36 protein-coding genes and 1 riboswitch (1 of these 37 running past the window's edge) are annotated in these 57,671 nt (G+C 42.8%); of the genes, 16 read left to right on the top strand and 20 right to left on the bottom strand.

Annotation, left to right across the window (positions count from 1 at the left end):
• From RMY64_RS05815 to RMY64_RS05795, 5 genes are all read left to right on the top strand, one after another.
• On the top strand, positions 1-24 hold the 3' end of the coding sequence (locus tag RMY64_RS05815) for a polysaccharide lyase family 7 protein (RefSeq protein ID WP_322699554.1). It extends 1,314 nt beyond the left edge of the window; the window shows 24 of its 1,338 coding nt (coding positions 1,315-1,338); its start codon lies beyond the left edge, outside the window; the stop codon is at positions 22-24.
• 160 nt (positions 25-184) lie between these two features.
• On the top strand, positions 185-1,567 hold the full coding sequence (locus tag RMY64_RS05810; protein WP_322670108.1) for an HlyD family secretion protein: 1,383 nt from the start codon (positions 185-187) through the stop codon (positions 1,565-1,567).
• 162 nt (positions 1,568-1,729) lie between these two features.
• Complete coding sequence (locus RMY64_RS05805) at positions 1,730-6,859, top strand: filamentous hemagglutinin N-terminal domain-containing protein (RefSeq protein WP_322699553.1); 5,130 nt, start codon at positions 1,730-1,732, stop codon at positions 6,857-6,859.
• Between the two features lie 53 nt (positions 6,860-6,912).
• The gene (locus tag RMY64_RS05800; RefSeq protein ID WP_322699552.1) at positions 6,913-9,495 is read left to right on the top strand and encodes a CHAT domain-containing protein; all 2,583 of its coding nucleotides are present in this window, start codon (positions 6,913-6,915) and stop codon (positions 9,493-9,495) included.
• Between the two features lie 258 nt (positions 9,496-9,753).
• Positions 9,754-13,881, top strand: a complete 4,128-nt coding sequence (locus tag RMY64_RS05795) for a filamentous hemagglutinin N-terminal domain-containing protein (protein ID WP_322699551.1) — start codon at positions 9,754-9,756, stop codon at positions 13,879-13,881.
• A gap of 168 nt (positions 13,882-14,049) precedes the next feature.
• Here RMY64_RS05795 and RMY64_RS05790 read toward each other — a convergent pair whose 3' ends face one another.
• From RMY64_RS05790 to RMY64_RS05770, 5 genes are all read right to left on the bottom strand, one after another.
• Positions 14,050-14,811 (bottom strand): DUF928 domain-containing protein, encoded by a 762-nt coding sequence (locus tag RMY64_RS05790; protein ID WP_322670112.1) that lies wholly within the window; start codon positions 14,809-14,811, stop codon positions 14,050-14,052.
• A gap of 25 nt (positions 14,812-14,836) precedes the next feature.
• The gene (locus tag RMY64_RS05785) at positions 14,837-17,212 is read right to left on the bottom strand and encodes a CHASE2 domain-containing protein (RefSeq protein ID WP_322699550.1); all 2,376 of its coding nucleotides are present in this window, start codon (positions 17,210-17,212) and stop codon (positions 14,837-14,839) included.
• 23 nt (positions 17,213-17,235) lie between these two features.
• On the bottom strand, positions 17,236-18,201 hold the full coding sequence (locus RMY64_RS05780; RefSeq protein ID WP_322699549.1) for a DUF1822 family protein: 966 nt from the start codon (positions 18,199-18,201) through the stop codon (positions 17,236-17,238).
• Between the two features lie 33 nt (positions 18,202-18,234).
• Positions 18,235-18,873, bottom strand: coding sequence for a sigma-70 family RNA polymerase sigma factor (locus tag RMY64_RS05775; protein ID WP_322685064.1), 639 nt, complete (start codon positions 18,871-18,873; stop codon positions 18,235-18,237).
• 189 nt (positions 18,874-19,062) lie between these two features.
• Positions 19,063-21,582 (bottom strand): molybdopterin-dependent oxidoreductase, encoded by a 2,520-nt coding sequence (locus RMY64_RS05770; protein ID WP_322699548.1) that lies wholly within the window; start codon positions 21,580-21,582, stop codon positions 19,063-19,065.
• 602 nt (positions 21,583-22,184) lie between these two features.
• Between RMY64_RS05770 and RMY64_RS05765 the strand changes: the two genes are divergently transcribed.
• The gene (locus RMY64_RS05765; protein ID WP_322699547.1) at positions 22,185-22,967 is read left to right on the top strand and encodes an alpha/beta hydrolase; all 783 of its coding nucleotides are present in this window, start codon (positions 22,185-22,187) and stop codon (positions 22,965-22,967) included.
• Between the two features lie 674 nt (positions 22,968-23,641).
• Here RMY64_RS05765 and zwf read toward each other — a convergent pair.
• The 3 genes from zwf to RMY64_RS05750 all read right to left on the bottom strand — a co-directional run bounded on the left by zwf (position 23,642) and on the right by RMY64_RS05750 (position 27,547).
• Positions 23,642-25,024, bottom strand: a complete 1,383-nt coding sequence (zwf, locus tag RMY64_RS05760) for a glucose-6-phosphate dehydrogenase (protein WP_322691605.1) — start codon at positions 25,022-25,024, stop codon at positions 23,642-23,644.
• 73 nt (positions 25,025-25,097) lie between these two features.
• Positions 25,098-26,264, bottom strand: a complete 1,167-nt coding sequence (locus tag RMY64_RS05755; RefSeq protein WP_322699546.1) for a DUF1822 family protein — start codon at positions 26,262-26,264, stop codon at positions 25,098-25,100.
• 116 nt (positions 26,265-26,380) lie between these two features.
• Entirely contained in the window at positions 26,381-27,547 is a 1,167-nt protein-coding gene (locus tag RMY64_RS05750; protein WP_322699545.1) for a sigma-70 family RNA polymerase sigma factor, read from the bottom strand.
• Positions 27,548-27,731: 184 nt separating this feature from the next.
• Between RMY64_RS05750 and RMY64_RS05745 the strand changes: the two genes are divergently transcribed.
• The 5 genes from RMY64_RS05745 to RMY64_RS05725 all read left to right on the top strand — a co-directional run bounded on the left by RMY64_RS05745 (position 27,732) and on the right by RMY64_RS05725 (position 37,209).
• Complete coding sequence (locus tag RMY64_RS05745; RefSeq protein WP_322699544.1) at positions 27,732-28,166, top strand: hypothetical protein; 435 nt, start codon at positions 27,732-27,734, stop codon at positions 28,164-28,166.
• 499 nt (positions 28,167-28,665) lie between these two features.
• Positions 28,666-29,091: a hypothetical protein gene (locus RMY64_RS05740; protein WP_322699543.1), complete on the top strand. Its 426-nt coding sequence runs from the start codon at positions 28,666-28,668 to the stop codon at positions 29,089-29,091.
• A gap of 90 nt (positions 29,092-29,181) precedes the next feature.
• Complete coding sequence (locus tag RMY64_RS05735) at positions 29,182-29,967, top strand: hypothetical protein (RefSeq protein ID WP_322699542.1); 786 nt, start codon at positions 29,182-29,184, stop codon at positions 29,965-29,967.
• The gene (locus tag RMY64_RS05730; protein WP_322699541.1) at positions 29,964-31,598 is read left to right on the top strand and encodes a hypothetical protein; all 1,635 of its coding nucleotides are present in this window, start codon (positions 29,964-29,966) and stop codon (positions 31,596-31,598) included. The genes RMY64_RS05735 and RMY64_RS05730 overlap by 4 nt, the downstream gene beginning before the upstream one ends.
• A gap of 301 nt (positions 31,599-31,899) precedes the next feature.
• Entirely contained in the window at positions 31,900-37,209 is a 5,310-nt protein-coding gene (locus RMY64_RS05725) for a caspase family protein (protein ID WP_322699540.1), read from the top strand.
• Here the strand turns inward: RMY64_RS05725 and RMY64_RS05720 are convergent.
• Positions 37,163-37,504 (bottom strand): hypothetical protein, encoded by a 342-nt coding sequence (locus tag RMY64_RS05720; RefSeq protein WP_322699539.1) that lies wholly within the window; start codon positions 37,502-37,504, stop codon positions 37,163-37,165. The genes RMY64_RS05725 and RMY64_RS05720 overlap by 47 nt on opposite strands.
• A gap of 693 nt (positions 37,505-38,197) precedes the next feature.
• On the opposite strand from RMY64_RS05720, the gene RMY64_RS05715 reads away from it, so the two are divergent.
• On the top strand, positions 38,198-38,728 hold the full coding sequence (locus tag RMY64_RS05715) for a hypothetical protein (RefSeq protein ID WP_322684030.1): 531 nt from the start codon (positions 38,198-38,200) through the stop codon (positions 38,726-38,728).
• 541 nt (positions 38,729-39,269) lie between these two features.
• Here RMY64_RS05715 and RMY64_RS05710 read toward each other — a convergent pair.
• The 7 genes from RMY64_RS05710 to RMY64_RS05680 form a co-directional block, all read right to left on the bottom strand.
• Entirely contained in the window at positions 39,270-39,785 is a 516-nt protein-coding gene (locus RMY64_RS05710; protein WP_322691596.1) for a GNAT family N-acetyltransferase, read from the bottom strand.
• A gap of 163 nt (positions 39,786-39,948) precedes the next feature.
• The gene (locus RMY64_RS05705) at positions 39,949-40,458 is read right to left on the bottom strand and encodes a GNAT family N-acetyltransferase (RefSeq protein ID WP_322670130.1); all 510 of its coding nucleotides are present in this window, start codon (positions 40,456-40,458) and stop codon (positions 39,949-39,951) included.
• Between the two features lie 492 nt (positions 40,459-40,950).
• On the bottom strand, positions 40,951-41,367 hold the full coding sequence (locus RMY64_RS05700) for a hypothetical protein (protein ID WP_322691595.1): 417 nt from the start codon (positions 41,365-41,367) through the stop codon (positions 40,951-40,953).
• A complete protein-coding gene (gene atzF, locus RMY64_RS05695; protein ID WP_322699538.1) occupies positions 41,364-42,749 on the bottom strand; it encodes an allophanate hydrolase in 1,386 nt (461 codons plus the stop codon). Before atzF ends, RMY64_RS05700 begins: the two co-directional genes overlap by 4 nt.
• Positions 42,746-46,342, bottom strand: coding sequence for an urea carboxylase (gene uca / locus RMY64_RS05690; protein ID WP_322699537.1), 3,597 nt, complete (start codon positions 46,340-46,342; stop codon positions 42,746-42,748). The genes atzF and uca overlap by 4 nt, the downstream gene beginning before the upstream one ends.
• A 223-nt stretch (positions 46,343-46,565) precedes the next feature.
• On the bottom strand, positions 46,566-47,207 hold the full coding sequence (locus tag RMY64_RS05685; protein WP_322684024.1) for an urea amidolyase associated protein UAAP2: 642 nt from the start codon (positions 47,205-47,207) through the stop codon (positions 46,566-46,568).
• Between the two features lie 59 nt (positions 47,208-47,266).
• Positions 47,267-48,025, bottom strand: a complete 759-nt coding sequence (locus RMY64_RS05680; protein WP_322699536.1) for an urea amidolyase associated protein UAAP1 — start codon at positions 48,023-48,025, stop codon at positions 47,267-47,269.
• Between the two features lie 126 nt (positions 48,026-48,151).
• A riboswitch (guanidine-I (ykkC/yxkD leader) is annotated at positions 48,152-48,261 on the bottom strand.
• 715 nt (positions 48,262-48,976) lie between these two features.
• Between RMY64_RS05680 and RMY64_RS05675 the strand changes: the two genes are divergently transcribed.
• The 3 genes from RMY64_RS05675 (at position 48,977) to RMY64_RS05665 (ending at position 51,753) form a co-directional block, all read left to right on the top strand.
• Positions 48,977-50,035 (top strand): ABC transporter substrate-binding protein, encoded by a 1,059-nt coding sequence (locus tag RMY64_RS05675; RefSeq protein WP_322699623.1) that lies wholly within the window; start codon positions 48,977-48,979, stop codon positions 50,033-50,035.
• Positions 50,036-50,145: 110 nt separating this feature from the next.
• On the top strand, positions 50,146-50,943 hold the full coding sequence (locus RMY64_RS05670) for an ABC transporter permease (RefSeq protein WP_322684022.1): 798 nt from the start codon (positions 50,146-50,148) through the stop codon (positions 50,941-50,943).
• A gap of 39 nt (positions 50,944-50,982) precedes the next feature.
• Complete coding sequence (locus RMY64_RS05665; protein WP_322691589.1) at positions 50,983-51,753, top strand: ABC transporter ATP-binding protein; 771 nt, start codon at positions 50,983-50,985, stop codon at positions 51,751-51,753.
• Positions 51,754-52,281: 528 nt separating this feature from the next.
• Here the strand turns inward: RMY64_RS05665 and RMY64_RS05660 are convergent.
• The 3 genes from RMY64_RS05660 to RMY64_RS05650 all read right to left on the bottom strand — a co-directional run bounded on the left by RMY64_RS05660 (position 52,282) and on the right by RMY64_RS05650 (position 53,449).
• Complete coding sequence (locus RMY64_RS05660) at positions 52,282-52,854, bottom strand: DUF3611 family protein (protein ID WP_322670139.1); 573 nt, start codon at positions 52,852-52,854, stop codon at positions 52,282-52,284.
• A gap of 167 nt (positions 52,855-53,021) precedes the next feature.
• Positions 53,022-53,231 carry a glycoside hydrolase family 15 protein gene (locus RMY64_RS05655; protein ID WP_322670140.1) on the bottom strand — a complete coding sequence of 70 codons (210 nt, stop codon included), beginning with the start codon at positions 53,229-53,231 and terminating at the stop codon, positions 53,022-53,024.
• Positions 53,228-53,449 carry an SDR family NAD(P)-dependent oxidoreductase gene (locus tag RMY64_RS05650; protein WP_322670141.1) on the bottom strand — a complete coding sequence of 74 codons (222 nt, stop codon included), beginning with the start codon at positions 53,447-53,449 and terminating at the stop codon, positions 53,228-53,230. The genes RMY64_RS05655 and RMY64_RS05650 overlap by 4 nt, the downstream gene beginning before the upstream one ends.
• A gap of 446 nt (positions 53,450-53,895) precedes the next feature.
• Here RMY64_RS05650 and RMY64_RS05645 point away from each other — a divergent pair, with 446 nt between their 5' ends.
• Positions 53,896-54,792, top strand: coding sequence for a c-type heme family protein (locus tag RMY64_RS05645; protein ID WP_322670142.1), 897 nt, complete (start codon positions 53,896-53,898; stop codon positions 54,790-54,792).
• Between the two features lie 45 nt (positions 54,793-54,837).
• On the opposite strand, the gene RMY64_RS05640 is transcribed toward RMY64_RS05645, so the two are convergent.
• Positions 54,838-57,072 (bottom strand): caspase domain-containing protein, encoded by a 2,235-nt coding sequence (locus RMY64_RS05640; protein ID WP_322670143.1) that lies wholly within the window; start codon positions 57,070-57,072, stop codon positions 54,838-54,840.
• Between the last annotated feature and the right edge of the window lie 599 nt (positions 57,073-57,671).

The raw sequence follows: 57,671 nt of genomic DNA, 5'->3' as shown, positions 1-57,671 counted from the left end.
GTACGCAAAATTACCCTACGCTAATCCGCAGAAGCTTTCAGCTTTTGTGATGTCTGGCTTTCTTAATTTTAAATTTTGAATTTTGAATTGGTATTATCCTGTCTGGCTTTCTTAATTTTGAATTTTGAATTTTGAATTTAATTACATTGTCTGTCTAATTTGTCAATACGTAAGTTCAATCATCATGGTTAGCTATTCCAACTCAGACTACTTGCCCCCAATTCAAGACAACGAGTTTCTCCCGCCACTTGGTCGTTGGACTACTTGGGGCGGACTAGTTCTTGTCTGTGCTGTGGGATTAGGCGTTCCACTTGCCTCTATTACCAAATATAAAGTGACTGTTAAAGGACAGGCTGTTGTTCGTCCTGCTGGTGAGTTACGGCTCGTTCAAGCTGCTACGGAAGGTCAGGTAATGCGTGTCTTTGTTGCAGAGAATCAAGTTGTCAAAAAAGGCGATGTGATTGCTACTATTGACAACTCGAAGCTAGAAACTAAAAAGAGCCAACTGCAAAGTAGCATTGGGCAAAGTCGTTTACAACTTTTTCAAATTAATGCCCAGATTAATGCGATTAATAACCAAGTTTTAGCTGAAACTGAGCGTGTCAACCGTGTTATCGCTGGCGCTGAAGCTGAATTAAGCGGTCGTAGCCGGGACTATCAAGATAAACTTATTACTACTGCGACTGATGTAGAAGAAGCGGATGCCAATGTCAAAGCTGCGGATGCTAGTTTGAAAGCAGCCCAGTCAAAGCGAAATCGCTATGAGACTGTAGCCAAAGCCGGAGCCTTGTCTCAAGATCAATATGAGGAAGCACAACTAGCTGTTCGCCAGCAAGAACAAGCTCTCCAAGCAGCTAAAGCTAAATTGCAAAATGTCCAAACTGCTCTTAATCCTAGTAATGCACAAGTAGCGATCGCTTCTCAACGCATTGCTCAAGAAAAAGCTACCGGTCAAGCTAACATTGCTACTTTAAATAAAGAACGCCTTGCTTTAATCCAGCAACGAATTGAAATTCAAAAACAGCTAGAACGCGACACCCGGGAACTCCAACAAGTAAATATCGACCTTAACCAGGCTGTGATTACTGCCACAGCAGACGGGATTATTTCTAAATTAAACCTGCGAAACTCCGGTCAAACAGTGCCTGCTGGAGAGGAAATTGCCCAAATTGTCCCCAGTGATGCTCCCTTGGAGGTTAAGGCTGCGATCGCACTTCAAGATAAAAATAAGTTAAAACAAGGTCAAACGGTACAAATGCGGGTTTCTGCCTGTCCTTATCCAGATTATGGTACTCTCAAAGGCAAGGTTAAGACGATTTCCCCGGATGCGATTGCACCTGTTGGGAATGCTGCTAATGCCAGTGCCGCAACATCTGCCAGCCAAAAGATGGCAGCCGTTGGTACATTCTATGGGGTAACAATTGAGCCAGAAAGCCTTTCTCTAGGTAGGGAAAAACATCAATGTGCTATCCAATTAGGAATGGAGGGTACAGTCGATATTATTTCTAGAGAAGAGACTGTGATGCAATTCTTTTTGAGGAAGGCAAGGTTGATTGCAGACATTTAGTGCGTTGGCGTAGCCCGCACTTCGGCAAGCTCAGTGACCACCGCAGGCATTGCATTGTAACTATTCGTAATTATTTCTCGCAATCCTACTGTGGGTTTTCTATCTATCCTTATAAGAGGGTGTAGTGTACTTGCTAGTTATTCAAGGGTTGCAATGTTTAAAATGACGCGATGTAGGCAGCATTGGTGCTGGAAATTCGCACTGGGAAGTTGGTTGGTGATGGGTAGTGCGATCGGCGAAGGTGTATTGCAGACATTCGCTTTCCCTTTTAATTGCGCTTTTGCCCAAATTACCCCCGATAGCACTCTACCCAATAATTCGAGAGTTACAACACAAAATAACATCAGTACCATTGAAGGGGGAACCCAAGCTGGAAGCAACTTATTCCACAGTTTTGGGGAATTTTCTGTCCTCACTGGCGGCACTGCAATATTTAATAATGCTGCGGATATTCAAAATATTATCAGTCGGGTAACGGGTGGATCGGCTTCTAATATTGATGGGTTGATTCGGGCTAATGGTACAGCTAACCTGTTTCTAATTAATCCCAATGGAATTGTATTTGGTCAGAATGCTCAATTAAATATTGGTGGTTCTTTTGTTGCGAGTACAGCGAATGCACTGCAATTTGGAAATGTCGGATTTTTTAGCGCAACTGAGAAAAATATCCCTTCACCATTGTTGACTATTAATCCTTCAGCATTGCTATTTAATCAGATTAATCAAAACGCAGCAATTCAAAATAATTCAGTTGCACCCGCAGGAAAAGATCCAGCAGGCTTTGATGCATTAGGTTTACGAGTGCCAGATGGAAAAAGTTTACTGCTGATGGGTGGTAATGTCAGCATGGATAGGGGACGATTAAATGCTTTTGGTGGACGAGTTGAGTTAGGAGGATTGGGCGAACCTGGTAGTGTAACGCTGGGTGTAGACGGCAGTAATCTCAGCTTGATATTTCCTGCGGATGTTGCGCGAGCTTCGGTATCCCTTACTAACCAAGCTGCGATATATGTAGAAGGTGCTGGTGGCGGTAATATTGCAGTGAATTCCAAGAATCTAGAGATTTTAGGAGGAAGTATTTTAAGCGGTGGTATTGGGCAAGGTTTAGGGACATCTGAAACAGTTGCAGGAGATATCACGCTTAATGCTACCGGAGAAATCAAAGTTGCTGGCGGGAGTAGTGTTCAGAATCTTGTGCGTTTGGGGACAGTTGGTAATGGGGGTAACATTACTATTGATTCTAGTTCTTTCTCATTACGCGATGGCGCTCAACTCGAAGTCTCAACCTTTGGACAAGGGAATGCAGGGAATGTGACAGTGGGGGCACTCGATGCTGTTGACCTTGCAGATGCTGGCATCCTCAGCACAGTGGAAGCAGGGGGCGTAGGTAAGGGAGGTAATATCGACATCAATGCTGCAACACTATCACTAATTGATGGCAGTCAACTAGTAACCATTACTCGTGCTGCATTTAATACCCAACCAGCAGGACGAGGGGATGCGGGGAATGTCAATGTTAATGTTACAGGTACTGTTGATATTGCTGGGGAGAAAAATGGTTTTTTTAGTGCGATTCGCAGCAGTGTGGAAACGGGGACAGTTGGCAATGGAGGTAACATTACTATCGATTCTGGTTCCTTCTTGTTAAGCGATCGCGCTGTACTTACTGCCTCAACTTCGGGACTTGGGAATGCAGGGAATGTGACAGTGCGGACACTTAATGCTTTTACAGCCGCTAGTAATACTTACATCTTCAGCACAGTGGAAGCAGGAGGTGTAGGTAAGGGAGGTAATATCGACATTAATGCTGCAAAAGTGTCACTAATTGATGGCGCTCAACTTATTGCCTCAACTTCGGGACTTGGAAATGCAGGGAATGTGACAGTGCGGACACTTGATGCTGTTGACCTTGCAGATGCTGGCATCTTCAGTACAGTAGAAGCAGGAGGTGTAGGTAAGGGTGGCAATATCGACATTAATGCTGCAAAACTATCACTAATTGATGGCGCTCAACTGGCAACCGTTACTCGTAGAGCATCTAATACCCAGCCAGCAGGACAGGGGGACGCGGGGAATGTCAATGTTAATGTTACTGACGCTGTTGATATTGCTGGGGAGAAAAATGGTTTTAAAAGTGCAATTTTCAGCAGTATGGAAACTGGGACAGTTGGCAATGGAGGTAACATTACTATCGATTCTGGTGACTTTTCATTACGAGACGGCGCTCAACTAACTGCCTCAACTTCGGGACTTGGGAATGCGGGAAATGTGACAGTGCGGGCACTTGATGCTATTGACCTTGTAGATGCTTCTATCCTCAGTACGGTGTCAGCAGGGGGTGTAGGTCAGGGAGGTAATATCGATATCTCCGCTGCAACCCTCTCGCTAAAAGATGGCGCTCAACTGCAAACTGCTACTCGTGAAGCATCTACTAATACACAGCCAGCAGGACGGGGGAATGCTGGGAATGTCAATGTTAATGTTACAGGTACTGTTGATATTGCTGGGGAGAAAAATGGTTTTTTTAGTGCGATTCGCAGCAGTGTGGAAACGGGGACAGTTGGCAATGGAGGTAACATTACTATCGATTCTGGTGACTTCTCATTACGAGACGGCGCTCAACTAACTGCCTCAACTTCGGGACTTGGGAATGGGGGAAATGTGACAGTACGGGCACTTGATGCTGTTTCAGTGGCTAGTAATGCTTCTATCCTTAGTACAGTAGCAGCAGGGGGTGTAGGTCAGGGAGGTAATATCGACATTAATGCTGCAAGACTATCACTAATTGATGGCGCTCAACTGGCAACCGCTACTCGTGGAGCATCTAATACCCAGCCAGCAGGACGGGGGAATGCGGGGAATGTCAATGTTAATGTTACAGGTACTGTTGATATTGCTGGGGAGAAAAATGGTTTTTTTAGTGCGATTCGCAGCAGTGTGGAAACGGGGACAGTTGGCAATGGAGGTAACATTACTATCGATTCTGGTGACTTCTCATTACGAGACGGCGCTCAACTAACTGCCTCAACTTCGGGACTTGGGAATGGGGGAAATGTGACAGTACGGGCACTTGATGCTGTTTCAGTGGCTAGTAATGCTTCTATCCTTAGTACAGTAGCAGCAGGGGGTGTAGGTCAGGGAGGTAATATCGACATTAATGCTGCAAGACTATCACTAATTGATGGCGCTCAACTGGCAACCGTTACTCGTAGAGCATTTAATATCCAGCCAGCAGGACGGGGGGATGCGGGGAATGTCAATGTTAATGTTACTGACGCTGTTGATATTGCTGGGGAGAAAAATGGTTTTAAAAGTGCAATTTTCAGCAGTATGGAAACTGGGACAGTTGGCAATGGAGGTAACATTACTATCGATTCTGGTGACTTTTCATTACGAGACGGCGCTCAACTAACTGCCTCAACTTCGGGACTTGGGAATGCGGGAAATGTGACAGTGCGGGCACTTGATGCTATTGACCTTGTAGATGCTTCTATCCTCAGTACGGTGTCAGCAGGGGGTGTAGGTCAGGGAGGTAATATCGATATCTCCGCTGCAACCCTCTCGCTAAAAGATGGCGCTCAACTGCAAACTGCTACTCGTGAAGCATCTACTAATACACAGCCAGCAGGACGGGGGAATGCTGGGAATGTCAATGTTAATGTTACAGGTACTGTTGATATTGCTGGGGAGAAAAATGGTTTTTTTAGTGCGATTCGCAGCAGTGTGGAAACGGGGACAGTTGGCAATGGAGGTAACATTACTATCGATTCTGGTGACTTCTCATTACGAGACGGCGCTCAACTAACTGCCTCAACTTCGGGACTTGGGAATGGGGGGAATGTGACAGTGCGGGCACTCAATGCTGCTTCCCTCGCAGATGCTTCTATCCTCAGTACGGTGTCAGCAGGGGGTGTAGGTCAGGGAGGTAATATCGACATCAATGCTGCTTCTTTCTCATTACGAGACGGCGCTCAACTAACTGCTTCAACTTCGGGACTTGGGAATGGAGGGAATGTGACAGTGCGGGCACTTGATGCTGTTTCAGTGGCTAGTAATGCTTCTATCCTTAGTACAGTAGCAGCAGGGGGTGTAGGTCAGGGAGGTAATATCGACATTAATGCTGCAAGACTATCACTAATTGATGGCGCTCAACTGGCAACCGCTACTCGTGGAGCATCTAATACCCAGCCAGCAGGACGGGGGAATGCGGGGAATGTCAATGTTAATGTTACAGGTACTGTTGATATTGCTGGGGAGAAAAATGGTTTTTTTAGTGCGATTCGCAGCAGTGTGGAAACGGGGACAGTTGGCAATGGAGGTAACATTACTATCGATTCTGGTGACTTCTCATTACGAGACGGCGCTCAACTAACTGCCTCAACTTCGGGACTTGGGAATGCAGGCACAATTAAAGTTAATGCTGCTGATTTTTTCACCATTTCTGGCAAGAGTTCAAGCTTTAATAGTGGCTTGTTCGTTAACTCCCAAAGTCCAACGGGTACTGCTGGAGATATTATCGTCACCTCACCTAGAGTTACCTTAGATAACAGTGCTACACTTAACGCCCAATCTGCATCGGGTAACGGTGGCGACATCAACTTACAAACTGATTTACTGCTTCTGCGCCGCGGCGCTCAAATTTCCACTACCGCAGGTACAGCACAAGCTGGTGGTAATGGTGGCAACATTACCATCAATGCCCCGTCGGGCTTCATTGTCGCCGTCCCAAGCGAAAATAGCGACATCACTGCTAATGCTTACACAGGTACAGGTGGTAGAGTAGATATTCAAGCCTTTGGTATCTATGGGATTCAACCCCGCTCTAACCCAACTCTCTTTAGTGATATCACCGCTAGTTCTGAGTTTGGTGTAAACGGCACTGTCGAACTCAATACACCCGGTATCGATCCCAACAGTAGCTTAGTTAATTTACCGACCGTACCAGTTGATACTCAAGTAGCACAGACTTGTTCCGCAGGTGGAACTTTAGCTAAGAGCCGTTTTACAATCACTGGACGCGGCGGTTTACCACCTAATCCGGGTGAAGCCCTCAGCGCTGACGCAGTGCAGGTAGATTTGGTGACTCTCAACTCAGAAGTAGGTAAACCCTCTACTCCAGCAGTCTCCACAAATCTCACTAACCCAACACCACATCGCATAGTAGAAGCTACTGGTTGGGCGATCGCTGCTAATGGCGATATAATTCTCACTAATTCTGCACCCATCACGCCTCATTCTTCCTGGCAGAAGACAGCCGATTGCCGTGCGTTAAATCAACATCAGGGAGGTTGAGCAACTTCCACTGTCTATTTTTAGTAAAGACACGGTGCGAGGAGGGCAAAAACATGGCAAGGAAAAAATCTAGATTACGGATAATCAAACGCTTTTTAAGTGTACTGCTGCTTTTAGCTATGTTCTTAGGCGCTCTTTTATTGCCCCCCACTTTCGCACATGTAACTGCGGAAAACTCCAATGTTCAAAGCTTGGCTGATGCCCAAAACTTGGTGAAACAGGGGAGAAAATTCTATGAAGCCGAGCAATTTAATGATGCAACTGCAACATGGCTACAGGCTATCTCTGCGTTAAAAGTCCGTGGGGATGAACTTACACAAGCGATGATACTGGGCAATTTATCATTAGCTTATCAGCAATTGGGACAGTGGTCAGAAGCAGAAAGTGCGATCGCTCAAAGTCTTAACTTATTACAAACTGCTAAAGACACCAAAGACTCCTCGCAAATTCTAGCTCAAGTCTTAGATATCAAAGGTCGTCTGCAATTGGCTCAAAGCAAAGCTGAAAATGCCCTGGATACTTGGCGACTCTCAGCTGAGATTTATACAAAAATAGGCGATGAAAGGGCGGTTATTCAAAATCGGATTAACCAAGCGCAAGCTTTGCAAGCTTTAGGGTTTTATCGTCAAGCCGAGAAGACATTAAGGCAAAGTACCCAGATTCTCCAAAGTCAACCTAACTCACCTGTTAAAGTTGCAGCTTTGCATAGTCTCGGCAATGTCGTCCAAGTCACTGGTGATTTAGAAACATCTCGGCAGATATTGCAGCAAAGTTTAGAATTAGCTTCATCGTTGCCAGATCGAGAAGCGATCGCTGATATTCTCCTCAGTCTGGGTAATACAGCCCGCGTACAGCAAGACACGCAAAAAGCTATAGAATTCTATCAACAAACTATCAAAACTGCAACCTCACCCACTACACGCATCCAAGCTCAAGCCAATCAACTAAGACTACTACTGAAAACTGAGCAATTGTCAGCTTTTCAAACATTGTCTTCTGAAATTAAAACTCAGCTTAACGATTTACCTTTGAGTCGTACAGCAATTTCTGCCCGCATTAACTTTGCCCAAAGTTTAATGCAATTCCGAAAAAAAATTGCCGCAGACACTCCCTCATGGTTGGATATTGCTCAATTACTGGCAACTGCTATTGAGCAAGCAAAAAGTTTGCAAGATAGACGCACCCAATCCTATGCTATTGGTGTCTTAGGGCAAGTTTACGAACAAACTCAACAATGGTCTGATGCCCAAAACCTCACCCAACAAGCCTTGCTCATCGCTCAAGATATCGATGCTAAAGATATTGGCTATCAATGGCAATGGCAACTGGGACGTTTGCTGAAAACTAAGGGAGATATCAAAGGAGCAGTATCAGCTTACACAGAAGCAGTTAATAATCTCCAAGCCCTCCGCAGTGATTTAGTTGGTGTCAATTCTGCGGTGAAATTTTCCTTTCGAGAGGAAGTTGAACCAGTTTATCGACAGTTGGTTGATTTACTTTTGCAATCTCAAGGTAACTCGAAACTGAGCTTTGAAAATCTTCAAAAAGCCAGCAATACAATCGAATTACTCCAAATAGCAGAACTAGAAAACTTCTTTCGCAACAACTGTTTAAATGCTCAAATTCGTAATCCAAAAAAAGATCCAACGGCAGCAATTATTTATCCATTTATTTTGCCAGATCGACTAGAGATCATCATCGAGTTGCCTCAACAGCGTTGGTTGCACTACACTACTCCTGTAGTTAAAAAGGAAGTCGAAACTACTTTAGCTCAACTACAGGAAAATTTACCCAAACCCCACACCCTGCGACAGGTTCAGTCTTTATCCCAGAAGGTTTACAAATGGATCGTTCAACCTGCTGAAGCTGCTTTAGCTGAAAGTAACACTCCTACTTTGGTGTTTGTGCTGGATGGCTGGTTGCGGAATATTCCGATGGCAGCTCTCTACGATGGCAAACAGTATTTAGTTGAGAAATATAATATTGCACTCACCCCCAGTTTGCAACTGATTGAACTCAAACCAATGGAGAAGGAATTAAAGGCAATAGCCGCAGGATTGAGTGAAGCAAGTTCGGGATTTTCTGCACTACCCAACGTCAAACTTGAATTAGAAGAAATCCGCTCTCAAGTCCCTAGCACCATCCTTCTAAATCAAGAATTTACCAGCAAAACTTTGCAAAATCGGATTAATTCTTTATCTTTCCCGATTGTTCATCTTGCAACTCATGGTCAGTTTAGCTCCAAGGCTGAGGAGACATTTATTGTTGCTTGGAATGAGCGTATTTATGTGAAAAAGTTAAATGAGTTAGTGCGAACAATAGAGCAAAATAGACCCGAAGCGATTGAATTGCTCATTCTTAGTGCCTGTCAAACAGCAGCTGGGGACGAACAAGCTGCACTGGGAATTGCTGGTGTCGCTTTTCAGGCAGGCGCACGCAGTACGATCGCTTCTTTGTGGAACTTAGATGATGAGTCTACTGCTGTGTTGATGAATCAATTTTACCAAGAGTTAGCCAACAAAAATCTGACTAAAGCTGAAGTACTCCGTCGCGCCCAGCTAACTCTGTTGCAAAATCCCAAATACAAACGTCCCAGGTTTTGGGCCCCCTATGTTCTGCTAGGTAATTGGCTGTAGTTTTATATAAGTCAGATTGTATTGCAATCTGGTTTTTTTTTCATCGAGCTGCAATTCGATTGTTTTGGCTAACAATGCGATTGTTTCGACTGATGAATTATATTGTATAAATTTATGTAAACAAATTAGTCAGTTTTGCGTAACATTAAGGCGATCGCAACTGAGAATTATCAGAGGTGACTGCAACCACCGTAAACCCACATTAGTGGTGTGACATAACCAAAAGTTTAGCAATTAATGTTTGCCTAAAGAGGTGCAATGTCCAAGATAAGTATTCGTTGGAGTTGGTTTATCGGAATTGCAATATGTGGTTCAAGCATTGGGAGTCCAAATTCCGCTTTTGCCGACATTATCCCGGATGGCACTTTGTCTAATAACTCTAGTGTCAAATTAGAAGGGAACAACAGCATCATTGAAGGAGGAACCCAAGTAGGTGGCAACTTGTTCCACAGCTTTCGGGAGTTTTCTGTACCTCCTAACGGCGCTGCTTTGTTTAATAATGCAGTGGATATTCAAAATATTATCAGTCGGGTAACGGGTGGATCGGTCTCTAGGATTGAGGGATTAATTGGTGCTAACGGCACAGCTAATTTGTTTTTGATAAATCCTAACGGAATTATTTTTGGTCAGAATGCTCAATTAAATGTTGGTGGTTCCTTTGTGGCGAGTACAGCCAATGCACTGCAATTTGGAAATCGAGGATTTTTTAGCGCGAGCGATCAAAATATCCCTTCACCGTTGTTGACTATTAATCCTTCAGCATTGGTGGTTAATCAGATTAATCAAAATGCAGCAATTCAAAATAACTCAGTTGCACCCGCAGGAAAAGATCCAGCAGGCTTTGATGTATTTGGTTTACGAGTACCAGCTGGAAAAAGTTTATTGCTGGTCGGTGGTAATGTCAGCATGGATGGAGGAGAATTAAATGCTTATGGTGGGCAAGTTGAGTTAGGAGGGTTGGCAGAACTTGGTACTGTAGCACTGGGTGTAAATAGTGATAATCTCAGCTTAAAATTTCCTGATAATGTTGCGCGAACAGATGTATCCCTTACAAATCAAGCACGTATATATGTAGATGGTGCTGGTGGCGGTAATATTGTAGTGAATGCCAGGAATCTAGAGATTTTAGGACTAACTTTCCTAAGTGCTGGTATTGGGCAAGGTTTGGGAACACCTGAAACTGTTGTTGGAGATATTACCCTCAATGCTACCGGGCAAATCAAAGTTGCTGGGAGCGGAGTCGGCAATCGTGTGCGTTCGGGTTCAAAAGGTAATGGGGGTAACATTACTATCGAGTCTGGTTCCTTGTTGCTACAAGATGGCGCTGCACTTGTAGCCGAAACCCTTGGACTTGGGAATGCGGGGAATGTGACAGTACGTGCACTAGATACTGTTTCCCTTACAGATGCTTCTATCCTCAGCACAGTGAGATCTGGGGGTATAGGTAAAGGTGGCAATATCGACATCAATGCTGCAACATTATCACTAATTGATGACGCTCAACTTGCAGCCTCAACTTCGGGACTTGGAAATGCAGGGAATGTGACAGTGCGGACACGAGATGCTGTTTCTCTTGCAGGTAATGCTGTCATCTTCAGCACGGTGGAATCTGGGGGTGTAGGTAAAGGAGGTAATATCGATATCTCAGCTGCAACCCTCTCGCTAAAAGATGGCGCTCAACTACAAACTATTACTAGTGGTGCATCTGCAACAGCGCCAGCAGGACAGGGCGATGCAGGGAATGTCAATATTAAAGTTACTAGTGCTGTTGATATTGCTGGGGAGAAAAATGATTCTGTTAGTGCGATTGGTAGCTTGGTGCAAACGGGGACAGTTGGTAATGGAGGTAACATTACTATCGATTCTGGTTCCTTCTCTCTAAGTGATGACGCTCAACTTGCAGCCTCAACTTCGGGACTTGGAAATGCAGGGAATGTGACAGTGCGGACACGAGATGCTGTTTCTCTTGCAGGTAATGCTGTCATCTTCAGCACGGTGGAATCTGGGGGTGTAGGTAAAGGAGGTAATATCGATATCTCAGCTGCAACACTATCACTCATTGATGGCGCTCAATTGCTAACCATTACTCGTGGTGCATCTGCAACAGTGCCAGCAGGACGGGGGGATGCAGGGGATGTCAATGTTAATGTTACTGGGTCAGTTAATATTGCTGGAAAGAAAAACGGTTTTGTTAGTGCGATTGGTAGCTCGGTGAGAACGGGGACAGTTGGTAATGGAGGTAACATTACTATCGATTCTGGTTCTTTCTCTCTAAGTGATGACGCTCAACTTGCAGCCTCAACTTTTGGAAAAGGAAATGCAGGGAATGTGACAGTGCGGACACGAGATGCTGTTTCTCTTGCAAATAATGCTTCCATCTTCAGCACGGTGGAATCTGGGGGTGTAGGTAAAGGAGGTAATATCGATATCTCAGCTGCAACACTATCACTCATTGATGGCGCTCAATTGCTAACCATTACTCGTGGTGCATCTGCAACAGCACCAACAGGACGAGGGAATGCGGGAAATATCAATGTTAATGTTACTGGCGCTGTTGATATTGCTGGAAAGAAAAATGATTTTGTTAGTGGGATTTTTAGTGAAGTGCAAACGGGAACAGTTGGTAATGGGGGTAACATTACTATCGATTCTGGTTCCTTTTCTCTAAGCGATCGCGCTCAACTTTCTGCCTTAACTTCGGGACTTGGAAATGCAGGGAATGTGACAGTGCGGACACGAGATGCTGTTTCTCTTGCAGGTAATGCTGTCATCTTCAGCACGGTGGAATCTGGGGGTGTAGGTAAAGGAGGTAATATCGATATCTCAGCTGCAACCCTCTCGCTAAAAGATGGCGCTCAACTGCAAACCCTAACTCGTGAAGCATCTGATACCCAGCCAGCAGGACAGGGCGATGCGGGGAATGTCAATGTTAAAGTTACTAGTGCTGTTGATATTGCTGGGGTGAAAAACGTTTTTATCAGTGGAATTGGCAGCTTGGTGCAAAAGGGGACAGTCGGTAATGGGGGTAACATTACTATCGATTCTGGTTGCTTCTCTCTAAGTGATGGCGCTCAACTTGCAGCCTCAACTTCGGGACTTGGAAATGCAGGGAATGTGACAGTGCGGACACGAGATGCTGTTTCTCTTGCAGGTAATGCTGTCATCTTCAGCACGGTGGAATCTGGGGGTGTAGGTAAAGGAGGTAATATCGATATCTCAGCTGCAACCCTCTCGCTAAAAGATGGCGCTCAACTGACAACCATTACTCGTGAAACATCTGATACCCAGCCAGCAGGACAGGGCGATGCAGGGAATGTCAATGTTAAAGTTACTAGTGCTGTTGATATTGCCGGGGTGAAAAACGGTTTTACCAGTGGGATTCGTAGCTTGGTGAAAACAGGGACAGTTGGCAATGGGGGTAACATTACTATTGATTCTGGTTCCTTTTCGTTAAGAGATGGCGCTCAACTTTCTGCCGAAACCCTTGGACAAGGAAATGCAGGCATAATTAAAGTTAATGCTGCTGATTTTTTCACTATTTCTGGCAAGAGTTCAAACTTTAACAGTGGCTTGTTCGTTAACTCCCAAAGTCTGACGGGTACTGCTGGAGATATTATCGTCACTTCACCTAAAGTTACCTTAGATAACGGTGGCAGACTCAATGCCCAATCTGCATCAGGTAACGGCGGCAACATCAACTTACAAACTGATTTACTGCTTCTGCGTCGTGGCGCTCAAATCTCTACCACCGCAGGCATAGAACAAGCTGGTGGTAATGGTGGCAACATTAATATCAATGCCCCATTGGGCTTTCTCGTTGCCGTTCCAAACGAAAATAGTGACATCACTGCCAATGCTTACACAGGCAGTGGTGGAAGAGTAGATATTCAAGCCTTTGGTATCTATGGCATTCAACCCCGCTCTAACCCAACTTCTCTTTCGGATATCACTGCTAGTTCTGAGTTTGGTGTAAATGGTACTGTAGAACTTAACACGCCGGATATTGACCCTAACAGTGGCTTAGTCAATTTACCAACTGTACCAGTTGATACCGAAGTAGCACAGACTTGTCAAGCTGGTGGAAATTTAGCTAAAAGCAGTTTTACAATCACTGGACGCGGCGGCTTGCCACCTAATCCAGGTGAAGCTCTTAACACTGATGCAGTGCAGGTAGATTTGGTGAGTCTCAATCCAAACAGTGATAACCGCGATCGCTCCTTTGTTCCCAGCAAAATAGCTACCCCCGCACCAGAACCGATCATAGAAGCTACTAATTTGGCGCTAAACCAAAAAGGGGAAGTCGTCTTGACAGCAAATCTTCCCACCACTACGCCCCATAGTCCTTGGTTGAAGCCTGCATCTTGCAGAGCAATTCCTAATTCGTAATTTCAGATTCGTCAGATTGCAATCTGATTTTTTTTCATCGCTCTGCAATGCCATTGTATCGACTGACAATGCGATTGTATCGACTAACCATGCGATCGCATCGACTAACAATGCGATTGTATCGACTAACAATGCGATTGTATCGAATGCATGAATTTTGAATTGGTATTACTCACTCTCTAAATTGCAGCACTCCACCCTTGGTTCAGTTGCAAAATCATTCAAACCAACAGCTTGCAACAGCGCCGTCCAAGAAGTATCTTGCGAATTAGAGCGACGCAATTCACTAGCAGCACTCAGCGCTTCATACCAAATACCATTAGCCGCATAAAGGTTTATTTGCTGGCGTGGTGTTGCTTTTTCTAATTGAGTTTTTAAAGCAGGTTTTAGTTGCTCTCGTTTTACATAGCCTTCAACATTAGCAATAATTTGGTTATTCTTATTACAGTAAATGTTGAAATACCAACGATACCGCTTACCTGTCTCTAAAGGTGCTGCTTTTGAGGGCAAACGAAAACTAACTACTCCTGGTGTCCCCGTTAAAGAAGTTTTGTAAGTAGTTTGATTTTGTGCTTCATCTTCTAGCACAAACTCTCCAGATGCAAAATCCGATGCATAAGGAACATAAAATAAGAAACTAGGATGCTCTGCGATCGCTTCTCCAAACACCAATTCTGAGTTTGAATAAACAGGTACTAAAGCTGTGAGCCGCTTTTGAGAAGAAGTCAGTGGCTGATTGATATCCTGACCACAGCCACGGCTACCTGCTTCCGTTCGCTTACCTGGTTCCCCGATGCCTTTTGGTGGAGGCGGCGCCGCAAAAATTAATGATTGATTTAATTGTCCGTTGGAATTTGCAGGCTGTGCTTGCACATCTATACAACTAAGGAATGTTAAACTAACGGCGAGGAAAGTTTGAATCTTTTGCATAGATAATTTCATTTTTATTTATGCCTCAAGTTGTAGAAGTCAGTTGTCGCTGTTGTGAAAGTAGGTAAATTGCCACTGTGCCGCCAGTAACGACTAAAACCAAAGCTGACGGAACTAGGGGAACCCAAATCCCTTGATAAAAGAGAATTAAGCAAAGCACGTATAAGACCCCAAATACACCTCCTTGTGCCAGTACTAAATATACTCCCGACCGATCGCGCCAAGGAAATATCTGCACAACGGTAAAAGCGATCGCACCTCCAACCACAGACCAACCCCAAATCCACAACACTTCACCCCAAACAGGCAAAACTGAGATCGAAGGTCGCTTATCCATAACAGCACTCACTAACTGACTCACCATTTGTGCTTGCAAAATCACCCCTGGTATTTCTTCAGAAGAACCCTGTCCAGTTATGTAAGGAGTAGGAATATAATCGCGGAAGCTTTGGGCAGTGGTACCAATGAGAACAATTCGGTCTTTGACTTGTTCGGGATTGACCTTACCCTTAAGAACATCTGTCAGCGTGACTTGAGGAGCAATATCTATTGGAGAACCTTGGTAAGAGCGGTAATTGAGCAATATTTGATAGCCCTGTGTATCCGCTTGTTGATAGCCTCCCGTGTGCGATTCTGCTTTGGAGACATTTGACGATCCCAACCTCTGAAAAACAACGTTACCTAGCTGCAAATTTCCTTGGGGGGTGTATTGAGCAGAAATTCCTTCTTTTTCTAAGTAGTGGAATGCTAGTTGGGCGTTAAGGGCGTAGGGTGCAGTACAAAGGGAGGTTGGGTCTGCTGGTTGCATTGCCAATAAATGACGACGCAAAATATTGTCTGAATCTGGGATAATATCACTAAAACCTTGGCGTTCTGGTGGAACCTCTTTTGGGGATGGAACTCCTGGATAGTTTTGTGTGCGATCGCTAACTTTGCAAATTGCAAAGAAATTGTCATCAGTTTGCCAACGAGTGCTTAAAGAAGCTTGGTTAGGTTGTACCGGATCGCTACGATAAATATCCAAGCCAATACTTCGGGGTTGCAACTTTGCTAGTTTGTCCAAAAGTTTCGTCAGTGCCAGATTTGACAGCGATCCACTTCTTTGCTTTTGCTCTGGTAGGTAAAGATCGTCTTCGGTGACAGTGACTATCAAAAGGCGCGAATCTTGCTTTTCTTGGGGACGCGATCGCATTAATTGGTCGTATGAGAGCAACTCCCATGTTTGCAATCCTCCTTGGTGTCTTATTCCTAAAACACCAGCAGTTATCAGCAAACTCAAAATTAACAAACTTTCGAGACGGCGAGTATTAAAAAACCATCGAGACTTTAACCAAGTTATTGGCACTACGCCAGGATGTTCGCTAATTACTGGCAACCAACTTGCACCTGGATATTCCTTTTCTATTCCTTTGAGCCTTTGTCTGGCAATGCGAACCGCAGCATATATAGATTGTCCTGATGAAAAAACCTCCAGAAAATGCTTTAAAAATTTTTGAGCTACCCGATCTGGCACTGGTTCCCGCATGACAATAATTTGCGGAATCTGCAAATCTTGCAGTTCTCGCGCTAATCCTAATCCATCACAGGAGTTAAAAATCGCTAATTGTAAACCGTTGGCAACAGCATTTCTCAGTGCATGTCTGAGTTTATCAATTGTTAATTTATCTGTCTGATTAATATAAATACAACTACTTTCACCCTCGCTCTTACTATGACCTGCGAAAAATAAGATATTCCAAGGTTGTTTCCACAATTTTTCATCGATGTCTGAATATTGAGGTTCTACTAAAAAAGTTGTAGCAGCATTAGGTAATTTTTCTAGTAACTGGCGGTCTTGCTCCACATCAATACCATCACTATCGCCTAAAATTGCCAAAATTCTAATTTTATTTCTCCAAAGCGATGTCTGCAATGCACCTATTACTGTTTCTGATTCTGGAACACTGAGAACAACTTCAGCTTTGAGATAATCTCGATCTATCAAATCCCACAAATGCCAAGGAAGTTTCTTGAGTTGCAAACAATGAGTGCGAATCAACACCCGCACTTCCTCTTCTGGCATCAGGTGTTTAAGCCATTTTTCGCGCACGGGACGAAAAGACTCTGATAGCAACCAATTGTTTAAATACTCCCGCACCTCACTAGCTTTTGTGTCGCACTCCTTACGCCGCTGGGAGATAGAACCATCGTAAATAATTTTTTTGGCTTTGATGCGGGTAAATTTCCACAAGCTGCGATATGTGGACTGCCACTGTTCAATAGCTGTTGCCATATTTAGATTGGAGGGCAGCTTGCCAGTAATTTCTGTAGTCGGGCGTTTGCCCTCTTCTCCAATTTCCAGCGTCACCTGTACACCTAAGTCCAAATCACCATCTAGCTTTAGCACAACTAACTTTCTCATTGGCAGCACCCCTGTTGTTGTTCTTAATAAATGGCAAAATTTTCTGTGATGCTGATATCTCCCAAAACAAGTTTAACGCTGAAACGTTCTCCCACCTCACAACTAAACTCCAATTGAATATTCTTATTGCTGCTTCTAGTTTGGGCTTCCATCACAGATGCTCTTTCAGAATCCAGCACAATTAAATGGAGATTTGGTGGTAGATAATGTTGTCCATTTGTCGGATGCACTTCTACGATAATGTCCATTTCTTGCTCATTGTTTGGAGGCAGACTAACAACTAAAACCACTGCTTGCTCCCGTAAAACTTTTCCTAAATCAATCAGTTTGCCTCTACTAATAAAAGCGCCTGCTTCACTTCTCAGACTCAAAGCTGGCTTGACACCTTGAGTGCCTAAAAGAGGTTCAATTTCTTGCCAACCAGTTTCAAAAATATTCTCCAACCATTGCTTCAAGTTAACTAAATCCTGATTCCAGGTAAGCGAATCATCAACTATTTCAGCAAGCTGTAATTGAGAAAGTTCTTCTAAATAATCCAAGAAATCGTCTAAAGGTTGCAATTGGTTAATCGGGAACAAATCAGTTTGTACCTGCTTGACAAATCCTAGCAGTGTTGCTTCTCTAAATGATTTGCTGATTTGCACAGCTACATAGCCAATTCGATTTGACTGTACTTCAGGTGGCACATAAACAAATTGTGCATCTTCTAATACTGGGCGACATTCTAACAAGCCCAAGTTTGGTAGGCACAAATCAGCGACATCCATCAATGTCTGTTGTATAACATTCCAACTATCACTTTTATTCAAGTCTGTCTCAAACCCCATGCAACGTAGATAAGAATTGGCGAAAGACACAGACAAAGTATTGAGATAAACTTGTTCAGCTTTTGCTTGCGTGGCTTGTTGTCGTCGTAACTCTTCTGCCCGATGTCTTCCATCTACAGGTATTGGGGCTGAAAATGTTAAAAATTCTCTGGTTTTGCTCATATTTTTGCCTAGCTAGTTAGATTATATTAAAGATTAAATATATAAATATTCTTGAAACTTATTAGCAAACTTTTTCAGACAACGTTGGTAAAAAGTATGGAGAGATGTGATTTCAATGCCCCATTCTGCTGAAATATCTTTCCAAGTAATACCTGAACATCTTCTTGTAGCTATAGCTTGAAAATTTGCCTCTGGATGACCTTTGATATGTTCTTTGCAAAAAATTAATTCTGGGTCAGTTTCTATACATTCTCTTACTTGTTCAAACAAAGATACAGGTTGAGATGAGGGTATATTTTCCCAGTGAGAGCTTTCAAGATTTATTTCATTTGTTTTGCCGAGAACTTTTGGGATAGCCTCTGGAAAAAAGCGTCTAGTTAATAGCATATTTACCCAAGTCACCACTTCGCCTCGTTCTGGGTCATACTTATTAATATTGTTGTCTTGACAAATATAGAAAAATAAATTTTGTACTGCCTCATCATAGATATCTTCATAAGCTAGTTCAAATTGACCTTTATAAGGATGAACAAGCTTACCTGATTGCCAAATAGCATTAATCAGGCTTGTTAAAGCTATCCGCTTTTCCTTGGTTAGGTGTGTGTATTTTTGGGCTGCAAGTGCTAATTCTTTAAGTTGTACATCTAGTTGTTTTCTTGGGTCATTAGCCATAAAAGACCTCAAATCAGAAGCTACCAAGTTATTAATCGCACTATATCTCATGTATTAATCCTGACTTTTACACAAAGCAGCCACAATTGTTACAAAACTTTTTGCTCGTGCATTAAATCCGATCGTTGGCGTTGCATAATGGCGATCGCATGATTCATACTTGGATTCAGCAATGCCCCTTAGATATTTCTAAGTAACCTTTTTTAGCCGACAGGCAAAGCATTTAAAAGCTTGCTGTCCTGAAAGATTGTCATAGTAGTTTTGGTCTATTAAGACATTAGCAGCTTCATAGTATGGAGTTGTCAAATCCTCAGCCATCTTCTGTTGGGAGCCGAACCAATTAGGGACAAAAATAGTGTCTTCTCGAATTCCTTGCCAAAGTAGTGCTGTACCTTTGATTGCTCCTCTGGGGCTTTCAACAATAATCTCATCACCATTTTCAATCCCAGCAGTTTGTGCGGTTTTTGGGTGAATTTGTACCAGGCGAACACCATTCATTTGCTTGCCTGTATAAGTCCAGTGGGTAACAGAGTGGAAATGAACTACACTTGGTCTGCCAGTCATTCCCATGAGCGGGTACTGCTTGTGTACCTCACCAGAAGATATTTTCCCCAATTTGACCTTTTGAGTCAAAGCCTGCGGATTTACGGGATTTTTGACCAACTCAGATGCATACTCAATAGTAGGATGTTTACCTGTTACCTCTGGATGGGTATAAAAGCTAGGCAGAGCAGAGTGTCCAGCCTCAGCTAACCGAGTTTGCAATTGTGGAGTGTAAATTTCTACTTTGCCACTAGGAGTCAGAAATCGCTTACCAATATTATTAGGATTAAGGGCTTCTGCGGCTTCATACCAAGAGGGATGATCCAAGTAAAGTGTACTGACACCAGGATGATTCACTGTTGGGCAAGGCCAACGCAAAGGTTCTTTTCTTTGGGATAGTCTTTGTTGAGTCATGCCCCCCATTCCTGGGGTATTCCTTAGAAAAGTTGCCCATAGATTACCATAGTCTTTCCAAGAAGAAGGAAAGTTATCCCTCCAGTATTCAGGCGGATTGCGTTTGTCTAATTTAGCTGTGGCGTGTGCTAAATCAATCCAAATATGCCAATCTGGTTTCGACTCCCCTACTGGAGCAACCACTTGTTCTTGCCAACGGATTGCTCGATCGTCCCGCCGCATATAAACGGTTTCCATTTCAAAACCACTAGTTACCGGCAAGATAATATCAGCATAGTACGCTGACTCTTCCATGAACAATCCAGTGTAAACATAAAATTCTAATTGCCGATAAGCCTGTTGTACTTTAACTGTGTCAGAACAAGCCAGCAGGGGATTGCCTTGAGTAACGATCGCTTTAAGCTGATAAGGTTTACCTGAAATAATCGATTGGGCAAAATAATCTGGCCCAACTGGCAAGGCGATATCTTTATTAGGTGTTTTACCAATAATCGCTGGTAAATTCAAGCTCCCTGGCCAAGTGTTATGCATGAAATTGCAACCACCACCATTAATTCCAATATTGCCTGTAATTGCAGCCAGAAATGTTAAACAACGGTAAGTGTCAAAAGCTCCTAATTGATGAGAAATCCCAGCATTGCAGAAAATAGCAGCAGGCTTAGTTTTGGCATAAGCTTCAGCTAGAAGTCTAATTTTTGATGCTGGAACATCCGTGACAATTGAAGCCCACTCTGGTGTGTAGCTGAAGCTTATTAGGTGCTTTTTGAGTTCATCAAAACCCAGTACCCACCGTTTTACAAAGGCAGCATCGTATAAGTTGTTAGTCACTATGTGATAGAGCATTGCCAAAACCAAAGCCAAGTCTGTATGTGGTTTCGGTGCAATCCACTCATCAGCTTGCGCTCCTGTAGGAGTCAAGCGGGGGTCAATCACTACTAACTTGGCTTTAGTCTTAGCACGGCTTCTAAGAAGATAGGCAAAGGTTACAGGATGTGTTTCTGCTTGATTCGTACCTAAAAACAGAAACAATTTTGCACTTCCCAAGTCTTCTTTTTTCGTCGCATCATCTATTCCGTAGCCGTTTGTAAAATTGCCTAACCCAAATGTCCATGCCAAAGCATTGCCACCTGCATCGTTGCATACAGGCCCAACATCAGTATTATTAGGACTACCCAGCAGACTAAAGTAGCGCTCAACCAAAGAACCCGTTCCCCGTGGTAATCTCCCAGAGGTTTTATTTGCGATCGCTCTAGCTTCGCCTGCATCCCTAAGTGCCAAAAACTTGCTAGCGATAATTGAGAGAGCTTCATTCCAAGAAATTGGCTCAAATTGAGAATTGCTGTCACCTTTGTCTCCACCAACCCGCTTCATTGGGCTTTTCAAGCGAAAGCGATTGTAGACTAGCTGGGTCATCATTGGCCCCTTAATACAAAAGCCACCTGCCTGTACTGGGTCATTTGGTTCACCTAAGACATCTACAATCCGCCCGTTTTTGAGATGAACTTTCAAACGGCACAGGGAATTGCAGAATTGACAAGCACTATTTACAATCTTGTCTGGCTGTAGAGCAGCCGATTTCTGAGTAAAATCAAATTCAGTACTTTGAAGAGGGATTGCCTGTTCTTGCTCAACACTTGCTGCATCAGCTACTTCTTTTTTGAGTAACTCTGCTCCACCAACAGCAGCTGTACTAATAGCCACCCCTTGAAGAAAACCACGCCGTGAGGTCTTTTTCCTACCCTTTGATGTCATGGAGATCCTCTCCCTACATATCGCGCTTATTACAGCATTTCACAAATAGGCGCGCAATTTAACTGCGTTCTAGTAGATTACTACATAAGTATAGGACTCATATTTGATTTTTGAAAAAAACTCAGTACAGCTTTATTCCTACTTCCCAGTCCCCAGTCCCCATTACCCCTTATCCCCAGAGGGGGCCCCACCATCCCCAGTCCCTAGTCCCTACGATTAATTCAGAAATCAAATCAGATTGCTATAGCTAAACAAAATTAATTACACAAAGTTAAGCCATGAAACTCTTATCCAGATTAGAAACTCATGTGTAAATAATTCTGTGCGATTACTTACTTGACCAGCTTAAGATATGTAATCCTTTGTTTTCTGCTACTTTTTCCCCTAATTACCTAATCGTCCTTGGTGGTTAAACTTGGGTCAAATACTAATGCTCCGTCAGTTAATAGTACGATATAGCAATAGTTACATGAAGCCGAATTTCACTTAACTGAGAACCACTATATATAATCCTTGAGAAAGTTTCGTCAAACCTGTGGACTTGTTACTGTTATATAACAGTAGAAGTAATTTATCAGGTTATAGTGAGTGAGGTTGTTGTTTTGAAATCCCAATTAACTAATCATCAGGTCGAATTACAGGATTGCACTATTTTTTATCAGCAAAGTAAGTTGGAGTCGAGTTCAATCCCGATTCTATTTCTGCACGGATGGGGAATCTCTACCCAGCCTTATCAAGAAGTGCTGACACTACTAGCACAGCATCATACCATAATTGCTCCTGACTTGCCTAGTTTTGCGAGATCGAGTTACTCTGGGCTAATTCCTGATTACGTTAGCTATAGCAAATTTCTCCTTTCGTTCTTGGAAGTTTTAGAGTTAGAACATTTTCATGTAGTTGGGCAATCATTTGGCGGAGGTATTGCTATTACCTTATCTGCAATTGTTCCAGAAAAAGTTACCAGTGTAATTCTGGTAGATAGTACAGGAATTCCTACGCTATCAATACCGAAGATAATCCTGCGAAGAGCGATCGAAATGACCTTTCAACTGTTTTTACCAAGACGGAGGTTGAAATTAATTGATATTCCTTTGGTTTTCTGCTATAACTTGTTATTTAATACCGGAAATGTTATTCAAGGATTACTAATTTCTTTGTACGAAGACATCAGCTATTTACTACCAAAAGTCCTAGCTCCTTGTTTATTATTATGGTCAGACAAAGACCTAACTACGCCATTAAGTAACGCTCAAGAAATGGCGGCCATTATACCCAACACTAAGTTAATGACTGTAGAAGAAGGTTGTCACGAATGGGGACTTTGGTATCCTGAAAAATTTACCTCACTCATACTGGATTTTATTTGTCAAATTGAGAAATATTAATGTAGCTAGTACCGCAAGGCCCAAATCACTCATTCAAAAGTCAAAAAGCTTCTTGTATAGGCTTCTCAGTGATTTAAAATAGTCTGTTTTTTTTTAACGCCGACCTGTACTATAGGACTCATATTTGATTGCGTGAAAAAAACTCAGTACAGCTTTATTCCTTCTTCCCAGTCCCCAGTCCCCATTACCCCTTATCCCCAGAGGGGGCCCCACCATCCCCAGTCCCTAGTCCCTACGATTAATTCAGAAATCAAATCAGATTGCTATAGTAGAGATAATCATTTGTTTTGGTCAAGTTATACCCTTAGTGCGATCGCAATCAGGCGGGCGAAACAGCGCCATCGCACAAAAATTGCTGGAAAAAATTGATTTAAAGTTGGATTATGTCAGTCGATTGGGGTCGAGGAAAAACCGGGAGTGGGTTTACCAGGGTTAAAAATGCCATATCTGCTGGAAACCTTGATATCACTCCATTGTGGCAACCCAAGTAAAAATCTAAGTTCTAAAGTTTCTTACTTTGAGGTTTTTAAAAGCATTTTTAGCCCCTGCTTGCGACTGGCGATCGCTCAAAAGAAGAGATGGGCAATACTTTTGTTATAGAACTAATCGAAAAACTCATCTCCTCAGATTAGTATGCCGATGGCGGCAAACTAAGCTATATTGACTTTTTTTAATTAATCATCTCTAGCTAATGGGTTGTACCACTGATCCGTTGGCAAGAGCAGTCGATCTGACTCAGGTGGGCCCCATGTATTTGGCTCATACTGATAAATGGGTGTGACGTTATCGAGAATTGGCTGGACAATCCGCCATTCCTCTTCTACGGTATCTTCTCGTACAAACAAGGTAGGATCGCCCTGTATGGCATCACCCAATAGACGTTCATAGGGTTCCATCTCGTCGCCACCTCCGTAAAAGGCTAGGAGTTCATTCGTAGAGCCGATCATATCTTCTCCAGGGATTTTAGTGCGAGCGCCCAATCCCACAATTACCTCTGGATCTAGTAAAAAACGAACATAATTACCGTTTTTTTGTCTTCCCTCCTGGAACACATCTAAAGGTGGACACTTGAACTTGACCATTACCTCAGTAGTTTTGACAGGCAATTTCTTCCCAGCCCGAATGTAGATGGGAACTCCTGACCACCGCCACGTATTAATAAATAACCGCACGGCAACAAAAGTTTCTACTTGGGAGTCAGGAGAAACACCTTCTTCGTTACGGTAATTACAAAATTGACCGCGAATAATCTCATCGGGTTGGACTTCCCCTATAGCTTTGAGAATACGCTCTTTTTCATCCCGGATCGAATCGGCAGCCGTACTGGCGGGAGCATCCATACACACTGAAGCCAATATTTGCAGCATATGGTTTTCCACCACATCCCGAATTGCGCCAGTTTCCTCATAGAAGCGCCCCCTTCCTTGAATGCCAAAGTCCTCTGCCATCACAATCTGGATGCTTTCAACATAGTTGCGATTCCAGATGGGTTCGAGAAAAGAGTTGGCAAACCGAAAATAGAGTAAATTCAGCAGTGGTTCTTTGCCCAGGTAATGGTCAATGCGATAGATGGATGATTCGGGAAAAACTGATGCCAGAATTTGATTTAACTCGCGTGCTGATTTCAAATCCCGTCCAAATGGTTTTTCAATTACCACCCGCGCATTTTTAGCACAGCCTGATTCGCCCAATCCTGACACTACTTGTGCAAACAAGCTTGGTGGAATTGCCAAATAGTAGAGGGGATGAGTAGCATCACCAAGGGCTTGACGTAATTTTTCGTAAGTTTCTGGTTTGTTGTAGTCACCAGCAACGTACTGGAGTAGACCAGAAAGTTTCTCAAATGCGTCTCGATCTATACCACCATTATGTTCTAAGCTATCACGTGCCCTTTCCCTAAGTTGATCCGTCGTCCAAGATCGTCCGGCAACCCCAATCACTGGGACATTGAGATTGCCCCGTCGTACCATTGCCTGAAGGCTAGGGAAGATTTTCTTGTAGGCTAAGTCACCTGTTGCCCCAAAAAATACCAGTGCGTCTGAATCAGGAGTTCCCATGACTAACCTCTTTATTGCCTATCTCACAAAACCAACAAAATCATCCCGCAAATATACAACGCCTAAATTCTTTTTAAAACTTGAGTATTTCCCAATTATAATTGTCGGGAAAAGGTTCTATTTCCCAGACTATGCTTTCTCCTGCTTCTAAGGCAACTTCTACGTAGAGTTGTTCTACAGCCGTTGCAGCTACATCTTCATTATTGGGAAAAGGCTGTAAATCTTCGGTAAGTAATCGGAGTTTAAAACCACCAGGAATAGCTGCACCGATCGCGGCATTACGTAATTCAAAACGCCAAATAGTTGCATCTGGCTCATATTGTGGTATAATCAAAAGTTCGTAAATTTGACCTGCGATCGCCAACCGACGAGAGAGAATAGTATTTGGTTGTGCATCTTCCACACCCCGCGCCCCAGCAGCACTAAGTTGTAAATCAAAGCTTCCCCAACCAACAGCCTCAGCAACTTGAGAAACACCGCTTTGCAACCATTGGATAACTGACCATTGTTCTGGTAATCCTAAGCGTCGTTGATATAAATTTTGTCGCCAACCGCCATGTTGAATTAATCCACCCCACAGTTGAAAAGGGATTTCTTGCCGGGGTGTAAGTATTTCCGGGTTTCCCAGACGGGCAATTAAATTTTCTGCCTGTTGTGGCGATAAGCTGGGAATCTCTTCAATAGGGCTACGAGTGGGTTCTTCTGGACATAATTGACGCGCCAGAGCTAAAACGCTGATGTCGTTGATTATATCAGTAGCATCTAGGGAATAAGTGCGATCGCTGGCATCATAACTACCTTGAGTTTTCAGTTTTTCATGGTTGCAATAACCCCAAATCCTGACGTAGCCTTCATCTGGCTCGACTTGCACAGCTAAATAATAATCACCTACCCAACTAGGAATATCCACCCATTCTTGAGGTACTCGCAATTCACTCAAATCAATTGCCTCGCTTGGTATCAAGACTAATCTTGTTGCCTCAACGGTGAGTGCAATTCCATTAACCAGTTCCCAAAAACTGGGTAAAGCAGTGGTAGTTGGCCAAACTTTTGTCTGTGGTGTCCAGTCTTCTTGCAACCATAACAAGATAGCATCCAGGCAAAGTTGATTAATATAAGCTTGATAGCGAGAACTAGCATTAGAAAAAGCTTGATTATTTAAATCCGCTTGGTTTTGGGTAGTTGTAGGGATTTCCAAAACCATATCTGTTGGGTTGATGAAAGTAAATACAGTAGTCATAGGGATTGGGGATTGAGGTTGAGAATTGGGCAGGAGGCATTGGGCAGGAGGCAGAAGCATTTTAATTTTTAATTTTTAATTTTTAATTTTTAATTGATTTCTCCCCCATTCCCTTGTCATACACCATAGTAATTTTTCAACCATTCCTCCATTAGTATGTTTATATTCTTGAGTAGGTCTGAAGTAACGGAAATATGCAAACTATCTTTACTCCAATTAGCTAAAAAGCGTAACAAAGTTTCTTGAGCTTTTTTTAGTCGTCGTGAGACAGTATATTGCTGTATTTGTAATTGTTTGGCAATTTTGTCTTGAGTTAATTCTTCAGCATAATAAAGTTGTAAAATTTCTTGTACTTGCGGTTCGAGTTGAGCGATCGCAGCCACTAAAACTTTGTTAATCTCAGTTTGTTGGAAATTTCTTGTTTGTTCTTCTTCAGCAGCAAGAATTTCATTAATCAGAGATTCTTGTTGTGTTCCGGGAATATTATCAAGCCACTCCCACGAATCATCGCCCCCTTTAGGAATATTGAGAGAGTCAACCGGAAAATAACGATAGCGGCGTGCGGCTTTAGCAGCAGTTAAAAGCCACTTTTCTAGGGTTTGGGAATTGACTTGCTGACTACTTTGTGAATTATAAGCTTTAGCGATCGCCTCCCAAGTCTCATTGTCTGGTTGGGAAATTTGACGAGAAGTACCTTTTTGTGTTGGGATATATTGAGTTTTGAAACAGTTCCAAACTAGGATATAAGCATTAATATCTTCTGGCAATAAACCTGCATTTTGTAAAGACTCCACCAAAAATTTTTTAGTAATTTTTCGTAATAATCCCCAATCTGTACAAATATCAATTTCACGATTTTGGCGTAAATTTTCCCGAATAGCACTGCTAAAGAGGGCAGTAGCATAGTTTTTTAAAATAAAGCCTCGATCTGGATTAAACCCTTTGAGGACTTTATCAACTTGAGCGATCGCAATCTGAAAACAGTCTGATAGCTTGTACTGAGTACTCGCAAAACTGTTAACTGTTTTTTGGGATGCCCAATAACAGGATTCTTGCAAGTAAGCTGCCAGATGCTGTTTAGCTAGTAGCTTCGTTTCAGAGATGAGCCAAAATTTATACCAATACAAAATCCAAAAATGTTCCGAAGTTTCTTGAGGCGTGCGGTTGAGACAACTTTGCATACTGCGACGTAGCTTTGATTCCGTCGCCCAACCACTGAAGCGATCGGCGTCAAATTGCACAAAAGTTGAAAATATTTCGATGATGCTTTGCCGAGGATGCATAAAAAATTGTCACCCAACCTATAGGAAGACTGAAAGCGTTAAAGGACGCCTACACAAACTTTACTACAAGGTGTGAGGATTATATTTCGACTTCAATGAAGTATTTTATACTTAGCCAACTGGTAATCGTGTCTACTTATCAAGAAGTTACAAAAACAATTACGAATAATGGAGTGTGAATAAAATGTTGAAACGTTCTTTAAGTATTATTGCTGCTAGTAGCATCTTAACTACTGCTTTAATCAATCCTGCTTTAGCTGTACCTGCTGACTTTATTGGTACTTGGGTAAATAAAGATGCCAATACTTCTAATATTACTCGTTTAGTAATTACCTCAGGTGGTAGCAATAAATTAAATATTCAGGTGTTTGGCAAATGTCATCCTAGTGATTGTGATTGGGGAGCTGCACCATTACTTACCTATGGTATTAATGTCCAAGATACTAATCATAAATATGCAACAGCCAACTATAATAAAGGGTTCGCAAATTCCTTCTTAACCTTGGGATCTGCTCGTCAAGAATTACTGTTGCAAGGCTATACGCAGTTTTTAGATAATAGCGGCAGGCAGAATTACTATTCTCGTGAATACTTTCAAAAGCAAACAAGAGTGAGATAGATAATCACTAAAAATCAGCATCAATTATTATTACTCTAAGAACAATAAAGAAGTTTGCAAATAACTGAGGTACACAAAGCAAGACTGAAAATAAGATAGAAATAGTTTTTAGAGCTTGCCTCAAAAGCCACAGCTTTGTACTTCAAAACTGCTGCAAAATATAAAATTTATCCCAGCATTAAACCTCGCCTCTGCGGGGTTTTTGTATTTGTATTCAAAATTGAATTATTCTCAAAAACAATTCTCGAAAATTTTGCCAAGACTGCATAAAAATATCAAAGCAAACCTATTGACTAAGTGAAAGGTGAAAACTAAAAACTTTAATCTGATTTTTTCAATAGTTGTCATACTATGACAATTTACTTAATCAAGTAATCTTGTTTTAACCTGCCACGAATGAGTTATAGGAGAAAAAAAGATGAAACTTAAGTAGCCATACAACCTTGAAAAATCCAGCCACAACAACAAAAGCAATAAACCAACTTAAAGGATAATCAGAATGAAAATTACAAGTTCAACTTCTACACGTTTAGCATTAGTAATGGGTTTAGCAATAGCTAGTTCAATTATTAGTACTGTAGCTAAAGCTGAATCTATCCCACAAGTAAATTCTCATGGTAACGTATCTAATAAGCCTTTTATTAGCAATACTGCCCGTCGTGATACTCTTCATAATTTGAACCAACGACCGTTGAATAGTATCTTAGAAACTGACGGTGGTAAAACAAAAGAATCGAGCGATAAAGGCAAAGATTCTAGCGATAAAGGTAAGGATAGTAAAGAGACTTGCGAAAGTGGTAACTGTGGTGGTGTTCTTATAGATAGAGTTAATCCAGTTATTTTACCAGCAGATCAACTGAAAACTCCTGTACTACGAAATGTGCGTCCTCAATCTTTAATTAAAGTTAACAAGCCAATCTTCTAAAGAATAGAGATTGTGAAAAAACAGATTCCCGACTTATTAAAGAAGTCGGGAATCTAAGCCTCCCATGAGAAAAACGAGCGACTAAATATTATGGATTTATTAATTATTGGTTCGAGTGATGACATTTTTTGCCAAGCAGTTAACGAATTGGTTAAACAAAAAGGTTATACGAGTGAAGTTTTAGATGTTTGTAATGCTGCAAGAATGTTTTCTATCAGTGTTACTTCTGGAAAATCATATATAACACCAGAAATTCCAGTTATTTTACGTATTCCGCCACAGACGCCGATTCGCGCTAGTTTTGATGATTCTTTTATGTATGATGAGTGTCTTGCTACTTTATGGGCAGCGATGACATTATCTAAATCACTAGTAATTAATCGTCCAACTGCAAATAGTCTTTGGGGTAATTTATCATATTCTTCTAACTTGACTAAATTAAAAGCTGGTTATACTAGCAATCTAGAAGTATTCTCTTCGCAAGTTCCACCATCACCGCAAGCATTACTCGATAAACAATGGTATCTCCAAGATTTAACTACTTATAATACTGCTGCATATCCAGAAATCCCTGAAGGGGTGGGGCCATTTCGCGGAAGTTGGGTTTCCGCTAACCTTGAATACGAAATTGTTGTTGTTTTAGAAGATAAAGCATGGCGTTGCACCAATACATCTTTAGAACATTTGCAGCTAGAAGAAAAAAGTATTTCGCTGCTAAGAAATTTAGATTTGGTATTTGGCACTGTAACTTGGAGTATTCATAGCAATCTAGAAAACGCCAATATTGCCCGTATTAACCCTTATCCATCGCTGGAAGAAATACAGTTTGTTTGGTCAGATTTTGCTCCCGCACTTTTGGAGACTATTTTTTCATGATTTATGCAATTGGTCTTGATTCAGATCGCACTTTTTGTCATTTTGTTAACTATGCTGAATCTCGTGGTGTTGAAGTTCAAGTAATTAATTTACGCGAAGTGATTCAAAATGGAGATTGGCGGCTAGCGTTACCCGATGATAATCAAAGCTGGATAAGTTGTTCTAGTCAAAAGTATCTATTAAATCCTCATGGTTCTTATTATTGTCGCTTGATTGACCTTTCAACCGTACAATCAGATGTACAAGATGCGATGCGATGGAAAAGTCTTCTTGCTGCACTTTGCTGTTGGCTAGAACATATTCCCGGTAATGTAATTAATCGTCCTGGTGCTGGCGCAAATAATTTCTCAAAACCGCTTCATGAGTTTCATCTAAAATCTTTAGGTTTTCAAGTTGCTGATAGCGTTACTAGTTCCAATCCAGAAGTTCTAGCTGAGTTTGCTAACGCTGGATTAACAATTGTTAAGACAACATCGGGTGTTCGTGCCGATAGTAGACTGGTAAAATCAGAAGAGTTTCTCGATTTCCACCCAGACGCTGGCCCAGTTCATTTGCAAAGATATATAAAGGGCGCTGATGTGCGGGCGCATGTAGTGGGTGATAGAGTTCACGCAGAATTAATAAAATGTCCACAAGTAGACTATCGCCATTTTCATGAAGAAGCTGAGTATATCGAGTGGGAGTTACCAGAAGCTTTACACCAAAAAATTATTAATGCGACTGCTGCATTGGGGTTAAAGTTTGCAGGTTGGGATTTTAAAGTTACTAACTCTCTAGAGTACTGGTGTTTAGAAGTTAATCCAATGCCGGGATACGATGGATATGATATTCGGGCAGATGGGAAAATAACCGACTCGCTATTAGCTTTGCTTACAGAAGATATTGTAGGAAATAGTATTAGTTGGGATACAGATTCTAGTAATGAAATTTTCTCAGAACAAATCGTGACAGTTGAACAGTGTAATGATATTTGTTCTGTAATTCATAGTTTAAGAGAATTATGGATAAAACGAGGAAACTCTCCAAAGTTTTTCTATACTTTAGGTACGGCTAGTTACTTAGATTTCTTAAATGAACCTAATTTTTCTAGAGATTATTATACTATAGCTCGTGAATATAATCTACTTCTAGAAGAATATTTAGGTTGGCTTTATAAGTTAATCAAAGAATATTTAGAGCAGACGCTTGTAAACCCTGTAGTGTATAAACCAGGTGCAGCGCTGCCCGGTTTTCATATTTGGCAAGATTCTAATCTTATCACTAAACCAAATACTACCACACACTTCGATTTGCAGTACCGAAACCTCAAATGGGATGAAGGTAAACTCGATACTGTAAACACAATCTCCTTTACTTTACCAATTAAACTGCCGAAAAGTGGGGGTGGGTTGAATGTTTGGGATTTCAACTATATCAATGATTATAGTCAAGCGATCGCAAGCAATGTAGAAATTCTTAAACGATTTAGAACCAAAACTTTTCATGATTACAAAGTTGGTGAAATTGTCTTGCACAGTGGGCACACACTTCATCAAATTGCACCAACTACTTGTATTTATCCTGACGATGAAAGAATAACTCTACAAGGTCATGGATTGTTTTGCGATGGTCAATGGTTACTCTACTGGTAATACATCTCTCAACCTCTGACAAGTCTTTGTATAGAAAATTTATCGACTTGGGGCTGCGATTCAGTTTTTATTAATTCTAGTATATGAATCTTATCTGAGTTGTAAGTTTATGCTAATTTTATCCTAAAGTACAAGTTACAGACTATTAGAGATAAAAGATTTTTGAGAAAGTTTTAGCAAGTTTGCAAATGTTTTGCTGTTGTTAAGCGGTTATTTAACTTCCTGAATAATCACCAATAATTTGATTTTCCTAAGTTACAACAGTATCTACCTTATTTACAACGCATTTAGGAATACTGTAATGCCACCAATTGGGATCGCTAGTCGCTCAACTTCAGTCAAACAAACTGCAACTCCTAAGCTATGGCTAATGTTGGTGGGAGTCAATCAATATCAAGATGACGGACTACCCAGCCTTAGTTATTCAACAGTAGATTGTCAGGGTTTAGCAGAAGCATTGGTAGATGCTTCTGCACAATTTACTCAAACAGAGGTAAAGATATATCATGATTTTGCACCGCAACCACCATCTTTAGAAAACATCCGTGCCAGTCTGCGGCAAATTACCACTGCGGCTCAATCTATTGATACTATTTTATTTTATTTTTCTGGACATGGAATTGTAGAACCAAACGCGCAGCAAGCATTTTTGTGTTTGGCAGATACTCAAAAATCCGATCTGCAAAACACAGCTTTAGCTTTACAAGAAATTTTGTTATTGTTGGGTAATAGTGGAGTGCAAAATCAGCTTGTTTGGCTAGATGCTTGTCATAGTGGCGGGATGACACTCAGAGGTATAACAAAAGAACCATTGCTGAATGCTACACCAAAAATGGTTGAACTATTACAGCAGCGTGCTGCTAAAAGTAAAGGTTTTTATGCTTTGCTTTCCTGTGATACTAACCAGCAATCTTGGGAGTTTCCCGAATTGGGACATGGGGTATTTACTTATTATTTAATGAAAGGGTTGCAAGGTGAGGCAGCAGATAGCCAAGGCTTAATTTATGTGGATAATTTGTATCGATACGTATATCATAAAACTCTCCAATATATAGATAAAAGTAATCAACAATTACGGCTGATTAATCAGCAGAAAAAAACTAAAGGAGAAACTCAACTTTTTCGAGAATATCCCTTGCAAACTCCTAAACGAATTGTTGAGGGAGTTGGGGAACTAATTGTCGGGAAAAGATTAACCCAGACAACTCTTGGAGTGCATCGCCGCATAGGAATAGTAGTAGAGGGATTATCAGTCAGCAAAACAACACTAGATATTAGCAAATTTCTCGGAAGTGCTGGAGATTTTGCACTAGAGTATTTGCCAGCAACAAAAGTATCTGCCGATCGCACCAAAGAAGCGATCGCTCGTCATTTACAACAACCAGCATCAGAAGTGATTCTGCTTTATCTGCGGGGACGAATTGAAGAAACCGACGCAGGCGAATGGTTATTGCTGGGAGAAAATATCCGCATCAAGCGTTCCTGGTTGAAACAACAGCTACGCCTTTGTACAGCTCAACAAATTATCATCCTCGATTGTCCTGTAGCTAATATATCCTTGCAAGATTGGGTAGAAGATTTGCAAATTGACTCCTACCAAGGACAATGTTTAATCGCTTATGCCTCACCTGCTGACGCACCAGAACGCTTTGCCCAAAAATTTCTCGATACTTTGATGGCGGCAACGCATACAGATGGACTCTCAGCCGCCGGAGCGATCGCTCAACTACAATTATCCTTGGCAGGTAGCGGTGTTCCTCTTTACATCTGGCTATCAGGCACACAAGGCATTATAGAAATTCTCCAAGCAAAAACTTACACGAACACCCCAGAAACAACCACAGGATTGGATTTGGGGGTATGCCCTTACATGGGACTAAATGCTTTTTTGGAAGAAGATAGTCAGTATTTTTACGGTAGAGAAGCTTTAACTCAGCAGTTAATCCACCAACTACGCGATCGCTCTTTTCTAGCCGTCATCGGTGCTTCTGGAAGCGGCAAATCTTCAATTGTGCAAGCTGGTGTAATTCCCCAACTGCGATTGGGTAAACAAATACCCAGCAGCGAACAATGGTGGATTAGAAGCATTCGTCCAGGGGCAAATCCTCTTGAAGCTTTAGCGCGGCGGCTTGGGGGAGTAGGAGGGGAGGCAGGGGAGGCAGGGGGGGCAGGGGAGGCAGGGGAGGCAGGGGAGGCAGGGGAGGCAGAGGAGGTAGGGGAGGTAGGGGGAGTAAAAGAGCAAAAGAATTATTCTTACCCAATCCCCAGTCCCCATTACCCCTTATCCCCAGAGGGGGCCCCACCATCCCCAGTCCCCAGTCCCCAATCCCCCCACCTGTTATTAGAGGGAATATTTCACCAAGGGGTAGAGGGATTTGTTTACTGGATACGCAACCAACCCCATCGAGTTGTGGTGCTAGTGGTAGATCAGTTTGAGGAAATCTTTACTCTAGCTCCGACTCCAGACAGAGAGCTATTTTTAGAATTATTGCTGGGAGCGGTGCAATATGCTGGCGATCGCTTCAAATTAATTATTACTTTACGGGCAGACTTTATTGCCTCCTGTTTAGAAGTACCAGCACTGGCTAAAGCTTTGCAGGATTTGAGCGTGTTAGTTCCACCGAAACTAAGTTTAGATGATTATCGGCGCGTGATTCTCAACCCGGCTCAACAAGTCGGATTAAAAGTAGAACCAGAACTGGTGGAAGTATTGTTACGGGAGCTAAATCACTCACCAGGAGATTTACCGTTACTGGAATTTGTTTTAGAGCAATTATGGCAACATCGCGTTACTGGTGAGTTGACTTTACAGACTTATCAAGAGCAACTAGGGGGAATTCAAGGAGCATTAGAGCGATCGTCTCAAGCTGTTTACGAAAGTTTAGATCCCCAAATGCGAGAGTGTGCTAAATGGATTTTTTTATCTTTGACACAACTAGGTGAGGGTACAGAAGATACTCGCAGGCGGGTACATAAATCAGAGTTGATAGTCAAAAAATATCCCGCCGCATTGGTAGAAAAAACCCTCAACGCCTTAACTGCTGCCAAGTTAGTGGTGATGAATTTAGAAGAAGATACAAATGTTGCCGAGGGTAGTAAAGGAGACAATAGAATAAGTACCCCTCCGTCTCCCTTGTTCCCTTCTCCCATCACAGTAGAAGTCGCCCATGAAATCCTCATCCGTCATTGGTCAACTTTACGCTGGTGGTTAGAAGAAAATCGCGATCGCTTGCGAAAACAAAGGCAAATTGAACAGGCTTCCCAATTGTGGCTGCAACGTAGTCAGCAAGCTGATTTTTTGTTGCAAGGAGTACGGCTAGCCGAGGCAGAAGATATCTATATTAAATATACCGACGAACTTTCTGCTGATGTGCAACGGTTTATTGAAGCTTGTTTAGTACAAAGAAAACAACAGCAACTACAAGAAAAAACCAGACTCAAGCAAGCCCAAAGGGCTGTAGTTGCACTCAGCGTTTTGGGATTAGCGGCTGTCTGTTTTGGCTCTTTAGCTTATTGGAAATCCCAGGCTGCTCAATTGCGAGAAATTGAAGCATTAAATGCCTCATCTCAAGCTAATCTTTTATCACATCAACAGTTAGAAGCGCTGATTGCCAGTGTCAAAGCAGGTAAACAGCTAAAAAACACTCTTGTAGCACCAACCGATTTGCAAACTCAGACTCTCAGTGTTTTACAACAAGTAATTTCTGGAACCCAAGAACGCAACCGTTTGGAAGGGCATGGCGCTGAAGTATCGAGCGTGAGTTTCAGTCCTGACGGCAAAACAATTGTATCGGCTAGCAACGACAAAACGGCGATAATTTGGGGACGGGATGGCACAAAGCTACGAACACTAACAGGGCATACTGATATAGTGCGGAGTGTCAGTTTCAGCCCAGATGGTCAAACGATCGCAACTGCTAGTTTCGATCGCACCGTGAAGCTGTGGAGAACTAGCGACGGTGGTTTAATTAGAACACTAAAAGGTCATACTGCGGAAGTTCTGAGTTTATCTTGGTCTGGCAACGGTAAGACGATCGCCACTGGTAGCGCCGATCGCACTGCTAAAATTTGGCAAGTTAGCGATGGTCATTTGCTGAGAACTTTTAGCGGATCTAAGGATTTTGTTAATAGTGTCAGTTTTAGCCCTGATGGGGAAATTTTGGCGATCGCTAGTGCAAATAAGACTGTTAAACTTTGGAGTGTTAGCGATGGATTGTTGCAAAAAACCCTACTTGGGCATAGCGCCGGAGTTTCCAGTGTCGCTTTTAGCCCCGATGGTCAAATAGCTTCAGCTAGTGTTGATAAAACCGTAAGACTCTGGCGCAGAGATGGCACACTGCTAAAAATTATTCCAGCGCACAATGCAGGAGTTCTCAGCGTCAACTTCAGTCATGATGGTCAAACTCTAGCTTCCACCAGCGCTGATAGCACAATCAAACTTTGGAGTTCTCAGGACGGCTCTTTACGCCAAACTTTATTAGGACATAGCATTGCAGTCTACAGCATCAGTTTTAGCCCAGATGACCAAACTTTAGTCTCGGCTAGCGCTGATAAAACTGTTAGACTTTGGCAACGAGATAATCCTCTATTCAAAACTCTGACAGGATCTCAAGGTCAACTCTATAGTGTGAGTTTTAGCCCCGATGGACAAACTCTAGCTACCGCAGGTCAAGACACTACGATCGACCTTTGGCGGACTCAGGACGGAACTTTGCGTCAAATCCTGGAAGGTCATAGTACTTCAGTTTATGGACACAGCGATGAAGTCTACGGTTTAGCCTTCAGCCCTGACGGCGAGACATTAGCCTCAGCAAGTCTTGACCATTACATTAAACTTTGGCGGACTCGTGATGGTTATATGATTAAAACCCTTCAAGGGCATCGCAGCAATGTCAATAGTCTCAGCTTTAGCCCCAATAGTCAAATTCTGGCAAGCGCCAGCGCTGATATGACCATTAAACTTTGGAATATTCAGAAAAAAGTTTTAATTAAAACTCTCCAAGGACACACGGCTGAAGTTTTGAGCGTTCGTTTCAGCCCTGATGGTCAAGTACTGGCCTCAGCTGGTAGAGATAACAAAGTTTTGCTTTGGAGAGTTAAAGATAGCAAGTTACTGTATAATCTTTCAGGACATACTAATGCTGTCAACGCCATCAGTTTTAGTCCTGATGGTAAAATACTCGCCTCGGCTAGTGCTGATAAAACTATCAAACTCTGGCAAGTCAGCAATGGAACTTTACTACAAACTCTTACAGGACATACTGATGCCATCTACAGTGTCAGCTTTAGTCCTGATGGTAAAATACTCGCCTCAGCGAGCGGTGATGGAAGCATCAAACTTTGGAACCGTGATGGCAGAGAACTCAAAACTCTTCCAAAACATACTGATGCAGTATTGAGCCTCAGTTTTAGCCCCGATGGGAAATTTTTGGCTTCTGCCAGTTTTGATGGTACTGCTAAACTTTGGCGTCTTCAAAGCACAGAACTGCAAACCCAAGATTTAAACAATCTACTGATTCGCAGTTGTAAATTACTGAAGGATTACCTCAAAACTAACCCGAATATTAGCGACCAAGAACGGGGTTGGCTATGTTCAGATTTACGGAGCTAGAATTTATCGTATTTTGTAAACTTGTACCCAGTTGCAACAATGTATCTCTGCGAGGAGGTCTGGGCCCTGGGCCTTTTATCGGCGAGTTCCCACCGGTTGGGCCCGGTGATTGGCCATCGTCTGGGTTCCTGAGTTGATTCTCAATTACAGGAGTTTGAAACTTCCCTTGTACCAGAACTGGTTGTAAATTACCAACTTTAGGTGTAATAAGTTGTACAGGATTTGCCAAAGTAGGTAATGCAGTGAATAATATCGTTGGTAATGCGATCGCTAAACTCAAAATTTGCTTTTGCATATCAAGCCTTTTTCCTTTTAATATATACTTTCAGCTGAACTACTAGGGAGCCTGTACCTCTGTAGATACTTAGCTACAAAGGCAAGCAACAGTATTCCAGATTTTGGGTTTAAAACCCTTCACTGACTTAATAGATCCAGTTGAGTGTTTTTATGCAGTTTTCTGAGTAGTGTTTCCAGAACTGAGGCCAAAGCGCTCGATTGGGCGGAATGGATAGCGTGCATAGTCCCGTTTCCAGTCTGGGCGATCGCAAATACAAGGGTGATAAAGTTCAATTAACAGCGATACAAGAGATGGCTGTTAACTAAACTTTTCGATCAGTCTATACAGTTAGTGCCAGCATACTAGCTTTATTGTATAAACCTACCAATTTCCTAACTGCGCTGCTGACTCAGCGCTTTTCTTATCTGACTATCTTTTCATATTTCAAGACTTAAGTTATTAAATCTCACCTTATTTTGATATCATGTCCGCTATACACAGCAAAGCTTTTCGATGTCACGGCAGACTTCGCCGATTTATTCTGCCACTTTGTGACCTGACCCGATGCAACAAAAAAAGTAGCTTTTTACTGGATTTGAAATGCTACTGTGAAAAATAGTTATATTGCGATCGCCTCTGGTGGGCGGTTACGCCATCGCTAAATTCTCGGCAATTCTTTGTTATGTCTATGTTTGGATATGGTATTAATTAATGCTCATCTGTGCTAATACTCAAATTCCTTTTCCCCGTTCCCTGGTTTATGCTACCTATCGTGACAAACTGGTTGAACTAGTTCCCTATATGCCAAACGTGCGCGACATCGAAGTTAAATCACGTAGTGAAGTAGGCAGTAATATTTATACTGTTAATGAGTGGCATGGTGGTAGCGAAATTCCAGCAGCAGCCAGAGTTATCCTCAGTGAAGAAATGCTCTCGTGGACAGAATACAATACGTGGAATCAGGCTCTATTTACAGTTGAATGGCGTATTGAAACTCACGCTTTCACAAAAGCAGTTAAGTGTTCTGGCAAGAATCGCTTTCTATCAGACGGCAATACGACAATAATTGAAAGCCGTGGTGAACTAGCAATTGACCCAAAACAAATCAACGGAGTACCATTCTTCCTCACAAGTACAATTGCTAATGTAGTTGAAGATTTTTTAGGAAAAAATATACAACCTAACCTACTAGCAATGAGTGCTGGAGTGCGCCAGTATCTAAAGCAAAATGCCAGAGATTGATCCCAAATCAAGAGCGTTAAATTGCTTAGTGGTATCTTTCATGTACTAGACTAAACAGCGATCGCTCTATTTTCCTCTCTACGAGACGCTACTCGCGTTCGCTTGATTGGGGGCAGGGTAAAAAACTTGAGAGCAATCTTTTTACTGGCTATGAATAGTTGTTACATTGTGCTTTAAATCACTTTATAAGTTCTGACTCAAGGTGGTAAAAGAATTGTTGTTGGATGGTTGTGTCTACACAAGAGTCCAGCAAGAGTTAATTTCTTTACCGCCTAAGAGAATTTCATGCTCAAACACATATCCAGAATCGTAGCCGTCTTCATCTTAACTGTGGGGTCTGCATTTACATCTGTTGCTGCATTACTGGCAAGTGTCCCCAATGTGGATATGAGTTTGACCGCGACTGGTCAGCGCGGGTGCATTGGGATTGCGCTGAGTGCGGCTTTCTGGATGATACTGTATAGAACCCATTTGATATCTCAGAAGCGGCGACAAGCGTTTATTTGCTTAACCGAGCAGTATCGTAACCAGATGAATTTCCTCATCCACTATGAATAATGCTATCGAGTTGGAGTTCAAGATAGATAGTTTTAAATCCACTGTTGTTTAGAGATTCACCAATTTGGTAAAAACCGCGTTTGAGATAAAGCATCCGAGCTACGTAAGAAGAGGGATGTTCCCAAGTATACAAACGTAAGTACCTTTTTAGTTTTGCTTGTGCTAAGTCGATGGTAAAGTCTAATAGCTCTTTTCCAATTCCTTTTCCTCGAAATCGTGATGCTACACAAAACCAGCCTAACCAGTTAGCTTCTTGTTCGTCTTCGCTTTTGCAGTATAACCCAGTCAACCCAATTACTTGGAAAGATTCCTCATCGATAGCAACCCAGTAATTGAGTTGAGTAATTCCGCTGTTTGAAAACCATTGAGCATATTCATCTAGATATAAACTTGCCACCAGCGATTGTCCATCACTACTATTACTCACGCCTGGAAAAACCTCGTCTCTTAACTGAATTGCTTGCTCCAAGGTTGCTATCGATAATGATTCAATATACATAGCACTAGTCACTCAAACTTAAAGTAGCCATACCTATATCTAGGCTACTATCTCAATTAATCTGTAAATTTTTCGGTGAGCAGGCAGTACTTAAGTGGGAACCATCATTCCTGCCATTCTTCCTCTTTATCCCGAAAAACTAATTCTACCGTAGCTTTCTTACCTAATTTGCTTTTCCTCTTTGAGTTTGTTTTTTTGTAGTTGAGCATGGCACTAAATCGAAACGAAATACGAGCAAGTCCTGAATCTGAATGCTGTTTTCGTAGCTTGGCTGAGGTAAATACCAAAAGTAGTCCTGGCGCACACAATCCATCCGAAATCCACACTTTTGATAAAAAGCAATGTTGGCAATACTTGAATTAGATGTGCCAACGAGCATCTGCCTCTTGCCGCGTTGCCTTGCCTCTTTAACCAACCAAGCAATGAACTCCTTACCTAAACCCTGCCCTTGAAACTCACGGGCTATAGCCAGTTCCATAATTTCGCAGGGATCGCTGCGCCATTTCATTGTTGCTGCACCAACCAAGTGTTCGCTGTCGTCCATACGATATACAGCATCAACGAGGTTAGCAAGCCCCCATCGCAGTGCACGCTCCGATTGTTCTGCCAACAGTAGTATCGGAATCAGCGCCTCAAGTTCGTCGTCAGGAGCTTGTCGAATAGCGATCGCCATTCATATTCCCCTTTAATCAGAATTTATTTTTCAAAACTATAGTACCAAGTTGAATTAATCGATTTGACACTCAAAGCCGAATAGCACGCTTGTAAAGCTGAAACCTGTTCAGGGCAGGGGTTAGGGTGTAGGGTGTAGGGTGTAGGGTGCAGGTTTAAAGCCTCGCCCCACGCGCACGAAAAATCCTTATTTCGCAAGGCAGGTAAAAGCCCCACCCGGAGTGTCTGTCTTAATTTCCCTACACCCCACACCCAATACAACCTGCACCCTGTTCACTTTTCTTGATTTTTCCCTACACCCAACACCCTACCCCCAACACCCTGCCCAGACGAGCTTTCAGCTTTACAAGCGTGCCATTCCACTCAAAGCCTAATACCAATTCACAATTAGCATCTTTTGAACCTAAGACTTTAGAGCAACCGCCAACAACGGGGAGAAAACGCCGGAAAAAACAAACCTGTAACCCCGCCCCAACGGGGCTTGGTCATCGCTTCAGGAATCTGACAAACTAGCAAGATAATTGCGCCACCCGCCATACTGGGAAATATCTTGTGCATCGGGAATCACATAGGGTTCACACAAAAATCCTTTGACTGAGGAACCGTCTCCCAGGTCTAAGGTGCCAATCACTAGGGGTGGGGGTACGGCGGCGACAAAAGTACCAAAGCCCTCTGCACTCAGTTGCCAAACTTCTATTTCAATGCCTACCCCAGAACCATCAAGAACTTTTATTAATCCAGGTTTGGGTGGTTGGGTATTGGCAAGGGCATAAAAACGATAGGTAGGGGCGGTTTTGCAGGTTTTTAGTAGGGTGGCATGGCGCTCTTGCAGTTGATAGTTTAAGGGTTGTCCAGTGAGATGAGCGCCAACAACAGCAATAGTAATCAGATTAGTGGATGTAATTGTCATGGGGAAATCTTTAGAGAAGTTGTTTTGCCATAAGTAACGCCCATCTGATGGTGATAGCGGATACCCAATTGGCACAGGGATAGGTCTTGAAAACTTTGCCCGATTAAAGTGATGCCAGTAGGCAAACCATTGGCACGAAAGCCAGAGGGAAGGGCGATCGCACACAAGTCCATCAAGTTGACAAAGTTGGTGTAGTAGCCAAGGTTAGTGTTGAGGGCGATCGCATCAGCTTCTACTTCCGCTTTGGTGTAGATTGTCCCGGTGGTAGGTAACGCTAGAATGTTGACTTTTTGCCACTGCTGTGCTGCTTCTTGCTTGAGTGCTTCTAAAGCGTAAAAACCTTTGAAAGTATCTACTGCTGTGTAGCGTAAACCATTGCTAATTATTTGGCGGACAACGGGATGCATGGCATCAGCTTGAGTTTCAAAGAACGATTGAATAGCAGCGAGTCGTTCTGCTACCCAGGCACCAGAGTAGAGTAAATCAGCAGCTTGGTGGAAGGGCTGAAAATCAATTTCTACAAGATTTCCGCCGATCGCTTTTAACCTCTGTAATCCTTGCTCATACAAATCTGCTGCGGCTGCATCACCGAAGAACTTCAATTGATCTGGCTTGGGGACTCCAAAGGAAAATGATGATGGAATTGCTGCGGTTTGTGGTGGAATTTGGCGAGAATAACTATCGCTGGCATCAAAGCCACCGGCAACTTGCCAGACGATCGCAGCATCTTGGCAATTCAATGTGAAAATGGAAACGCAATCGAGCGAACGACAGGCAGGCACTACGCCGGAAGTACTTAATACACCTCTGGTAGGCTTGAGTCCGACAATGTTGTTAAATGCTGCTGGAACTCGTCCAGAACCTGCTGTATCAGTGCCTAGAGAAAAGCTTACTAACCCCGCCGCGACTGCCACTGCCGAACCAGAACTAGAGCCACCGGAAATATAATCGTCGTGGAAAACACTGCTACAGGCTCCATAAGGCGATCGCACTCCGACTAACCCCGTGGCAAATTGATCGAGATTGGTTTTGCCGATCAAAATTGCCCCGGCTTGCAGTAAGCGATCGACTACCGTTGCCGTTTTTTCTGGAATGTAGCTGTAGGCTGGACAGGCAGCAGTCGTGGGCATTTTCGCCACATCGATGTTATCTTTCACGGCGAAGGGGATACCGTAGAGGGGCAAGTCATCTAAATTTCTGCCAGCGAGAACTTGAGCTTGAGCGATCGCTTCTGCTTGTGGTAATAGATGAATCCAGACGGCATCGTTTCCCCGTGCAGCAATCCGGCGATAAATTTCCTCAATGACATCCGTGGGTTGCAATTGAGCGGATCGATAAGCTGTAAGCAGCGATTCAATATCCAGGCTGACAAAGTCCGTCATGGTGCTTCTCCTCGGATAATTGCTAATATCTGTCCGGCGGTGACGAGTTGCCCCGGTTCGCAGAGGACTTGTACTACCGTTCCTGGATCGTCCGGTAACAGAGTCATTTCCTGCTTCATTGCTTCCAACACAATTACACCCGTGTCTTCCGTAATGCGATCGCCTGGTTTGATTAACACCTGCCAGACGTTTGCCGTTGTTGGGGCGGTTAGAGCGTAGCAATCATCAGGAATAGTTGTTGTTGCTGCTGGTGGGGGATCGGCGGCGACAAGTGTGTTTTCATCTTCGGCTGTAGCTGTCCAGCGATCGCGTTCTTCTCGAAAGGCAATTCGCTGGCGGGTTTGGCATTTCGTTGTTTCTTGGGCAATTTCTTGCAAAAACTGTTGATAGTCGCCAAATTTAAACGTGGTTTCTTCAACTTTTAGTTTGAACTTGCCTTCAATAAAATCCTCTCGGTGGCGCATTAGCTCCCCGTGAGAAACTGGATAAAACCGAATTTGATCGAAAAATCGTAACAGCCAGGGTTTACCATCTTTAAAATCTGCGGTTTGTTTGTAGCGATTCCACATCTGCACGGTGCGTCCAACAAACTGATAGCCACCCGGCCCCTCCATGCCATAAACGCAGAGATATGCACCACCGATGCCGACTGCATTCTCAGGAGTCCAGGTACGTGCCGGATTGTATTTTGTGGTGACGAGGCGATGACGCGGATCGAGCGGGACTGCCACTGGCGCACCGAGATAAACATCGCCTAAGCCCATCACTAAGTAACTGGCATTAAAAAGAATTTCTTTAACTTCTGCAATGCTACCCAGTCCATTAATCCGCCGAATAAATTCAATATTGCTAGGACACCACGGTGCATCTTTTCGCACCGACTGCATATATTTTTGAATGGCTAGTTGAGTAGATTCATCATCCCAGGATAACGGCAGATGTACAATACGAGTTGGCACTTCTAGATCGGAAATATCCGGTAGATGAGATTCGATGTTTTGTAATGCGGTAACTAAATTTGATTGCGAAATGATGCGGCTATCGTAGTGAATTTGTAGCGATCGCATTCCCGGCGTTAATTCCAAAATCCCATCAATGGGGTTCTTTTGCAAATGAACCATTAACTCATGCACCCGGAAACGCAACTTTAAATCCAGTACCAAATCTCCGTATTCAATCAGCAAATATTTATCACTAGCTTGACGGTAGATAACGGCAATTTGCTCATCATCGGCGGGAATTTCTGCTACAATTGCCTGATATTCGGAACCGTCAGCCGCGATCGTAATCGATTCCCCGACTTCTAACGTTTGGATTTGCCGATCCGACTGTAATTCTTGTTGCAATGCTTGCTCAAAGGTGAGGCGACGGAATTGAATCGTATTCCCTGGTTTGAGTTGCCCAATTTTCCAGAGTTCTGCTTCTGCGATCGTTGCTGGACAGACAAAACCGCCTAAACTCGGCCCATCCAAACCCAGGATGATTGGCATATCTCCGGTGAAATCAATTGTCCCAACGGCATAAGCATTGTCGTGAATATTAGAAGGATGTAGCCCCGCTTCACCGCCATCTTGTCGCGCCCAGGTTGGTTTTGGCCCAATCAACCGAATTCCGGTTCGCGCCGAGTTGTAATGTACTTCCCAATGGGTATTGAAAAAAGTCTCGATGTCTGCATCGGTGAAGAAATCCGGCGCACCGTGAGGCCCATACAAAACGCCAATTTCCCAATGATTTGAGTAGGTGGGAATCAATTCCGGGGAAATGGGCTGCGGTTGGGACGTAGAGGGATGCAATTTCAGGACATCGCCCACCTGTAAGGCTCTGCCGCCATGTCCGCCAAACCCACCCAGCGTAAAAGTTGCTTTACTGCCTAAATAATCGGGTACATCAAACCCGCCTTGCACGCTAATATATGTACGGAAACCATCGCCCTGAATGTTGCCCAACCGTAGCGTACTTCTTGCTTTTACCGGAACTGCCGTCCAATAGGAAATCGGCTGTTTATCTAGGGTAGCTTTCATCTGCGCTCCCGTGAGGCAAATTACCGTGTCGCAATTGAAGCGCACAGAAGGGCCAGTTAAAGTACACTCTAACCCAGCTGCCGATTCTGGATTGCCTAAAATTCGGTTGCCCAACCGAAACGCTAAAGAATCCATTGGGCCAGAGGGGGGTACACCAACATTCCAGTAGCCCACCCGTCCAGGATAATCTTGAATGGTGGTCATCGTGCCTGCAACTAGCACATCAATTGTATTCGGGCGATAGGTAAAGGTATTGGTAAATTTCGTGGTAATATTGCCCTGAATAAACGTAGAATCGGCAATAATTTGGCGCAGATATTCCAAATTGGTTTCAATGCCGTCGATGCGAGATTGGGCGAGGGCAGTTTGGAGAATAGCGATCGCATCTTCTCTTGTTTCTCCATGCACAATTACCTTTGCCAACAAGGGATCGTAATACGGCGAAACTTTTGTGCCAGTAGCAATCCAGGTATCGCAGCGAATATCAGGAGCAAATTGCACTTGAGTTAACTCACCCGAACTCGGCTGAAAATTTTTATTTGGATCTTCGGCATAAACCCGCACCTGAATTGAATGTCCTTGCGGTTGGTACTGGTAGGATGTCAACTCCAGCGACTCGCCCGCCGCCTGACGCACCATCCATTCTACTAAATCGACACCTGTAATCGCTTCTGTTACGCCATGTTCCACTTGTAAGCGAGTATTCACCTCTAAGAAGTAGAACTGTTGGGTATCTACGTCGTAGATAAACTCAACTGTACCCGCCGATTGATAGCGAATTTCCTGACCGAGTTTTACGGCAGACTCATACAAGCGCTGCCGCAGAGTATCACTAATGTTCGGTGCAGGGGCTTCTTCAATTACTTTTTGATTGCGCCGTTGCGTTGAACAATCGCGTTCACCAAGGGCAACGACATTTCCTTCACCATCACCAAAAATTTGCACTTCAATGTGCCGCGCCCGTTCGATGTATTTTTCTAAAAATACTCCACTCTGGCTAAAGTTATTACGGCTTAACCGTTGGACATTTTCAAATAAGTCTGCCAAAGTGTCTTCACTGCGGCACAACTGCATTCCAATACCGCCACCCCCTGCGGTACTTTTGATCATCACAGGGTAGCCAATTTCTGCTGCTGCCTGTTTGACTTGCTGCAAATTATCTAGCAACAAACTACCGGGGACAAGTGGCACTCCAGCAGCTTGGGCGATCGCTCTTGCTTCATGTTTGAGTCCAAATCGCCGCAGTTGATCGGGTGTGGGGCCAATAAAGACAATCCCTGCTTCAGCACAAGCTTCGGCAAACGCCACATTCTCGCTCAAAAAGCCATAGCCGGGATGAATCGCCTCAGCACCGGTTGCTTGTGCTGCCGCCAAAATCGCCTCAGTCCGAAGATAACTTTGTGCCGCCGCAGCTTCTCCCACACAGACAGCTTCCCCAGCCGCAGTAACATGGGCAGCATGGGCATCGGCTTGGGAGTAAACTGCAACCGAGGCAATACCGAGGCGATCGAGGGTGCGAATAATCCGGCAAGCAATTTCACCCCGATTAGCAATCAAAACTTTGTTGAACATCAGCGCTAAGATAATTCGTAATTCGTAATTCGTAATTCGTAATTACGCTCGCGGACTCCTTCGCGCTACGCTAACGTAATTAAGTTTTGTAGGATGTGTTACGCCGCAGGCTAACGCACCTTACTAAGCTAAAAATCTTTTAATTTGCATCCTCAAAAAAAGGAATCTCTTATGGGGTGGGCATCTTGCCCGCCCTAATTGTACAAATTAAATGCGCGATAGCCTACACTGCGTCCCAAACAATTAATCGGATTGGTGTGGGATTATAAGCATTGCACGGGTTGTTGATTTGCGGACAGTTAGAAATCAACACCATCACATCCATCTCTGCCCGCAGATCGACGATCTTCCCGGCTTCTGAAATACCATCGACAATTTCCAATGTGCCGTCTTCGCTAACGGGAACATTCATATAGAAATTCACATTACTAACGAGATCGCGTTTGTTCATCTCGTATTTGCTCAGTTCCAGCAAATAATTCTCGACACAAGCGTGCAGATGCTTCTTGTGCAATCCATAACGCACTGAGTTGCTTTCCATACTACAGGCTCCACCCAAGGTATCGTGTTTGCCACACTGATCGTGGATGACAGTCATCATCACGTTGCCTTCGTTGGAAATCAACTGAGTGCCTGTAGTAATGAAAATGTTGCCTTGACGGACAATGGTATCGGGAGCGCTATAACGCTCTGAGGAATCATAAGCGTTGTAAAATAATGTATCAACAGCTTGATTGCCTAGTAAGTCGATAATCCGTAAAATTTGCCCTTTTTTGATGATTTTAGACCAGGGCTGACGGGCAGCCAACTCGCGATCGTAAATTGCTGTTGCTGGATCGAGTTCAATGGGTAATGTTGCGACCATGATGGGACTCCTGTGCTATTTTCAAATGCAAAAAAATTAAGTTACAGATTCCAGCCCAACTACTCTTGAGCAAACAACGCATCAGTGTTAGTGAAACCACGAATCACTTGTTCGTTTGCAGTGCGGCACAGATCGTCCGGTGCAGGTGCAGGCGATTTCCAAACGGTAAGCTGAATTGGCTTAGGCTTATACACTGTATCGGGGTGCAATACATGGGGACAGTTGGAAATAATTACCAACACATTCATTTCCGCCCGCAAATCAATAAAACTGCCGGGTTTTTCCTCGCCTGCGACATATTCCAAATCTCCATTCGGACGCACTGCCACCCGGCTAAATAAATTGAGGTTAGGCATTAAGTCTTTGCGGGTTAAACCACGCTTGCCCAAAGCCTTGAGAAAATTGTTGCGGGAGTTGTTATAATCGCTTTCGCCATATTTGTTATAAGGCCCTTCGCCGTATTTTGCAGCGTTGCTAGCAGCATTGCTGCAACCACAAATCAGATCGTGATAGCCGGAGGTATCCTCTGTGATGGAGAACAAAATGCGTCCCATGTCAGAGTAAATTACCATGCCCTTTTTGAGGAAGGCGTTGAACTGAATCTTGGCGGTATCTGCCACATTAACCCGCTCGATGGGGCTATCCGCGTTGTAGCAAATCATCGAAACACCCTGAGATCCTTCCAAATCAGTTACACGCAAGGTGTTTCCCCGTTTGATCGCGTAATGCCAATACGCACCACCAGGCAGCTTTTCATCAAGCAAAATCAGGCTCGGATCGATTACCCCCATATTCGGCAGAACAGATGCTTGCACCATAAAATCCTCTTGTTACGGTTGGACGATCGGTTTAGGAATTGCCAAAGGCTCAACCTCTGGAATTGAAGAAACGATTGACTCAAATAACAAAGCCCAGGAGATTACCAATACAGTCATACTGTCTGGCTCTCCCGGGCTTTTTTCCCGCCGTGTGACCGACTCGCTCAGAGTCGGCTGCTTCTCTTGGACCAGCCATCACACACAAAGGCGCGATCGGAACCCTAGAAGCTCATCCTTATTCAGTTTGTAATTTGAGTTTGCTAAACTTCGACAATATTGTAAATAGGGCGTTTCCTATTTAGGTTAGCATTTTTACACAATATTTGTTCATTATGTTTTTAGCAGGAGTAATCAAAGAAATTTGTATCTGTAATTACTTTTTAACAGTCTTGTGCAGCTAAAAATTATCTGAATCTGCGATTGAAAAGCAATAAAATGGCAGGCGCGATCGCTCTGGAGCAGCGATCGCTTTTTTGAAAAAACCATGCAAATATCAACAAACCCTCACCTTTTATTTAATTATCGTATCATTTAATACAATTTGGGAATTCACTCGTTGTTAGAGTGTTCGGTGAAAAGAAAAAACAAATGCAGGTTTTCAGTATTCTACTTGTTCTAGATAGTAGGTTCTTAAATGAGCAATTGTCTGGAAAATTTAAAAGTTTAATTGAACGCAAAATTTATAGACTTCTAGGGTTCCGGTTTGGGTTAAACGGAGCAAGTGTTGAACTTGTTTCTGGATTATATACAAATGCTGGTCCAAGAGAAGTCGGTAAGCTAATTGGTTGTGAATTTTGAGCGCCTGATTAGTTTATTACACGGCGGGGGAAAAGCCCGGGAGGAAGTTTTCAGCTATTAAGTGCTGAATGATTCTTTCTGGGCTTTGTTATATCAATTCAAGTTTATTGCCCTTTACCTTATTATTTGCAATTAAAAAATATTATTTTGCCTATGAAAAAGCGATCGCTCCTCACAACTTGCCTGTTATTTTTAGTTGTTATGTCTTTAACTGTAAGCTGCACAAACCCAGCAGTATATATTAAAACTACCACCGAAGCCGAGGCAGCAGCAGCCGTTAACAGCAAAGCTAGAACGATAAACTTGGGCTTTAGCGCTTGGCCGGGTTGGTTTCCCTGGCAAGTTGCTCAAGAGCAAGGAATTTTTAAAACTAAAAACACAACCGTTAACCTTAAGTGGTTCGATGGCTACCTTGAATCCATTAGCACCCTTGCAGCCGGACAAATTGATGCCAATAGTCAAACCCTTGGGGATACGCTCAGTTCGGTAGCAGGAGGCGCAGATCAAGTCGTGGTGCTAGTCAACGACAACTCGACCGGCAACGATAAAGTGATCGTCGCAGGAGGAATCAACAGCGTTGCAGATTTGCGTGGTAAAAAAGTGGCTGCCGAAGAAGGCACCGTCGATCACTTTTTGCTGTTGCTGGGCATGAAACAAGCTGGCTTAACGCCCCAAGACATTCAGTTTGTGCCTTTGGAAACAGGAAAAGCGGCTGCTGCTTTTGCTGCCGGTCAAGTTGATGCAGTTGCCGTTTTTGCACCGTTTACAACACAGGCATTGCAGCGATCGGGTAGTAAAGAATTGTTCAGTTCTAAAGACTTTCCGGGTGCAATTTCCGATCACTTGGTCGTGTCGCGTAAATTTTTGAATGAACATCCCAAAGAAATTCAGACACTTGTTGATTCTTGGTTTGCCACGCTCGATTACATCCGGGAAAACCAGGATCGTGCCTACATCATCATGTCAAAACGGGCAGGTGTGCCAGTTGAGGAATACAAACAATATGCCGATGGTACGCGCCTTTTCACAGTTGAAGAAAATCTGAAAGCTTTTCAACCTGGCAACAACATGGCTTCTTTACTGTATGCTACCGAGCAAATGAGCCAATTTCTGATTGATGTGGGGTTGGCGAAAAACAAACCGAATACAACATTTTTATTTGACGATCGCTTCGTTAAAGCCTATATGCAAAAGCGAACTAAGTCTGGATAAAACTAGCAAATTCGGTGTTACTTGTCTGCCTGAATCCCTCACCCCAAATTTAAACGATGAGCCACAGCACTCCGCCTCGCTCGCTCCAACCATTCACCAAACCAAAAACCATGAAATCTACGGTTTTTTGGCGGCTGGTCGAAGATATCCCTAAGCCCCTTTATACAGTATTAACCATTACTTCGATTGCCCTGCCACTATTGCTCTGGTGGGCAGTAACCAGCTTCGGCAACATCGATCCCAAGTTTTTGCCAACGCCAGCGAAAGTTGCAGAAGCCTTTGAGCGCTTGTGGATGACACGCGAACTGCTCAAAGACACTGTAGCAAGTCTTTGGCGGGTTGCTGTTGGCTTTTTGTTAGCAGCAAGTTTCTCAATTCCAGTCGGGATTTTGATGGGGAGTTTTCCCAGCATTCGCGCTTTATTAGAGCCGCTATTTGGTCTAATGCGCTATATGCCTGCACCCGCCTTTATTCCACTGCTGATTCTCTACTTGGGCATTGGCGAAGAACCGAAAATTATGCTGATTTTCATCGGCGTGTTTTTCTTCAATACGTTGATGGTGATGGATACTGTAAAGTTTGTGCCTAAAGAGTTGGTTGAAGCAACCTATATGCTGGGTGGCGATCGCTGGGCAACACTAACTCAGGTGATTTTACCGCACGTTCTTCCCGGCATTTTGGATGCCTGCCGGATAAACTTAGCTGCCGCTTGGCAGCTTGTGATTGTATCAGAATTAATTGCCGCAAACGAAGGATTAGGAAGACGCATCAGCGTTGCTGGTCGATTTTTACGAACCGATGAAATCTTTGTTGGACTAATTGTGATTGGCATCATCGGATTGACATTTGATTTGTTATTTCAGTATCTGCTTCGCGTCACCTGCAAGTGGACAAATCAGCAGCGATAAACAACTCGATAGAACATTTAACCTAGAGAGGCTAAACCAATGTTTTTACAAGTCAATAAGCTCAACAAACACTTTTCGACTCAATCCGGTACGCTCGTAGTTCTCAAAGATATTAACATGGCAATCGAGCAGGGCGAATTTATTTGCGCGGTCGGTGCCTCCGGTTCCGGCAAATCCACGCTACTCCGCCAAATTGCTGGACTCGATAGCCCGACATCGGGAGAAGTACGCATTGATGGCAAGCAGATCGCTGGCCCAGGCCCCGATCGCGGCATGGTGTTTCAGAACTACACGCTCTATCCCTGGATGAACGTGCAAGAAAATACCGAGTTTGGACTCAAACTGCAAGGCGTTCCTAAAAAAGAGCGACGCGAACAGGCAAGCTACTTTCTCAGCATCGTCGGCTTGTCCCGCTTTAGCGGTTCGCTACCCAAGGAGCTATCGGGTGGGATGAAGCAACGTGTTGCGATCGCCCGCGCCCTTGCGTCTGAACCTAAAGTGTTGCTCATGGATGAGCCGTTTGGTGCGCTCGATATCCACACCAAAGAATCGATGCATGAATTTATACTTGACCTCTGGCAGCGCACCAACATTACAATTTTCATGATTACCCACGATGTCGAGGAAGCCGTTTTCCTGTCCAACCGCATCTATGCCTTGGGTGCTTGTCCTGGCACAGTACGCAAGGTGATGACCATCAATTTGCCGGAGCGTAGCCCCACGATCAAGCGTCATTCCACCTTCCACGACTATCGAGATGAACTGATGGATCTGTTGCGGCAACATGGCAAGGAAGCCGTTGCAGCATAAGATAAAAAATGGTTCAATACTTTCGCCAAATACAGAGTATGAAGCAAGCCAAAGTCGATCGACTACATAGAGGGCAAGGAGCTAAATTAGAAACGCTCACTTTTTCTGTTCTCAATACCGCTTAGAGTTTAACCGAACTGTATTGAGTGTAGTTGTACTTATATTATTAGTGACTAACACGACTTCACTAAGAAACAGTTCATCCCGATTTAGCCATCACTCGAAAATCGAATCGCGCTCATCATCAATGGCTCGATCGAAATGTGGTGAGAAATCCGGGCTAACCCGCTTCCCCGACTCCAGCGATCGCCGTGACTGGTTAGACAAACTCAGTTGCTCTAGGTTCTAAAATTCATGCCAGAGATTCATCAAATGGAATGGTGAGGTTGAATATCGCCTTAATATGCCGTGCCTGGAGCTTGGAGAAATCTACTGGTATACCAACCCAAAAATATTAAGTGGAGACAGGCTCTTGTGCAGAGGAGCAGGGGAGCAGAGGAGAGTTCAAATACCAAGTTCCAAGCAGGGCTATTGATCCAACCAGTTAAGCAACCCAAGCGAAGTAGCGCCTCCTACAAAATGAGCGCCAATCAGATTGACGTTTGCTAAAACCACAAAAATATCTAGGGAACGAATGACATTTTCAGGTCTATAGACTGCCACTCCTTGAGGCAGAGCTAGAGTTTTCGATAGTACAGCAATAACGGTCACTTCAGCTGCTAAAAAAGCTAATAACAGTCCGATCGCACTAACAATTAAGCCAATTTGTAAGACTTGAATCACGTCCTGTTTGCTTGGATGTAATTCACGATTAGGCGACTGTAAAAGTTTGTCTAAACGCCTGTATTGGTTCACCCAATAGAGTCGGAAACACAGCACTAAAATTCCCATAGTTCCCAAAAATACTCCAAAAGCCATAACCGAATTTGTTGTAGTTTGGGGAGTGAGATTACGGCTAAATATAGCCAATAACAAAGCCAAGCTAGAAATAGCACCTAGCGCTAACTGTAGCCAAAAGCTAATCGGTCTGACTATATGAAAAGTAGCTGCGAATTTTTGCTTAGTTGGTACAGGTAGGTATGAATTTAAATCATTTGTCATTTTCCTCTCCTTAGCCCTAATACAATATCTTTAATTAAAAACTCATTACCCAAAATTAACTGATATCTTGTAACTTCTTTTCTCCCTTAAGTATTATTTGAGATAATTCCAGCCAAGCCTAAGTAAACAAAGAGACACTTTCTACTACACGCAACACTATGTTGATTTCAGGAAGTTTCAAGAACCTTATTCAAATTCCATGCAGCGCTAATCAGTGCCAGATGGGTAAACGCTTGCGGAAAGTTTCCCATCGCCTCACCAGTGGCACCGATCTCTTCGGCGTATAACCCCAGATGAGTTGCATAACTGAGCATCTCTTCAAACTTCAGTCGTGCTTCGATCGAGCGAGCCGGATCGATCCGTCCAGCGCGAGTCAATCCATAAACTGCGCCGCTTCAGTGGTAAACCCAATGTCTGGATACACGCCGGCATTATCGATCAAAACATCTAAGCGCTCAATCTTTTGGTGCAGGGTTTTTATTGCTCGATCGATAGAGCGATCGTCAGTGATATCCAATTCGATGGGAATTACTTTTCTTTGTAGTTTCTCAGATGCAAGTTTGGCGTTATCAAAGGAGCGCGAAGTAATAATCACTTCTATTTATATAGGACTCATATTTGATTTTTGCGAGGCTAGGTACACCTTTATTCCTTCTTCCCAGTCCCCATTACCCCTTATCCCCAGAGGGGGCCCCACCATCCCCAGTCCCTAGTCCCTACGATTAATTCAGAAATCAAATCGGATTGCTATAGTTTGGGAGTTATTGTTGTAGACAATCTCAAAATTGATATTAATAAGCGACAAGTCTATAAAGCAGGTGGGCGGATTCATCAACGGGTGTAGAGTACACCTGGTTTTCTCACAAAGCCAGAGAAAAGAAGAGTCAAAAACTGCCAAAATGTCTTTTATCTATCCTCAAAGACTTGTTTTGATTATCTGTCTATTATTAAATATTTGTCTTTCCTAAGCTACATGAATCACTCGTTTAGGATTGCTATAGTTATAGTATATTACTAGAACCTTAAATACTAAAAATAGTTATGAAAATTGGAACAAAAGTCAATTTAATTGTAATAATAGCTTTTCTCGGTGGGATTTTAATTAGTGGTACTGCTTTATCGAGCGTTCTTGAACAAAAGGCAGAACAAGAGGTGTCTTCTCAAGCAATAATTGCCATGCAAATTGCAAATTCACTTAGAGAATATACCAATGACCGCGTACAACCATTATTGTTACCGAGAGTAGACACTCAAGAACAATTTATTCCAGAAGTTATTCCAACATTCTCTGTTAGAGAAACTTTTGAAATTTTACGTAAAACCCAAGGATTTAGTAATTTTATCTACAAAGATGCTGCGCCAAACCCCACAAATATGAGGGATATGGCGGACAAATTTGAAGCCGATATTATTAATAAATTTAATCAACAACCAGAGTTAAAAAGTCTATCCGGTTTCCGAAATGTATTTGAAAATAAATTATTTTATACCGCTCGACCTTTTAGAGTTGGCGAACAAAGTTGTCTGCGTTGCCATAGCGCTCCCGAAGTGGCTCCTCAAAGTCAATTAGTAACCTATGGAAAAGAACATGGGTTTGGGTGGAAGTTTAATCAAATTGTTGCCACTCAAATTGTTTATGTTCCGGCTGAGGAAATTTTTAAAACTGCTCAGTGGTCTTTTTATCTAATCTTAGGACTTTTAGGGATTATTTTTACAATCATCGTTATTATTATTAATTTCTTGTTAAAAAAGACAGTGCTACAGCGTCTTAAAAGAATGGCTAATGTGGCAGAAAAAGTGAGTATCGGTGATATGGATGCCAATTTTGGTAAACAAGACAAAGATGAAATAGGAGCGTTGGCGGACGCTTTTAACCGGATGAAGTATAGTTTAGAAATTGCTCTGAGTATGTTAAATAATAATACCAATACTAGATAGATATACTTTTTTGCCGCAAGCTGCTAGCGATAAATGTTCGCTAACTTATTTTAATTTACCAAGCATCCTATGTTCAAACTCTAAAGCCTTCTGCTTATTAGAAATTTTTGCTGCCAACTTGCTTACAAATTCTAGTACGGAAATTTGCGGTTCAGATTTCAAAATCTTTTGAGTTAAAAAATTAGCAATTGGTCCAACTGCATAGGCTAACTCGCGCTCACATTTACTGATAAATCTGGGATCAATGCCTGAAGAATTATCTGACGTGGTTTTAGATGCAACAGTAGATTGTTTTAAAATAGCTATTGCTTGCTGCTCAAAACTTTGTTGCTGTTCTGGTAACAAGTAAAAGGTTAATTGTTCTACTAATTCTTTAGAGTTAGTTACCTTTTTTAAAGTTCTTTTTAAAATGGTAAGCGCAATCGACCCTAATGATAGCTTCAGCAACTGTTCTAATTTAGAATACTGTTCTGAGTTTAGCTTGAAATTTAATTGAGGTTGTGTTTTTTCTAAATAATCAGCAGCAATAGGAGCAGCAACAGAGACGGGATGATTTGGAAATCGCTGGGAAGCAAATTCTAGTTTGGGTAAATTATTAACGTCTTTGGGCAGTAAATTTTCCTGATTTCCCTGTTTGTTTTCCTCGTTTAATGGTACTTCCTTTGCTTGTAAATCTTGAAAAACTATACCAATATTACCCGGTAAAATATCAATGACTGTTTGTGTAGCTAATAGCCAGACATCAAGTTCGACACCTTTTGCTGATAAATGCGTTTGTAATTGAGTAATCCATTTGGCAATTGACAACCCAACTTGCGGATTGGCTGCAATCAGTGTTTCTAGAAGTGTTTGAGAAAATAGTTCTGGCTCCTCTGCTGTGGAAGCACCGATAATTATACATTGTCCCTGTTCCGTGCCGCTATGCAAATCTTCTATCCAGTTGTTTAGGGAAGTAGCCTCAGGACAATCCAGAATAATTATTTGTTGAGACTTTGCAGCGCGTCGTAACTCGTGTCTTAGCCAAGAACGACTTAGACGCATTCCATCGCCTAAAACTAACCAGGCTTCTCCATCTTCGATTTCCTCGATGTGCCCGCGTAAGTATAATAAGGAGGTTGGTGTATTTTTGATTGTTCCTAACTGCGAAACGGATTTAGTTGCTGATTCACTACTCCAATGTAGAAAGTTTTGGATTGTTGCTCGTATTTCTGACCAAGATTTGCCTTGCTGAGGAAAAAATTCTACCTCAAAGCCGCCAGCCCCAGCAAATAGCCGACTCAAGTCTGTTGTAGTTTTCTTATTTGCAAGTCCATCGATTACCAGCGCCCGTCGCTGTTTGTGAGATTCAACCGTATCAGGTTTGAATCCAAGAATTAATTCTCCTACTCCTTCCACAATTCGTTTGGGTGTTTGCAGGGGATATTCTGGATGGAGTTTACTGTCCCCACGATCGAGCTTTTGCTGATTAATTAGACGCAGTTGCTGATTTAATTTATCAATATATTGCAGCGTCTGGCGATAAACATATTTGTAAAGACCGTCGGCTTCGATGACACCCTGTGAGTCAGCGGCTTCACCTAATAGCCCCTGCATTAAGTAGTAAGTAAATAAACCATGCCCTAGTTCTGGAAATTCCCAGGATTGTTGTCCTCGATCGCATGATAGTAAGGCACAAAATCCTTTACTTTGTGATGCACGTTGTTGTAACACCTTCATGAAGGTTGGGGCACAATTAAATAAATTATCAGAGATGTTTCCGTCTCTAGCACTACCAGCGTTTCCCCTTAATAACTTGAAGTCTCCACTATGACAGGTGTCTAAACAAACTATTTGCTGATTTGCCGCAGTACCCTCCAACATCTGTAATAATTCTTGCAAATCCAAGCCCGTACTCAGCAAGTCATCTTTGCGAGTATCTGCTAAACAAAGTACAGCCTGCTGAGTATTAGGCTCTAACATGCCATGTCCAGAAAAATATAGCAGAAGCGAATCCTCGGATCGAGTTTGCGAAACAATTTGTCGCAGGCTGCGACGAATTGTTTCCAAGGTCGGCGGTTGTGCCGCCAAATCATTATGAATAATTACTTCTTTATTAGGAAACCCCTGTGTAGCTTTTATTAGTGCTTCTTTTAACCCTTGGCAATCCACAGCTGGGTAACGCAAAGAAGGTAAGCCCGAATCTTGGTAATCGTTAACACCTACTAATAAAATCCAGAGCTTGGCTTTTCCTGTTTTTAGTGTATTATCTGAGTAACTAGAACCAACAGCTATTGGAGACATCTTTGCTAGTTTTATCCTAAAATTACTGTTTATAATTAACTTTTTTAAAGTTATACTAAACTCAAAATCTCCGAAAGGCGTTACTTGAAAAAATTACTTTACCTTTCATTTTTTATAGCAAGAATTTTGTAGTCACGTATTGAAACCCGCGTGCTGCTGGTGCGATCGCAAAATCTTGTATTTTTGATGCATAACAGCCTCAGCATTAAATATCAGCATACTGGATATTGACCACTACGGCATAGCCACAGGCATATCTATAAATATTTTATGTGCCTAATAAATCAGGAATTCAGCACATTGATGGTATCTTGAACAACAGCAATCCAGTTCCTGTTTAAGAGAATCTCCACGTAAAATGCGCCGATTCCCAACTGAAGGTCGCGATTCTATCTTAACGTGTACTCAGATAGATTGCCTTTAATCTGAATCTTGTCCAACTCGCTGGATGCGAAAGCTTGAATAATCGCAAATTGGTTAGACGCAGTGTAGAAACTGCCAAGCACAAATATATCTTTACTACCTCCAACGATCAGTTTATCCTCTAAGAGGATGCTTGAAAAGTTTTTTAGAGGTAAAATATTATGCTAATAGCCTCA

The organism is Nostoc sp. DedQUE08 (genome assembly GCF_034530895.1).
Lineage (GTDB): Bacteria > Cyanobacteriota > Cyanobacteriia > Cyanobacteriales > Nostocaceae > Nostoc.
Note: the sequence above shows the minus strand (reverse complement) of the source record. Positions and strands in the feature narration are given on the sequence as shown.

Coding starts and splice junctions, on each gene's coding strand:
- RMY64_RS05810 (WP_322670108.1), top strand. CDS start 185: ATGGTTAGCTATTCCAACTCAGACTACTTGCCCCCAATTCAAGACAAC.
- RMY64_RS05805 (WP_322699553.1), top strand. CDS start 1,730: ATGACGCGATGTAGGCAGCATTGGTGCTGGAAATTCGCACTGGGAAGT.
- RMY64_RS05800 (WP_322699552.1), top strand. CDS start 6,913: ATGGCAAGGAAAAAATCTAGATTACGGATAATCAAACGCTTTTTAAGT.
- RMY64_RS05795 (WP_322699551.1), top strand. CDS start 9,754: ATGTCCAAGATAAGTATTCGTTGGAGTTGGTTTATCGGAATTGCAATA.
- RMY64_RS05790 (WP_322670112.1), bottom strand. CDS start 14,811: ATGCAAAAGATTCAAACTTTCCTCGCCGTTAGTTTAACATTCCTTAGT.
- RMY64_RS05785 (WP_322699550.1), bottom strand. CDS start 17,212: ATGAGAAAGTTAGTTGTGCTAAAGCTAGATGGTGATTTGGACTTAGGT.
- RMY64_RS05780 (WP_322699549.1), bottom strand. CDS start 18,201: ATGAGCAAAACCAGAGAATTTTTAACATTTTCAGCCCCAATACCTGTA.
- RMY64_RS05775 (WP_322685064.1), bottom strand. CDS start 18,873: ATGGCTAATGACCCAAGAAAACAACTAGATGTACAACTTAAAGAATTA.
- RMY64_RS05770 (WP_322699548.1), bottom strand. CDS start 21,582: ATGACATCAAAGGGTAGGAAAAAGACCTCACGGCGTGGTTTTCTTCAA.
- zwf (WP_322691605.1), bottom strand. CDS start 25,024: ATGGGAACTCCTGATTCAGACGCACTGGTATTTTTTGGGGCAACAGGT.
- RMY64_RS05755 (WP_322699546.1), bottom strand. CDS start 26,264: ATGACTACTGTATTTACTTTCATCAACCCAACAGATATGGTTTTGGAA.
- RMY64_RS05750 (WP_322699545.1), bottom strand. CDS start 27,547: ATGCATCCTCGGCAAAGCATCATCGAAATATTTTCAACTTTTGTGCAA.
- RMY64_RS05745 (WP_322699544.1), top strand. CDS start 27,732: ATGTTGAAACGTTCTTTAAGTATTATTGCTGCTAGTAGCATCTTAACT.
- RMY64_RS05740 (WP_322699543.1), top strand. CDS start 28,666: ATGAAAATTACAAGTTCAACTTCTACACGTTTAGCATTAGTAATGGGT.
- RMY64_RS05735 (WP_322699542.1), top strand. CDS start 29,182: ATGGATTTATTAATTATTGGTTCGAGTGATGACATTTTTTGCCAAGCA.
- RMY64_RS05730 (WP_322699541.1), top strand. CDS start 29,964: ATGATTTATGCAATTGGTCTTGATTCAGATCGCACTTTTTGTCATTTT.
- RMY64_RS05725 (WP_322699540.1), top strand. CDS start 31,900: ATGCCACCAATTGGGATCGCTAGTCGCTCAACTTCAGTCAAACAAACT.
- RMY64_RS05720 (WP_322699539.1), bottom strand. CDS start 37,504: ATGCAAAAGCAAATTTTGAGTTTAGCGATCGCATTACCAACGATATTA.
- RMY64_RS05715 (WP_322684030.1), top strand. CDS start 38,198: ATGCTCATCTGTGCTAATACTCAAATTCCTTTTCCCCGTTCCCTGGTT.
- RMY64_RS05710 (WP_322691596.1), bottom strand. CDS start 39,785: ATGTATATTGAATCATTATCGATAGCAACCTTGGAGCAAGCAATTCAG.
- RMY64_RS05705 (WP_322670130.1), bottom strand. CDS start 40,458: ATGGCGATCGCTATTCGACAAGCTCCTGACGACGAACTTGAGGCGCTG.
- RMY64_RS05700 (WP_322691595.1), bottom strand. CDS start 41,367: ATGACAATTACATCCACTAATCTGATTACTATTGCTGTTGTTGGCGCT.
- atzF (WP_322699538.1), bottom strand. CDS start 42,749: ATGACGGACTTTGTCAGCCTGGATATTGAATCGCTGCTTACAGCTTAT.
- uca (WP_322699537.1), bottom strand. CDS start 46,342: ATGTTCAACAAAGTTTTGATTGCTAATCGGGGTGAAATTGCTTGCCGG.
- RMY64_RS05685 (WP_322684024.1), bottom strand. CDS start 47,207: ATGGTCGCAACATTACCCATTGAACTCGATCCAGCAACAGCAATTTAC.
- RMY64_RS05680 (WP_322699536.1), bottom strand. CDS start 48,025: ATGGTGCAAGCATCTGTTCTGCCGAATATGGGGGTAATCGATCCGAGC.
- RMY64_RS05675 (WP_322699623.1), top strand. CDS start 48,977: ATGAAAAAGCGATCGCTCCTCACAACTTGCCTGTTATTTTTAGTTGTT.
- RMY64_RS05670 (WP_322684022.1), top strand. CDS start 50,146: ATGAAATCTACGGTTTTTTGGCGGCTGGTCGAAGATATCCCTAAGCCC.
- RMY64_RS05665 (WP_322691589.1), top strand. CDS start 50,983: ATGTTTTTACAAGTCAATAAGCTCAACAAACACTTTTCGACTCAATCC.
- RMY64_RS05660 (WP_322670139.1), bottom strand. CDS start 52,854: ATGACAAATGATTTAAATTCATACCTACCTGTACCAACTAAGCAAAAA.
- RMY64_RS05645 (WP_322670142.1), top strand. CDS start 53,896: ATGAAAATTGGAACAAAAGTCAATTTAATTGTAATAATAGCTTTTCTC.
- RMY64_RS05640 (WP_322670143.1), bottom strand. CDS start 57,072: ATGTCTCCAATAGCTGTTGGTTCTAGTTACTCAGATAATACACTAAAA.